We start from the raw sequence: 51,682 nt of genomic DNA on the forward strand, positions 1-51,682 counted from the left end.
CTTGGCCTGCTCGCCGGCGGCCTTGGCCTGCGCGGCGAGCTGGGCGACGGAGGCGCGCTCCTGGTCGCGGGCGCGCGCCACGTGCTGTCCGACCTCCAGGAACTCCCGGACGTCGTGGACGGAGCCCTCCATGGCGAGCGACGCGGCCGCCTTCGTGGCGGCGCCGCCGGAGGCCATGATCTGCATCAGCTTCACGCGGTCGTCGGCCTCGCGCGCGCTGTGCTGGGTGTAGTCGAGGAACTGGCGTACGTCCTCGATGGTGCCGGCGAGCGCGGTCTGGCCGGCCTCGCGGACACCGCGGCCGCCCTCGTTCATCAGCCGGGCGACCTCGACGCGCTGGTCGTCCTCCAGCGGCTTCTGCCAGCCGGTCCGGAGGAAGGCGTCGAGGTCCTGGGGCGACTTGTCGAGCGCGGCCTGCGCCGCCTCACGGACGCCCTTGCCACCCAGCGAGATCATCTGAAGGGCCGTCACACGGTCGTCGTGCAGCTCCGTGACGCTCTTCTCGCTGTCGAGGAAGCGCCGCACGTCGGCGTCGGTCCCCATCAGCGCGGCCTCGGCGGCGGCCTTCACGCCGGGCCCGCCGGTCTTCCACAGTTCCACGACCCGGCCGCGGTCGGTGTCCGGGAGCGGACTGCCCTCCACTGTCGCGGTACCCCCCGCGCCCGGCTCGTCCGCGAAGGCCGGGGCCGCGCCCACGGTCCCCGCGGCCAGTGCCATGGAGAGCGTGCCGACGCACAGCGCGCGTAGCGCGCGTCCCCGCTTCCCCCCTGATCCGTACACGTTCCATCCCCTCATCGAGCGGGACCGGCCTGGTCACGGCCGGTTCCCCGACGCTCGGAAAAAGCGCCCCGTGAGCATAACCGGCAAGATCCAGACACGCGGTCCGCATTCGAACGCCTGAACATCCCTGCCCAGAGGGGCCCGGACCGAGGGGCGGAGGAGAGGCGCGGAGGGGGCTGGAGGGGCGGGCCGGGCGCCGCGGGCGGAAGGCGGGCCGGGCGCCGCGGGCGGAGGGCAGGCCGGGCGCCGCGGGCGGAGGGCGGGGCGGGCGTAGGTACGACGGAGGGCGGGGGGGGGCGCGGGTACGACGGAGGGCGGCACCCCCCGGAGAGGGTGCCGCCCTTCGTCGGTCAGGACGGGTCCGATCCGCGCGGGATCAGAAGTCCATGTCACCGCCCGGCATGCCGCCGCCGGCCGGCGCGGCGGCCTTCTCCGGCTTGTCGGCGATGACGGCCTCGGTGGTGAGGAACAGCGCGGCGATCGACGCGGCGTTCTGCAGCGCGGAGCGCGTCACCTTGGCCGGGTCGATGATGCCCTCGGCGACCAGGTCGACGTACTCGCCGGTCGCGGCGTTCAGGCCGTGGCCCGGGGTCAGGTTGCGCACCTTCTCCACCACGACACCGCCCTCGAGGCCGGCGTTGACGGCGATCTGCTTGAGCGGGGCCTCCAGGGCGGCCTTGACGGCGGCGGCACCGGTGGCCTCGTCGCCCTCCAGCTCCAGCTTGTCGAAGACGCTGGACGCCTGGAGCAGGGCCACGCCACCACCGGCGACGATGCCCTCCTCGACGGCGGCCTTGGCGTTGCGCACCGCGTCCTCGATGCGGTGCTTGCGCTCCTTGAGCTCCACCTCGGTGGCGGCGCCGGCCTTGATGACGGCCACGCCGCCGGCCAGCTTCGCGAGGCGCTCCTGGAGCTTCTCGCGGTCGTAGTCCGAGTCGGAGTTCTCGATCTCGGCGCGGATCTGGTTCACGCGGCCCGCGACCTGCTCGCTGTCACCGGAGCCGTCGACGATCGTCGTCTCGTCCTTGGTGATGACGACCTTGCGGGCGCGGCCCAGGAGGTCGAGACCGGCGTTCTCCAGCTTGAGGCCGACCTCCTCGGAGATGACCTGGCCACCGGTGAGGATGGCGATGTCGCCGAGCATGGCCTTGCGGCGGTCGCCGAAGCCCGGGGCCTTGACGGCGACGGACTTGAAGGTGCCGCGGATCTTGTTGACGACCAGCGTCGACAGGGCCTCGCCCTCGACGTCCTCGGCGATGATCAGCAGCGGCTTGCCGGACTGCATGACCTTCTCCAGCAGCGGGAGGAGGTCCTTCACCGCGGAGACCTTGGAGTTGACGATGAGGATGTACGGGTCCTCGAGGACGGCCTCCATGCGCTCCATGTCGGTCGCGAAGTACGCCGAGATGTAGCCCTTGTCGAAGCGCATGCCCTCGGTGAGCTCGAGCTCGAGACCGAAGGTGTTGGACTCCTCGACGGTGATGACGCCTTCCTTGCCGACCTTGTCCATCGCCTCGGCGATGAGCTCGCCGATCTGGGTGTCGGCGGCGGAGATGGACGCGGTGGAGGCGATCTGCTCCTTCGTCTCCACGTCCTTCGCCTGCTCCAGCAGCGCGCCGGAGACGGCCTCGACGGCCTTCTCGATGCCGCGCTTGAGGGCCATCGGGTTGGCGCCGGCGGCGACGTTGCGCAGCCCCTCGCGGACGAGCGCCTGGGCGAGGACGGTCGCGGTGGTCGTACCGTCACCGGCGACGTCGTCCGTCTTCTTGGCGACTTCCTTGACCAGCTCGGCGCCGATCTTCTCGTACGGGTCCTCGAGCTCGATCTCCTTGGCGATGGACACGCCGTCGTTGGTGATCGTGGGGGCGCCCCACTTCTTCTCGAGGACGACGTTGCGACCCTTGGGACCAAGGGTGACCTTGACGGCGTCGGCGAGCTGGTTCATCCCGCGCTCGAGACCGCGCCGTGCCTCCTCGTCGAACGCGATGATCTTGGCCATGTGAAGTGGTCCTCCCGGACTGATGGGGTCTCCCCTGCTCGACGCAGTTGAGAGCGTGGGGAAGGATTGCTCCGGACCGCGCTGGCGCCCGCGACGGACGGCCCGTACGCCGCGCGGTTCCCTGCTCCACGCGCCCTGCGAGCCTCACCGACGAGGTCCTTGGTTGTCACTCTCACCTTCAGAGTGCTAACGCCAATGATTAGCACTCGCCCTAGGAGAGTGCAAGCGCCCCACCCCGGAACGGGGCCCGCGATCGCCCTCCGCGAACCACTTCGCGCACCCCCTGCGGTACGTGCGCGCGGGGGCGCGGGGTCGCGCGCCCGCGGGTGCGCGACCGCCCCCCGCCGCAGGTCCCGCCCCCCGCGAGCCCCGCGGCACGCCGGCGCCGACCACCGCCGGGCGCCGGTCCCGGGTGGGACGGCGGAACGGCGGGGCGACGGGCCGAGAGGGCCGACACGGGCGGAGCCAGCCGGAAACAGGCGGAGCGAACCCGACACAGGCGGCCAGGGCCGGACACGGGCGGAGGGCCCGCACCCCGGTAGCGGGGTGCGGGCCCTCCGTCGCAATGCCGTTGGCCGGACGCGTCGTACCTAGACGGCGATCTTGACCATGTCCGCCTGCGGACCCTTCTGGCCCTGCGAGATCTCGAACTCGACCCGCTGGCCCTCCTCAAGGGTGCGGTAGCCATCCATCTGGATCGCGCTGTAGTGGACGAAAACATCCGCACCACCGTCGACCGCGATGAAGCCGTACCCCTTCTCCGCGTTGAACCACTTGACGGTGCCCTGAGCCATGCCTAACTCCCCTATTACTGGCCCTTGCACAGGACCGCACTTCGCGGACCCGGGTCAGACCTCGCCCACTGACCGAACCCTGGCTCTCCGAGCCGGGAACGCCCCCTGAGCGTGCGCCGGAACGCGTCGACCGCGGCTGAATGTATCTGTCCAACTGCCCTCTGCAACAGGTCAATCGGACGAGAAATCCGAGCACCGGTGAAGGGAAAACATGCCCGCAATGGTCATAACCCCGGGCAAGTCGGGCCGGGCAAACGGCACAAAGTTCGCAAGAAGCGACGCTACTTTGGCTACATCTTGTCGCGGCCGGACGCGTTCTCATATGCGCGTGGCACAGGCGGCGGCGGGGGCTTCCCCAACTCTACCGCGCTCAACCATGCAGAATTGCCCCCTCCGCTTTTGACGGCGGAGGGGGCAACGGGGAAAAGCGGAGGGAACTCAGCAGCCGCCCGCGACCGCCGGAATGATCGAGACGCCCGCGCCGTCGGGGGTCGACGTGGCGAGCCCGCCCTCGAAGCGGACGTCGTCGTCGTTGACGTAGACGTTCACGAAGCGGCGCAGCTGCCCCTGGTCGTCGAGGACGCGCGCGGCGATGCCCGGGTGGTTCTTCTCCAGGGACTCGATGACCTCGGCGAGGGTGGCGCCCTCGGCCTCGACCTCGGCGCGGCCGCCCGTGTAGGTGCGGAGGATGGTGGGGATGCGGACGTTGACGCTCATGTTTCGTGTCTCCCGGGGGGTCAGTGGGCGAGGCCGGCGTCCCGGAACGCGTCCAGGCTCGGGCGGATGGTCGCGGTCGGACCGGTCGTCGGGGCGACCGCGTCCAGGGTCTTGAGGCCGTCGCCGGTGTTGAGGACGACGGTGGTGAGGGCCGGGTCGAGGAGGCCCTGCTCGACGAGCTTGCGCGCCACGCCCACCGTCACGCCGCCCGCCGTCTCGGCGAAGACGCCCTCGGTGCGGGCCAGCAGCTTGATCGCGTCGACGACCTGCGCGTCGTCGACGTCCTCCACCGCGCCGCCGGTGCGGCGGGCGATGTCCAGGACGTACGGGCCGTCCGCCGGGTTGCCGATGGCGAGCGACTTGGCGATCGTGTTCGGCTTCTGCGGGCGCACCACGTCGTGGCCGGCCTTGAAGGCCGCCGACACCGGGGAGCAGCCCTCCGCCTGAGCGCCGAAGATCTTGTACGGCCGGTCCTCGACCAGGCCCAGCCGGATCAGCTCCTGCAGCCCCTTGTCGATCTTCGTGAGCTGCGAGCCGGAGGCGATCGGGATCACCAGCTGGTCGGGGAGCCGCCACCCGAGCTGCTCGCAGATCTCGTACGCGAGGGTCTTGGAGCCCTCGGCGTAGTACGGCCGGAGGTTGACGTTGACGAAGCCCCAGCCCTCGCCGAGCGGGTCGCCGATGAGCTCCGAGCAGAACCGGTTGACGTCGTCGTACGTGCCCTCGATGCCGACCAGGTCGCCGCCGTAGACGGCGGCCATGACGACCTTGCCCTGCTCCAGGTCGTGCGGGATGAACACGCACGAGCGGAAGCCGGCGCGGGCGGCGGCGGCGCCCACCGCGCCCGCGAGGTTGCCGGTGGACGAGCAGGACAGGGTGGTGAAGCCGAAGGCGCGGGCGGCCTCCAGGGCCTGGGCGACCACCCGGTCCTTGAAGGAGTGGGTGGGGTTGCCCGAGTCGTCCTTGACGAACAGCTTGCCGGGCTCGACGCCCAGCTCGCGGGCGAGGTTGTCGGCCCGCACGAGCGGCGTCCAGCCGGGGTTCAGGTTCGGCTTGTCGGCGACGTCGGCCGGGACGGGCAGGAGGGGGGCGTAGCGCCAGATGTTGGCCGGGCCGGCCTCGATCCGCTTGCGCAGCTGCTCCGGGTCGCCGGCGGGGAGGTCGTAGGCCACTTCGAGGGGGCCGAAACAGAACTCGCAGGCGAAGATCGGGCCGAGCGCGAAGCGCTCACCGCATTCGCGACAGGAGAGTCCGGCGGCGGGGCCGAGGTCGACGGAGGTGGCGCTGGTGGGTGCGGTGGTCTGCACAGCCATGGGAGGCGAGGCCCTTTCTCCTCATCTTTCTCACTGGCGTCTTTCGCCGTGAGACGGATTTGGCACCTTCCCTAGCCGGGGACCTCGCGTGCACGTGCGCGTGCGAGACCGACTGGAGGGTTGCCGGGGCTTCATCGGGCCGTTTCCCTCTGCCCCTCTGGATGAGCGGTATGTGGTTGTCAGCGTGGGACCCCGGCATGCGGGCGTCTCACGCGTTGTTCAAGACTGTAACCGAAGGGGCCGGTGTCCGAGAGGGGCGTCCGACCTACGAGATGGATCACCTGCGGTCATGGAACGACCCGAGGAGAGGCGCGCGTGCTGGAAGAGGTGGAGCGCTGGCTGGACCGGCGGTCCTGGTCCGTGGCCGACCGGCCCGTGGACCGGCTGCTCGCCGCCAAGCAGGCCCGCGGCACGACCGTGAGCGTCGTCCTGCCCGCGCTGGACGAGGAGGCGACGGTCGGCGAGATCGTCACCGTGATCCGGCGGGAGCTGATGACGCCGGCCGTGCCGCTCGTCGACGAGCTCGTCGTCCTGGACTCCGGCTCCACCGACCGCACCGCGCAGGTCGCGGCGGCGGCCGGCGCGCGCGTGGTGGCGCGGGACGACGTGCTGCCGCGGATACCCGCCGTCCCGGGCAAGGGCGAGGTGCTGTGGCGCTCCCTGCTGGTGACCGGCGGGGACGTGGTGTGCTTCGTCGACGCCGACCTGCGCGAGTTCCGCGCGGACTTCGTGACCGGCATCGTGGGGCCGCTGCTCACCGACCCGGACGTCGACTTCGTGAAGGCGACGTACGACCGGCCGCTCGGCTCCGGCCCGGCCGCCGGTCAGGGCGGGCGGGTGACGGAGCTGGTCGCGCGGCCGCTGCTGAACCTGCACTGGCCGCAGCTGGCCGGGTTCGTCCAGCCGCTCGGCGGGGAGTACGCGGCCCGCCGCTCGCTGCTGGAGCGGCTGCCCTTCCCGGTCGGGTACGGAGTGGAGCTGGCCCTGCTGGTGGACGCGCTGCACCTGGTGGGCCTGGACGCGCTGGCGCAGGTCGACGTGGGCGTGCGCCTCCACCGCCACCAGGACGACCGGGCGCTGGGGCGGATGGCCGCGGCCATCTACCGCACCGCCCAGCTGCGGCTGTCGCGCGGGCACCTGGTGCGGCCGCGGCTGACGCAGTTCGAACGCACGGAGGCGGGGTTCGCCCCGCGTACCCACCCGGTGGACACGGAGGAGCGCCCGCCGATGGTCGAGGTGGCGGAGTACGTGAGGAAGCGCCGGGTGGCCTGACGCCGCCGGCGGGTTCGTTTCCGCACGTTTGAGCGTTTCCGGCGCGGGCTAGGTTGGCCTCATGGTCTCGGACATCCTGGTGGCATCGAATCGCGGTCCGGTCAGCTACGCGCTGCGGGAGGACGGCGGGCTGGAGGCACGGCGCGGCGGCGGGGGCCTGGTCTCCGGGCTCTCCGCGATCGGGCCCGACGCGGGCGCGGTGTGGGTCTGCGCCGCGCTGGGCGACGGCGACCGCGAGGCGGTGCGCCGGGGCGTCTCGGAGGCGGGCGTCCGCATGCTGGACATCGACGCGGAGACGCACGCCGCCGCCTACAACGGCATCGCCAACTCCGTGCTGTGGTTCGTGCACCACATGCTGTACCAGACGCCCCTGGAGCCGGTCTTCGACGCGGAGTTCCGTGCCCGGTGGGAGGCGTACCGGGCGTACAACCGCGCGTTCGCCGAGGCCCTCGCGGCGGAGGCGGCGCCGGGCGCGGCGGTCCTCATCCAGGACTACCACCTCGCGCTGGCCCCCGGCATGCTCCGCGAGCTCCGCTCCGACCTGCGCATCGGGCACTTCTCCCACACCCCGTGGGCGCCGCCCGAGTACTTCGGCATGCTCCCCGACGACGTCGCGGGCGAGCTGCTGCGCGGGATGCTCGGCGCGGACCGGCTCGGCTTCCTCACCCGCCGCTGGGCGGACTCCTTCGCCGCCTGCTGCGAGCGCCTGGTCGGCGGTACGGGCGGCACCCGGATCGGCGTGCACGGCCTCGGCGCCGACGCCGACTTCCTGCGCGCCCGCTCGCGCGAGGCGGACGTCGAGGACCGCATGGCGACGCTGCGGGAGCAGATCGGCGGGACGGACCGCAAGACGGTCATCCGCGTGGACCGCACCGAACTGTCGAAGAACATCGTCCGCGGCCTGCTCTCCTACCGGGCGCTGCTGGCCGAGCATCCCGAGTGGCGCGAGCGGGTGGTCCACATCGCCTTCGCCTACCCCTCCCGCCAGGACCTCGCCGTGTACCGCGAGTACACCGCGGAGGTCGCCCGTCTGGCGGAGGAGATCAACGCCGAGTACGGCACGGAGGGCTGGACCCCGGTCCTGCTGCACGTGAAGGACGACTTCGCCCGCTCCCTCGCCGCGTACCGCCTCGCCGACGTGGCGCTGGTCAACCCCATCCGGGACGGCATGAACCTCGTCGCCAAGGAGGTCCCGGTCGTCTCCGACGAGGGCTGCGCCCTGGTCCTGTCCCGCGAGGCGGGGGCCCACGAGGAGCTGGGCGACGACGCGGTGACGGTGAACCCGTACGACGTCACCGGCACGGCCCGCGCCCTGCACGAGGCGCTCTCCATGCCGGCCGCCGAACGCGCCGAACGCACCAAGCGCCTCACCGCCGCGGCCACCGCCCTCCCGCCCCAGCGCTGGTTCCTCGACCAGCTGGAGGCCCTCCGCGCCCTCTGACCCCACGCCGATCCCCCCACCGCACGGCCCCGGCTCCCGCCGGGGCCGTGCGGCGTGCGGCGCGCGGGCCGGTCAGCGCGGGAGGACGCGCGCCAGGGAGGCGAGGAAGCCGACCACCGCGGCCGGGCCCGGGAGGGTGAGGTCGGCGCGGGCGGCGAGCGTGCTCACCTCGTCGCTGCCGCTGCACACCAGCAGGCCGGGGACGCCCTCGGCTCGGAGCTTCTCCACCGCGGCGAAGGCCGGCAGGTCGCCCAGGTCGTCCCCCGCGTACAGGACCGCCCCGGCGCCCGTGGCGCGCACGTGGTCCAGGAGCGCCTCGCCCTTGTCCATGCCGGGCGGACGCAGCTCCAGGACCATGCGGCCCGGTTCGACGACGAGTCCGTGCCGGGTGGCGAGGTCGGCGAGGGGGTCCACCAGCGCGTCGAACGCCGCCTGCGGGTCGGTCGCGCGGCGGGTGTGGACGGCGACCGCGCGGCCCTTCTCCTCGATCCACGTGCCCGGCCACGCGCCGGCCCGCTCCAGGACGCCGGGCAGTTCGGCGCGGACCGCCGCGACGCCCGGGTGCTCGGGGGCGGCGCGGACCTCGCCGGTGCGGGCGTCCCAGCGCTCGGCGCCGTAGTGGCCGAGGACGAGGAGGCGGTCCAGGCCCGGCACCCCGGCGAAGCCGCCGTACCGGACCGCGACGCCGGCCGGCCGGCCGGTGACCACCGCGACGGAGCCGATCCGCGGGGCCAGCTCCGCGAGCGCGGGCACGGCGTCCGGGTGGGCGCGGGCCTGCTCGGGGTCGGCGACGATCGGCGCGAGGGTCCCGTCGAAGTCGACGGCCACGACTGCGGTGCGGGGCCGCGCCAGGATCGCGGCCAGGCCCTCGCGACCGGCGGCCGTGGCGGGCACGGGAAGGCTGTCTTCCGGGTAACTGGACATGTGTGCGTACCTATCCCGTACGCCCCCCGCACACACCTCGCGACCGGCGCCTCCGCCCCCGGCGGCCGGATCCGCCGCGCCGTGCGGGCCCCTGCCGGACGGGACGCCACACGGCCGCGGAAGAGCCCGTCGAGGTCGAACCCCCGGCCGCGGGAACGAGCCGCCGGCCCCGGCGCCTCCCGGCGGTCACACCCCCGGCCGTGCCGGACCTCGCCGAGCGGCACGGCCGCACGGCCGCGGCGGAGCCGACCGTAGCCGGGCCCCGGGGCCGCGCGGGGGGGCGGGTCAGCGGCGGGTGTCGCGGGTGGCTCGCAGGCGGCGGAGGCGGTTGACCGTGACGGGGTCGTGCGCGAGGGCGCGCTCGTCGTCGAGGAGGGCGTTCAGGAGCTGGTAGTAGCGGACCGGCGAGAGGTCCAACTGCTCGCGGATCGCCCGTTCCTTCGCGCCCGGCCCGGGCCAGGAGCGGCGTTCCATGGCCAGGACCGCGCGGGCGCGGTCGTCGAGTGCGGGGCGTTCGGTCATATCAGCAACTTAAGCTACCGCGCCGACGCCGCGGCCTCCGCCGACCGGGCGTCCCGGGCGATCTGCTCCAGGACGGCGCGGGGCTCGCCGCCGGGAGCGACGGCCCGGCCGATGTTCTTCTTCACGCTCTCGCTCACCCGCGCCCACGAGGTCTCGCCGACGGGGTACAGCTCCGAGCCCGCCAGCTGCTCCAGGAACGGCCGCATCGCCGCGTGCCGCTCGTCGGCCTCCATGGCGTCGCTCGCGGAGACGGTGACGGGGAGCAGGTCGTACCGGTCGGAGAAGGCGGTGACGTTCTTGTCCTGGTACACGAAGTCCAGGAAGTGGCCTATCTCCTTGCGGTGGCCGTTCTGCTTGAAGGCCATCATCCAGTCGGCCACGCCGAGCGTCGCCTTGGACTTCCCGGAGACGCCGGGCAGCGGCACGGTGCCGACCTCCACGCCGGCCTTCTCGGCGGTCTCCATCAGCGTCGGGTGGCCGTTGAGCATGCCGACCTCGCCGCGGACGAAGGCGTCGAACGCCTCCTGCCGGTCGAGTTCGCCGGGGGCGACGGGGCCGGTGAGGCCCTTGCCGACGAGTTCCTTCTTCAGCCAGCCGAAGGTCTCGACGTTCGCCGGGGAGTCGACCTGGTACGCGGTGCCGGTGGTGTCGCGGTAGCCGCCGCCCCCGCTGAGCAGCCACATCATCGTCTCGGCCTGGGACTCCTCGGGCCCGAGGGGCAGCGCGTAGGGGTACTTCACGTCCTTGGCCTTGAGCTTCTGGGCCGCCTTCTGCAGCTCGCCCCAGCTGCCGGGCGGCGTGGCGCCGGCCTTCTCGAAGAGCTGCTTGTTGAAGAAGAGCATCCGGGTGCTGGCGCCGAACGGCATGCCGTACTGGGCGCGGTCCACCTCGCCGGCCTGCCGCAGCATCGGCAGGAAGTTCGCCTGGGTGGGGACGGAGAGGAGGTTGTCGACGGGGTAGAGCCGGCCCGCGCGCGCGTGGTCGGCGTACGCGCCGATCTGCGCCATGTCGGGCGCCTCGCCGCGGTCCACCATCTCGGCGACCTCGCGGTCGACGTCCTTCCAGGACAGGACGGTCACGTCGATCTTCACCCCGGGCGTCTTCTTCTCGTACGCGCGGGCCAGTTCGTCCCAGTACTTCTGCGACGTGTTGGCGCTGGTGCTGCCGTAGTCGGCGGCGACGAGCCTGAGGGTGACGTCTCCGGCGGAGTCCGCCCCGCATCCCGACAGGCCCGCCGTGATCGTCAGTGCGGCCATCGCCGCGGTCAGTCCCTTGTAGCGGCGCACTGCCTTACCCACCTTTTGCTCCACGTCGAACGCGAATTCGCCTCACGGCAATATAGGAGGTCTACACCTAGGTCTAAACCACCGGGGTTCGTTGGTATCGCTTCCGCAACGCCCGACGCTCCCGCGCCTACCGATGGGTACGTTCCGGAGCGTTCGCAGACGACGACAGTGGGAGCCCGCGCATGTCCCGTACAGCCGCCGAGATCACCACCCAGCCGAGCTGCTGGCGCCGCGCCGCGCGGGCCGCCGGCGGGGCCCCGGATGTGCTTCCGCGACCGGGCGAGCGCGTCGCCGTGACGGGCTGCGGCACCTCCTGGTTCATGGCCATCGCCTACGCGGCGCTGCGCGAGGCGGCCGGGGAGGGCGAGACGGACGCGTTCGCGGCGTCCGAGTTCCCCGTCGGCCGGGCCGCGGCGTACGACCGGATCGTGGCGATCACCCGGTCCGGGACGACCACGGAGGTGCTGGAGCTGCTGGCGCGGGTGCGCGGGGCGACGCGCACGGCGGCGCTGACGGCCGACGCGGCGACGCCGGTCGTGGACGCCGCCGACGCGGTGGCCGTACTGGACTGGGCGGACGAGGACTCGGTCGTGCAGACCCGGTTCGCGACGACGGCGCTGGCGTTCCTTCGCGCGGGGCTCGGCCCGGTGCCGGGGGTGAAACCGGTGGAGCTGGCCGCGCTCGACGCGGAGCTGGCCGTGACGGAACCCCTGCCGGAGGCCGTGCTGGCGGCCGAGCAGTGGACGTTCCTGGGGCGCGGCTGGACGTACGGGCTGGCGCTGGAGGCCGGGCTGAAGATGCGGGAGGCGGCGGGCGCCTGGACGGAGGCGTACCCGGCGATGGAGTACCGCCACGGCCCGATCTCGATCACCGGTCCCGGCCGGGTGGCGTGGGTGTTCGGCGCCCTGCCGGAGGGGCTGGCGGCCGACGTCGCCCGGGTGGGGGGCACGCTGCACGCGCACGCCTCGGCCGACCCCATGGCGGACCTGGTGCGCGCGCAGCGGCTCGCCGTGGCCCTGGCGGAGGCGCGCGGCAGCGACCCGGACCGGCCGCGGAACCTCACGCGCAGCGTGATCCTCTCCTGACCCGCACAGCCCACCGCATCCCTGCGCGGCCGGCCCCGCGCCCCGGCGCGCCCGGCGCCGTCTCCCGGTAGGACCGACCCCGAGTCCGGTACGACCGGGCCCGCGCCCGGTAGGACCGGGCCCGCGCCCCCGCCCGCCGATCCCGGGGTGGCGCCCCGATCATCCGCCGATCCGATTTGTATGTTGCGGCAACAATCCGAGAAGTGGACTAGACCTTTCACGCCCCTCGGGTGAAACTGTCTCCCGTGAGACACGTCATCGCCCTCGATGTGGGCGGCACCGGCATGAAGGCCGCCCTGGTCGGGGCCGACGGGGCACTGCTGTACGAGGCACGGCGGGCCACCGGGCGCGAGCGCGGCCCGGACGCCGTCGTCCGGTCGATCCTCGACTTCGCCACCGACCTCCTCGCCCGCGGCGAGGAGCGGTACGGCGTACGGGCCGAGGCCGCCGGCGTCGCCGTGCCCGGGGTCGTCGACCCCGTCGACGGGGTCGCCGTGTACGCCGCCAACCTCGGCTGGCGCGACGTCCCGCTGCGCGCCCTGCTGGGCGAGCGGCTCGGCGGCCTCCCGGTCGCGCTCGGCCACGACGTGCGGACCGGCGGGCTCGCGGAGGGGCGGGTGGGAGCGGGCCGGGGCGCGGACCGGTTCCTGTTCGTGCCCCTGGGCACCGGTATCGCGGGTGCCATCGGCATCGACGGCACGATCGAGGCGGGCGCGCACGGCTGCGCGGGCGAGATCGGCCACATCGTGGTGCGCCCCGGCGGCCCGGCCTGCGGCTGCGGCGCACGCGGCTGCCTGGAGACCCTGGCGTCGGCCGCCGCCGTCACCCGCGCCTGGGCGGAGGCGAGCGGCGACCCGGACGCGGACGCCGCCGACTGCGCCGAGGCCGTCGCCGCCGGAGACGAGCGCGCCGTCCGCGTCTGGCAGGACGCCGTCGACGCGCTCGCCGACGGGCTGGTCACGGCGCTCACCCTGCTGGACCCCCGCACCCTGATCATCGGTGGCGGTCTCGCCGAGGCGGGGGAAACCTTGTTCACGCCCCTCAGGGCCGCCGTGGCGGAGCGCGTCACGTTCCAGCAGCGGCCCGCCATCGTGCCCGCGGCCCTCGGGGACACGGCCGGCTGCCTGGGCGCGGGGCTCCTCGCCTGGGACCTGCTCGCCGCCGAGCTCGCCACCGACCTGGAGGTATCCCCCTGATGGCCGTTCACGCCGACCGCAAGGTCCTCGCCGGGGCCCGCGTGGTGCTGCCGACCGGCGTCGTCGAGGGTGGACGGGTCACCGTCGAGGGCGCCCGGATCACCGCCGCCACGGGCGGCCCCGCGGGCCCGGCGAGCGGCCTGCCCGCCGGCCTCCCCGCCGATCCCGCCGCCGGCCCCGCCACCGGCGACCCCACCGTGCTCGACCTCTCCGGGCACTGGGTCGTCCCCGGCTTCGTCGACCTCCACAACCACGGCGGCGGCGGCGCGTCCTTCACCTCCGGCACCCTCGACGAGGTGCTGCGGGGCATCCACACCCACCGGCTGCACGGCACGACCACCCTGGTCGCGTCGACCGTCACCGGCGACATGGACTTCCTCGCGCACCGGGCCGGCGAGCTGTCGGAGCTGGCCGAGCAGGGCGACATCGCGGGCGTCCACTTCGAGGGCCCGTTCATCTCCCCGTGCCGCAAGGGCGCCCACAGCGAGGCGCTGCTGCGCCACCCCGACCCGGCCGAGGTGCGCAAACTGGTCGACGCCGCACGGGGCCACGCCCGTATGGTGACCCTCGCCACGGAGCTGCCCGGCGGCATCGACTCCGTACGCCTCCTCGCCGAGCACGGCGTCATCGCCGCCATCGGCCACACGGACGCCACGTACGAGCAGACCGTCGAGGCGATCGACGCCGGGGCGACCGTCGCCACGCACCTGTTCAACGCGATGCCCGGCCTGGGCCACCGCGCGCCGGGGCCCATCGCCGCCCTCCTGGAGGACGAGCGGGTCACCGTCGAGCTGATCAACGACGGTACGCACCTCCACCCCGCCGCCCTCGAACTGGCCTTCCACCGCGCGGGCCCCGCCCGGGTCGCCTTCATCACCGACGCCATGGACGCGGCCGGTTTCGGCGACGGCGTGTACAGCCTCGGACCGCTGGCGGTCGAGGTGCGCGACGGCGTGGCCCGGCTCGTCGAGGGCGGCTCGATCGCCGGCTCCACCCTCACGCTGGACACGGCGTTCCGGCGGGCGGCGACCGTCGACGGGCTGCCCGTCGAGGCGGTCGTCCAGGCCATCTCCGCCAACCCCGCGAAGCTGCTCGGCCTGTACGACCGGATCGGCTCCCTGGAGCCGGGCAAGGACGCCGACCTCGTCGTCCTGGAGGAGGACTTCACCCTCACGGGCGTGATGCGCAGGGGCGAATGGGTGGTCCACCCCCTCGCGGGGTGACGATCCGGCCGCCCGCCGCAAGATCACCGGCCCCGGGGGCTGGGCCGGCCGCCCTCCGTTTGGCATGATCGTGAACCGTGGTTCTTCCGGGCCGGCCACCCGAAAACGGCCGGTCCACGACCTCCGGGGGGCTGGAACCGTTGATCCTCACGGTCACGCTCAACACCGCGCTCGACCTCACCTACGCCGTGCCCGCGCTCGTCCCGCACGCCACGCACCGGGTGACCGACGTGGTGGAGCGTCCCGGCGGCAAGGGCGTCAACGTCGCCCGCGTCCTGGCCGCCCTCGGCCACGAGACGGTCGTGACGGGCTTCGCGGGCGGCTCCACCGGGGAGGTCCTGCGTGGCCTGCTCGCGCCGCTGCCCGTACGGGACGCCCTGGTGCCCAGCGCCGGCGCCACCCGCCGCACCGTCGCCGTCACCGACTCCGCGAGCGGCGACACCACGCAGCTCAACGAGCCCGGCCCGGTGATCACCCCCGCCGAGTGGTCCGACCTCCTCTCCGTCTACGGCGAGCTGCTCGGCGGGGCCCGCGCGGTCGCCCTCTGCGGCAGCCTCCCGCGCGGGGTCCCCGTCGGCGCGTACGCCGAGCTGGTCCGCCGCGCCCGCGCCGCGGGCGTGCCGGTCCTGCTCGACACGAGCGGCGAACCGCTGCGCCGGGGCATCGCGGCCCGGCCCGACCTGGTCAAGCCGAACGCCGACGAACTGGCCGCCCTCACCGGCGCCCGCGAGCCGCTGCGCGCCACCCGCGACGCCCGCCGCCGCGGCGCGCACGCGGTGGTCGCCTCGCTCGGCGCGGAGGGGCTCCTCGCGGTCACCCCGGACGGCACCTGGCAGGCGGCCCCGCCCGCCCGTGTCGCCGGCAACCCGACCGGGGCGGGGGACTCCGCCGTCGCCGGCCTGCTGGCGGCACTGGTCGAGGGGGCGCCGTGGCCCGAACGCCTCGCCCGCGCCACCGCGTTGGCGACGGCCACCGTGCACGCCAGGACGGCCGGCGAGTTCGACGCCGACCGGTACGGGGAACTGCTGGAACGGGTGACGGTCCGGGAGCTCGCCACCGCGGCCTGATCCGCCGTCACCCGCGGCCCCGGCGCACGCCCACGGCGGAAGGATCCGACATGCCCCTCGTCAGCACCGCTGACCTCGTCGCACCGGCGCGGGCGGCGGGCCGCGCCGTCGCCGCGTTCAACGTCATCACCCTGGAGCACGCCGAGGCCGTCGCCGCCGGGGCGGAACGCGCCGGCCGGCCGGCGGTCCTCCAGGTCTCCGAGAACGCCGTCCGCTTCCACGGCGGGGACCTCTCCGCCGTCGCGGCGGCCGCCGCGGCCGTGGCCCGCGCCTGCCGCGCGCCCCTCGCCCTCCACCTGGACCACGTGGTCACCCCGGAGCTGCTGCACGCCGCCCACGCGGCCGGCATCGACTCGGTGATGGTCGACGCGTCCCGGCTCGGCTACGGCGACAACGTGAAGGCCACCGCGGAGGCCGTCCGCTGGGGCCACGCGCGCGGCATGTGGGTGGAGGCGGAGCTGGGCCGCGTCGGCGGCAAGGCCGGCGAACCGCCGCTGCACGCCCACGCCCCGGGCGTGCGCACCGACCCGGCGGAGGCCGCGGCGTACGTGGCGGAGACGGGCGTGGACGCGCTGGCCGTCGCGGTCGGCTCGACCCACGCCATGACGGAGCGGACGGCCGCGCTCGACCACGCGCTGATCGCCGCCCTGCGCGCGGCGGTCCCGGTCCCCCTGGTCCTGCACGGCTCCTCGGGCGTCCCGGACGCGGAGCTGCGGGCCGCGGTCCGCGCCGGCATGACGAAGATCAACGTGGGCACGGCCCTGAACACCGCCTACACGGAGGCGATCCGCTCGCACCTGTCGCACGCCCCCGCGACGGTGGACCCCCGCCCCTACCTGACGGAGGCCCGCGAGGCGATGACGCAGACCGTCGCCCACTTCCTGACGGTGGTCACCACGGGGGCCGACGGGACCGACGGGTCCGGTCGGCCCGACAGGTCGGACGGGTCGGACGGGTCCGGTGGGCCCGCGCGGGCGGACCGGCCCTAGCTGTCGCGGCGGAGCTGGCCCGGCTTGAGCCAGACCTGGTCGAGGTAGGCCTCGCAGTCGTTGCCCTGCTCGCAGGACATCTTCAGGGTGTTCTCGCCCTTGTGCAGCTGGACCCAGGAGTACGTCTCGGTCCAGCCCTTCTCCCACGACCCCTCGGGGGCGCGCGCGAAGTTCGACATGTTGATCTTGCGGGGCTTGCCGTCGTTGACGGTGAGGGACGCCTTGGCGTCCTTGCCGGGGACGCTGTAGGTGAGGAACAGCGTGTACTGGCCGTCCTCCGGTACGTCGACCTTCCAGCTGGCCGCGCCGCCGACGCCGTTGAACATCACGTACGCCCCGCCGGCGCCCTTCGCGCCCTTGACCTCCGTGCCGAGCACGGCGGGCGGGGTCAGCTGGAGCGTCGCCGCGTCCCGCTTCTGGGTCTGCGGCTGGGCCGCGCCCGGGTCGGTCGACGGGGAGGGGCGGGTGTCGCCCGGGTCCGGGGAGGCGGAGACCGAGGCGCCGGGGGCGGGGTTCGCCTTGTCCTTCTCGCCGTCGCTGTTGGTGAGGAGCGCCACAGTGATGCCGGCCACGACGACGAGGACCACCGCGACGGCGCCGATCAGCAGGCCCTTGGTGTTCGGCCCGCCGCGGCCCCCGCGGCCGCCCTGGGCGGGTCCGGGCCGGGTGGGCGCGCCGCCGGGGTAGGTCTCGGGCGCGGCGTACTGGGCGTGCGGCCGGCCGTAGGCGCCGCCTGGCTGCTGGCCGTACGGGCCGCCGGGCTGCTGGCCGTGCTGGCCGTACGGGGCGCCGGGCTGGCCGTACTGCGGCTGCGGCGGCACCTGGGGCCGCGGGCGCTCGCCGACCGCCCTGACCTGGTTGTACGAGGTGCGGGGGCGTCCCGGCTGGCCGCTGGTGGGGCCCGGGTAGCCGTAGCCGCCCTGGCTGCCCGGCGGCTGGGCGCCCGACGCCTGACCGTCCGCGTACAGGTAGCCGAACGGGTCGTCGTCCTCGGGCGTGCCCGCGCCATTGCCGTGGTTACCGGCAGCCATCCCTGGTCACTCCTCATCCGTGCTCGCCAGCCGTCACCGACCCCGGCGAGCCTACCCCGAACGGGCTACCCCGCCCGGCGCTGCACCTTGGCCCGGGACCGCTTCTCGATGTACATCCGCTGGTCGGCGGAGTTCAGCACTTCTTCGACGGACATCCCGCACTCGGCCCAGCCGATGCCGAAACTGGCGCCCACGCGGACCGCCCGGCCGTCGACCCGGATGGGCGGGATGATGCCGTTGCGCAGGCGTACGGCCAGGTCGGCGGCGTCGGCCGCGCCGAGGCCGTCGGCGAGGACGACGAACTCGTCGCCACCGAGCCGGGCGACCGTGTCCCCGTCGCGCACGCCGGCGGTCAACCGGCGCGCCACCTCGATGAGCACGGCGTCACCGGTGTGGTGGCCGAACCGGTCGTTGATCGATTTGAAGCCGTCGAGGTCGCAGAAGAGCACGGCGAGGCCCTTCCGGCCGTCGTCGACCTCTCCGCCCTCCGGGGCGACGGCGTGGACGTGGCCGTCGTAGGGGCCGCCGGGCGCGGAGGGGTCGAAGTCGAAGCCGTCCCCGCGGTAGGCGTGGCCGTACTCGTACGCGGCGGGGGCCGTGCCGGCGTGGCCGTTGCCGTAGGCGGCGTCGTAGGCGGGTTCGTAGGCGGGTTCGTAGGCGGCGGCGTCGTGGCCCGGCTCGTAGCCGGCGGCGTCGGCGGCCGTGGCGCGGACGCGGTCGTCGGGGCGGCCGCACAGCCGGGCGCTGAGGCGGGCGCGCAGCTCGGCGCTGTTGGGCAGCCCGGTCAGCGCGTCGTGGGAGGCGCGGTGGGCGAGCTGCAGCTCGTGCCGCTTGCGCTCCTCGATGTCCTCGACGTGGGTGAGGAGGAAGCGGGGCCCGTCGGCGGTGTCGGCGACGACGGAGTTGCGCAGGGAGACCCACACGTACGTGCCGTCCCGGCGGGCGAGCCGCAGTTCGGCGCGGCCGCCCTCGGCGGAGGTGCGCAGCAGGGTCCCGACGTCCTCCGGGTGGACCAGGTCGGCGAAGGAGTACCGGCGCATGACGGCGGCGGGCCTGCCGAGCAGCCGGCACAGCGCGTCGTTGGCCCGCAGCAGCCGACCGTGCTGGTCACCGCCCATCTCGGCGATGGCCATCCCGGACGGGGCGTACTCGAAGGCCTGGCGGAACGACTCCTCGCTGGCGCGCAGGGCCTGCTGCTCGCGCTCCAGCCGCACCAGGGCCCGCTGCATGTTTGCGCGCAGCCGGGCATTGCTGATCGCAATGGCCGACTGGGAGGCGTACATCTGCAGCGCCTCGCGTCCCCAGGCGCCGGGGCGGCGGCCGTTGCGGGGCCGGTCCACGGAGATGACGCCGAGGAGCTCGCGCTGCCCGCCGGAGGTGTACATGGGGGCGTAGAGCCGGTCCCGGGGGTGCCACTCGTCCTCGAAGCGGGGCTCGGGACCCTCGGTGTGCCACTGCGGCACGTCGTCGTCTATGAGCACCCAGCCCTCGGTGTGCGGGATGAACCGGAGGTCCCCCCACGCCTCGCCCATGTGGAGGCGCCGCTCCCAGGAGACGCGGGAGCCGACCCGGCCGGTGATCAGGGCTTCCGCGGCGGCGTTCCCCGCGAAGGCGGCGACGACGAGGTCGCCGTCGGGGCGGACGAGGTTGACGCACGCCAGCTCGTAGCCGAGGCCGGTGATGACGCCGTCGGCGACCGTCTGCAGGGTGTCGGCCAGGCTCCGGGCCGTGTTGAGGTTGGCGACGACCTGGTGCAGCTGCCGCAGGGTCGCAAGACGGACGTACGGCTCCGACTCGGTCTCCATCGCTCGCTCTCCCCGAGACCTCGACAGCAACAATCCAGGTGTGTCAGCGGCTTCCTCGTGCGGGTGTTTACCGCCACTGAATCACAGCGAGCTGCGCACTCGGTACACAGGGTCAACAATTACTGCCCTGTGTGACTCAAGTCACAATAACCGTCCCATTTCCCCGAAATTGCAGAAAGCAAATCAACCCTTGGACCTAGGACCCGGCGGCATCCCGCTGGTCCTCGGGGCCGATGCGGCCGGGTGGCGGGCGAGGTTAGCGTTCCCTGTGTGCTGCCAACAACTCGGACCCCGGTGTCAGCCTCCGACCTGCCCCATCCTGAAGGGGTGAGCGACGAGGAGTTCCGTGCGGCGATGTCCCGCCTGGCCGGCGGCGTCGTCCTGGTGACGGCCGTGGAGCCGCCGATGGACGAGGACGTGGGCATGACGGCGACGGCCTTCATGTCGGTGTCGTTGGACCCGCCCCTGGTCCTGGTGAGCCTGCGCAACGGCTCGCGGATGGACGACCTGCTGGCGGAGCAGCCGCTGTGGGGCGTGTCCGTCCTCGCGGAGAGCCAGCGGCACATCGCGGGCCGCTTCGCGATGCGGGGCCGGATCAGCGACCGCCTGCTGTTCGCCGACATCCCGTACACCCGGGGCGACCTGACCGGCGCGCCCCTCGTGGGCGGCGCGCTGGCCACGCTGGAGTGCCGCACCGAGCAGCGGGTGGAGGCGGGCGACCACACCCTGGTCATCGCCCGGGTCCTGGCCACGGCCCTGCCGAGCCCGCAGGGCGCTCCCCTGACGTACTTCCGGGGCGCCTACCGCCATCTGGCCTGACCACCCGCGGACGGCCGCCGCCGGCGCACCGGAGCCGTCGGGGCGGTCAGTCCCAGTCGCGGGGCGAGCGGCCGCGCTTGGTCTGGGCGCGCTGCTTCTTCTCCCGCAGCCGGCGCTCGTTGATCCCCCGCGGGACCTTCGTGGGGCGCCGCGGCCTCGGCGGCGGCGCGGTCGCCTCCGCCAGCAGCGACGCGAGCCGCACGGCGGCCGTCTCGCGGTTGCGCCACTGGGACCGGTGCTCGGAGGCCCGTACGACGAGCACGCCGCCCACGAGGCGGCTCGCGAGCCGCTCCAGGGCCCGCTCCTTCCACACCGGCGGCAGCGCCTCCGTGCGGGCGAGGTCGAAGCGCAGCTCCACCTGGGAGTCGCTGGTGTTGACGTGCTGCCCGCCCGGTCCCGAGGATCGGGAGAAACGCCACTGGAGCTCGGCCTCCGGCAGGGAGACCGAACCGCGGATGACATGGGGACCGGACATGCCCCCCATGTTCCCCAATGGCGCAGTCCCGCGTCACCCGCTTTTCGCGGTCAGGAACCACCTCGGCACGCCCCGCGTTATGAGCTGTGACGCCATCGAGCACTCAGGCAAGGGAAAGGCACTTCCATGGCTGTAAGCCTGTCCAAGGGCGGCAACGTCTCGCTGACCAAGGAGGCCCCGGGCCTCACCGCCGTCACGGTGGGCCTCGGCTGGGACGTCCGCACGACCACCGGCACCGACTTCGACCTCGACGCCTCGGCGATCGGTGTGGACGCGGCGGGCAAGGTCGCCTCCGACGCGCACTTCGTCTTCTTCAACAACAAGACCACCCCCGACGGCACCATCGTCCACACGGGCGACAACCGCACGGGTGAGGGCGGCGGCGACGACGAGCAGATCAACGTCAACCTCGCGGGCCTCCCGCAGAACGTCGACAAGATCGTCTTCCCGGTCTCCATCTACGACGCGGTGAACCGCTCGCAGAACTTCGGCCAGGTCCGCAACGCGTACATCCGCATCGTGAACCAGGACGGCGGCACCGAGATCGCCCGCTACGACCTCAGCGAGGACGCGGCGACCGAGACCGCCATGGTCTTCGGCGAGCTGTACCGCAACGGCACCGAGTGGAAGTTCCGCGCGGTCGGCCAGGGGTACGCCTCCGGCCTGGAGGGCATCGCCCGCGACTTCGGCGTGAACGTCTGACGTTCCGTCCGTCGCCGCACCGGCGCGCCGCGTGCGCGCCGGTGGCCGGGCCCGGCCCCCGCATGACGGTGCGGGGCCGGCCGCCACGTGACGGTGCGGGGCCGGCCGCCACGTGACGGTGCGGGGCAGCCCGCGCGCGTCCGCGCGGACCTCGACGAGTGACGCCCCCGGGGCCCCGCACGGTGTGCGGGGCCCCGGGGCGTACGGCGCGCCGGGACGCGTCGCTTTGCCTACTGTGGGCCGCATGATCGTCGAACCGCTGGAGCTCGGCGAGGAGGGCGCCCTGCCGGGTCCGCTCCTCACCGAACTCACCGAGCTGTACGCGTCGAACCGGGAGTTCCAGCAGCTCACCGGGGCGTTCCCGGACCCGGACGACATCCGGCCCGAGCAGGTCGCCACCTCGCTCGCCGACGAACTGTCCCGGCCGGGCGCCGAGGTGCTGCTGGCGCGTTCGGACGGCCGGGTGATCGGCGTGGCCGTGACCCTCGCCCACCACCCGGGCCCGGCCGGCCCGGACGGCCCGGACGGCCCGGACGGTCCGGAGGCCTCGGATCCGTGGATCGGGCTGCTGATGGTCCACGCCCGGGACCACCGCATGGGCTTCGGCCGCGAGCTGGCGGAGATCGTCGAGAAGCGGTACCGGGAGCGCGGCCGCGCCGGGGTCAGGCTCTCCGTCCTCGCCGGCGACCGCCGGGCCCTGACGTTCTGGCGGGCCATCGGCTACCGGGAGGTCGACCGACGCCGGGGCCGGGAGCCCGGCCGTGACCGCGTGGTGCTGCGCAAGGCCCTGTGACCGTCCGCCGCACCCCGGCCCCGCCCGCCCCCGTCGGGATCGGCGAGCGCCGCCGGGGCTCCGGGCGCCGCCTCAGGGCGCGTCCGGCTTCTCCGTGCCGTACAGCCAGGTGTCCCAGACCTCCGTCAGGTCCTCGCCGGTCTCCTCCTCGACGTACGCGGTGAACTCGTCCGTCGAGGCGTTGCCGTGCCGGTGCTCGGCGGCCCAGCCCCGCAGCAGGCCGAAGAACGCGTCGTCGCCGACGGCCTGGCGCACCTTGTGCAGCACCATCGCGCCCCTGCCGTACACGGGCGGCTGCGAGATGTCGGCGGCGGTCGGGGGCTCGGCGGGCGGGAACGCCCAGTTGTCGGGGTCGGCGAAGGCCGCCTCGTGGCTCTCCTGGGCGGGCCGGTCCTCGAAGTCCTCCGCGTACAGCCACTCGGCGTAGGTCGCGAACGACTCGTTGAGCCACATGTCCCGCCACGAGCGGGGCGAGACGGAGTCGCCGTACCACTGGTGGGCGAGTTCGTGGACGAGGATCTCGACGGTGAACTGGTCGGCGGGGACGACCGGCCGCGTCTGCGTCTCCAGCGCGTACCCGGCGTCCCCCTCCCGCTCGACGATCACGCCGGCGGAGGTGAAGGGGTACGGGCCGAGGTTCTCCGTCAGCCAGGCGAGCAGTTCGGGCAGCCGGGCGACGAGCGGTGCGGCGTCGCGGGTGACGGTGCGGTCGGTGGCCGAGACGAGCGGCAGCCCGGCCGGGGTGCGGCCGGTGGTGACGTCGAACCGGCCGACGGCGAGGGTGGCGAGGTAGCCGGCCATGGGGTCGGTGGTGCGCCAGGTGGTGGTGGTGCGGCCGTCGGCGGTGCGGGCGCGGCCGGGCAGGCCGTTGCCGATCGCCTGGTACCCCTCGGGGACGGTGACCGTCACCTCGTACGTGGCCTTGTCGGAGGGGTGGTGGTTGCCGGGGAACCACGCCGTGGACCCGGCCGGCTGCCCCAGGGCGAGCGCGCCGTCCTCGGTGGGCAGCCAGCCCTCCCGGGACCCGTCGGGGTCGGTGAGGGTGCGCGGGGTGCCGGAGTAGCGGACCACCGTGCGGAAGGTCGCCCCGCGGGCGAGGTCGGAGCGGGGCCGCAGGGTGAGCTCCTGCCCGGCGCGGCGGACGGAGGCCGGCTCACCGTCGACGGTGGCGCCGTGGACGGTGAGCCCGGCCAGGTCCAGGTTGAACGCGCTGAGGTCCTGCGTGGCGCGGGCGGTGATCTCGGCGGTGCCGTCGAGGCGGCCGGTGCCGGGGTCGTAGGCGAGGGTGAGCGCGTAGTGGCGTACGTCGTACCCGCCGTTGCCCAGGCGGGGGAAGTAGGGGTCGCGCAGCCCGGCCGCGCCGGGGGTGCCGGTGACGCCCTGCGTGCAGCCGGCCGCGAGCAGCGCCGTGGCGAGTGATGCGGAGGCGAGCCCGCGCACTCTTCCTCCCCGGCTCCCGCTCCCTCTCCCGCTCCCTCGTGTCACACGGCGATCCTAGGCGGGCCGGGACGGACGGGGCGTCAGGGCGCCGGAGCGTCGGTGCCGCCGGACCTCTCCGGCTTCCGGCCTTGGGCCTCTCCGGCTTCCGGCCTTCGCGCCTCCGGCCCCTGGCTGCCGGCTCGGTGCGCTCCGGGCTCGTGGGCCTCGGGCCTTCGGTCTTCCGGCCTTCGGTCTTCCGGCGCCTGCGCGTCCGGCCCAGCGCGTCCGGCAGTCGGCGCCGGCGGGACGTCAGGCGGTCGGTCAGCGGCCGAGGGCGGCGGCACCGGCCCGCGCGTACTTCTCGTCCAGGGCACCGCTCGGCGCGCCCGCCACGCCGATCCCGGCGATCGGCGCGCCGTCGGCGGCCACGGGCACGCCGCCGCCCAGGAAGAGCGTGCCGGGGATGTCCTTCAGGTTGGGCGTGGTCTCCAGCCGCTTGACCAGTTCGGACGTGGGGGCGTTCCAGGAGACGGCGGTGAAGCCCTTGCGCTCCGCGGACGCGTACGACTGCGGCCCCGCGCCGTCGCCGCGCAGGACGACGATCGTGACGCCGCCGCGGTCGACGACGGCGACGCTCACCCGCTGCCCGTCCTCGCGGGCGGCCCGGACGGCGGCCTGGGCGGCGCGGGTGGCGGCGTCGACGGTGAGGTGGGTCGTCCGGTGGACGTTCCGGTCGCCGGCCTCGGCGGCGGCGGCGGTCCGCTGCGGGGCGCCGGAGGCGGCGGTGGACGTGGTGGCGTGGGCGGACACCGCGCCGAAGGCGCCGGCGGCGAGCGCGGCGACCGCGGCGGCACCGGTGAGCAGGCGGGTACGGCGGGACGCGGCACGGCGGGGCGCGGTGCCGGCGGACGCGGTGTTCGCGGACGTGGTGGCGGCGGACGTGGTGCGGTGGTCGTTCACGGGGGCTCCCGGGGTGGGTCGGCTGGTGTGACGCCTCCACCCTCCCGCCGTGGCCTGCGGCCGCGCGTCGCCGGAGCGGGCGACGGTGGGGTCGGCCGATCGGTTGATGCCGGACGGCGCGGACGGGCGCAGGATGGGGGCGTGACGCACATCGACCCGCCGGACGCGCCCCGGCACCCCCGCTCCCCGGACGGGGTCGTCGAGCGGGACGCGCGCGGGCTGGCCCGGGTCATGCACGTGGCGTTCTTCCTGCTGCTCGCCGCCTCGCTCGCCCGCTTCCTGCTGCGCCACCCTTGGGACGGGCGGGGCGCGTGGGTCGTGGCGCTGTCGGCCGCCCTGGCGGCGCTGTACGCCCTCGGGCCGGGCGCCGCCGCGCCCGCCGCCCGACGCGGCCGGATCTGGCTGGCGGCCGTGGTGGCCGTGTGGACGGTGCTGGTGGTGGCGGCGCCGAGCTTCGCGCTCTGCGCCGTACCGCTGCTCTTCACCGGGCTGCGCCTGCTGCCCCGGCGGGCCGCGCTCGCCCTGGTCACACTGCTGACCCTCTTCGTCGTCGGCGCCCTGCAACGGCTCGCCGACCCGGGCGTCGACCCGGTCACGCTCGTGGCGCCACCCGCCGCGGCGGCCATCGCGACCGGCGTGTTCCTGCACGCCCGCCGGCAGGCGGAACGCCAGCGGGCGCTCATCGCGGACCTGCTGCGCACCCGCCGCGACCTGGCGGCGACCGAGCGGCGCGAGGGCACCCTGGCGGAGCGTCAGCGACTGTCGATGGAGATCCACGACACGCTCGCGCAGGGCCTGTCGAGCCAGCGGATGCTGCTCCAGGCCGCCGACCGCACGTGGGACGGCGCCCCCGCGACGGCGCGCCGCCACGTCCGTACCGCCGCCGCCATCGCCGAGCACAACCTCGCCGAGGCGCGCCGCTTCGTGCACGACCTGGCCCCCGCCGACCTGGCCGGGGGCGGCGGCCTCGCCCCCGCGCTGCGCGCCCTCGCCGCCCGCGAGACGACCGGCGGCCTCCCGGTGCGCTTCCACGCCGAGGGCGCGGACACGGCGCTGCCGGACCGGGTCGCGTCGGCCCTGCTGCGGATCGCGCAGGGCGCCCTCGCGAACGTACGGGAGCACGCCGGGGCCACCCGGGCCGCGGTCACGCTGACCCGGCTCGACGACCAGGTGGTGCTGGACGTGGCCGACGACGGCCGCGGCTTCGACCCGGCCGCCGCGCCGCCGCCCGGCGCCGACGCGCGCGGCCACGGCCTGCCCGCGATGCGCGCCCGGCTGGCGGCCCTGGGTGGGACCCTGACCGTCGAGTCGGCGCCCGGCGAGGGCACCGTGCTCTCCGCCTCGGTCCCCCTGGAGGCCCGACGATGACACCCCCGGCCCTCACCCCCGGCACACCCGGCCGGTCCGGCACCCCCGGCACACCCGGCACGCCCCACGCCCCCGGCACACCCGGATCCGCCGGCACCACACGCCCCGTCCGCGTCCTGCTCTGCGACGACCACGCCGTCGTCCGCGCCGGCCTGCTCGCCCTCCTCGGCAGCGAGCCGGGCGTCGAGGTCGTCGGCGAGGCGGGCAGCGGCGAGGAGGCCGTCGCCGCCGCCGCCAAGCTGCGGCCCGACGTCGTCCTCATGGACCTCCAGCTCGGCCCCGGCATGGACGGCGTCGAGGCGACCCGGCGGATCGCCGCGCCCGACGTACGGGTCCTCGTCCTCACCACGTACGACACGGACGCCGACGTCACGCGGGCCGTGGACGCGGGCGCGACCGGCTACCTGCTCAAGGCCGAACGCCCCGAGGAGCTGTTCGCCGCGATCCGCGCCGCCGCCGAGGGCCGCACCGCGCTCTCCCCGCCGGTCGCCGGCCGCGTCCTGGACCGGGCGCGCGGAGCGGCGGCGCCCGCGCTCACGGCCCGCGAGCGCGACATCCTCGGCCAGCTCGCCCGCGGCCTCGGCAACCGCGACATCGCGCGGGCGCTCTTCATCAGCGAGGCCACCGTCAAGACCCACCTGGGCCGCATCTACGCCAAGCTCGGCGTCGACACGCGCGCCGGGGCGGTGGCGGTCGCCAAGGAGCGGCGCCTGGTCCCCTGAGCCCCGCGCCGCCCGACCGCGGGTACGCCGGGGCCACCGGCCGGTACGCCGGGGCGGCCACCGGCCGGTACGCGGCACCACCACCCGGCAGGCCAGGGCCACCGCCGGTACACCGGAGCCGCCGCCGGTACGCCGAGCCACCGCCCGGTACGCGGGTCCACCACCGGCACGCCGGGGCCGTCCGGTGCCCCGGGCCGCGCCCGCAGGGGGACGTGACACCATCGCGTACGTGCTCGACATCGGCTACTCGCTCTCCCGCCGCTTCCCCGACCCCCCGCAGACCGACTACCGGCGCGCGGACGTCCACGCGCTGCGGCACGACCTGTTCTGCGGGGACGTGTACCTCGCCGACCCGGAGACCGACCGCGAGGTGTCCACGGCCTGGGGGTGGGTGCCGGTGCTCGACTTCGCCTGGGCGCTGTGCGACATCGTCGAGCGGCTCGACCGCGATCCGCGCGGCAGCCGGGCGGCGAAGCCGCAGTACGCCGAGCTGGACTTCACCGAGTCCAGCGACCGGATGCTGTTCGAGCGGCGGTTCGGCTGGGTCGACGTGGAGGCCGACTGGATGCCCGGCGACGAGCCGCCGCTCACCTTCGGCCACGGCGAACTGCGGCGCGAGGCCCGGGACTTCCTGCACGACCTGATCGCCGACCTCGTCGACATGCACGAGGACCTCGCCGACAACCCCGTCGTCTGGGACCTCCAGGCCCGCTTCCCCCGCCTGCCCTGACCGCCCGGGCCACGCACGCCCCCGCCCCCGCACGCCGGCCCCACCGGCCGCACGCCCCCACCCCCGCACACCGGCCCCACCGGCCGCACGCCCCACCGACCCCATCCGCCCCTCCTCCGCGCCGTCCGACGCCGCGCGGCGGCTCTTCGGCGCCCCCCTCGCCGGCGACACGGCGGCGGCTTCGGGGCGCCCGCCACCCCGCCGCCCGCCCCTTGACCTCAAGCATGGTCGAGGTACCAGGCTGTCACTCGCCCGCCCGGACACCCGTCACAGGAGCCCCACCATGCGCGCGATCCGCCTGCACGCCTTCGGACCCGCCGAGAACCTCGTCCTCGACGAACTGCCCGATCCCGTCCCCGGCCCCGGCCAGGTGCGCGTCGCCGTCGCCGCCGCCGGCGTCCACCTCCTGGACACCGCCCTGCGCGAGGGGATGACCGGCCCGTTCCCGGCCCCGGCCGAGCTGCCCACCGTCCCGGGCCGCGAGGTCGCCGGCCTCGTGGACGCGGTCGGCGAGGGCACCGACCCGGCCTGGCTCGGCGAGCGCGTCGTCGCCCACCTGGGCATGGCCCCCGGCGGCTACGCCGAGCGCGCCGTCGTGGACGCCGCGCGGCTGCACGTGGTCCCGGCCGGGCTCGACGAGGCGGAGGCCGTCGCCATGATCGGCACGGGCCGCACGGCGATGGGCATCGTCCAGTTCACCGACCTGACCCCCGACGACGTCGCCGTCGTCCCCGCGGCGGCCGGCGGCATCGGCACGCTCCTCGTCCAGTACGCGAAGAACGCCGGCGCCACCGTCGTCGGCCTGGCGGGCGGACCGGGGAAGGTCGCCCGGGTCCGCGCCAACGGCGCCGACGCCGCCGTCGACTACACCCGCCCCGGCTGGCCGGACGAGGTCCGCGTCTTCCTCGGCGACCGCCGGGCCACGGTCGTCTACGACTCCGTCGGCGGCGACACCGGCCGGGCCGCCGTCGACCTGCTCGGCGAGGGCGGCCGGCACGTCGTCTTCGGCTGGTCGGGCCAGGGGATACGCGACGGGGGACCGCTCACCTTCACCGACGGGGAGCTGGCCGCCCGCTCCATCACCTCCGAGCAGGTCCTCGGCCGCGTCATGCTCGACCGGGCGGGCGGCGACGTCCGCACCCTGGAGACCCGAGCCCTCGCCGAGGCCGCCGCCGGCCGTCTGCGCCCGGCGGTCCAGCGCTTCCCCCTCGCCGAGGCGGCGCGGGCCCACCGCGCCCTGGAGACCCGCGGCACGACGGGCAAGGTCGTCCTGGTGCCCTGAACCGAGCGCCCCGCCCGAAGCCGGACCACCCGCCACCCCGAGCGCCCCCGTCCGAAGCCGGGCTACTCGGCCGCCCCCAGCGCGGCCAGCGCGCCGTCGGTCAGCCGGTACACCGTCCACTCGTCCTGCGGGCGGGCGCCCAGGGACTCGTAGAAGGCGATCGACGGGGCGTTCCAGTTCAGGACGGACCACTCCAGGCGCTCGTACCCGCGCTCCACGCAGATCCGCGCCAGCTCCCGCAGCAGCGCCTTCCCGTGCCCGCCGCCGCGCGCCTCGGGACGTACGTACAGGTCCTCCAGGTAGATGCCGTGCACTCCGCGCCAGGTCGAGAAGTTGAGGAACCACAGCGCGAAGCCGACGGCCTCGCCGCGCTCGTCCTCGGCGATGTGCGCGAAGGCGGCCGGGTGCTCCCCGAACAGGGCCTCGTGGAGGTCCCGCTCGGTGGCCCGCACCTCCTCCAGCGCCTTCTCGTACTCGGCGAGGTCGCGGATCATGGCGTGGACGAGGGGCACGTCGTCGGGCGTGGCGGTACGGATCATCCACGCAGCCTGCCCGGCCCCCGCCCCGGACGTCCACCCCGTTCCGACCGGCAGACACCGGCCGCCGCACCGCCCCGCACGGCGGACTCCCGGCCCCTACGCAGAGGACTCCCGGCCCTGCACGGGCCGGGAGTCCTCCGGTGGAGCCGCCTGTCGGAATCGAACCGACGACCTCAAGATTACAAGTCAAGCGCTCTGGCCAACTGAGCTAAGGCGGCAGCCGGGCCAGTGTAACCGGACGCCGTGCCGCGGAGTCGAAAATCTCACCGCCCTCGGACTGCTGACAGGGCCGGGCCCGGCAGGTAGCGTCACCGGGGGTCCACCCGGTGGACCCGCCCCGTCCTCCTTTACTCGGATCGTCCGGCACGTTCCTGCCGGTGAAGGGACCCATCACCATGGCTTCTGTCACGTTCGACAAGGCGACCCGCCTCTACCCGGGCGGCACCAAGCCCGCCGTGGACCAGCTGGAGATCGAGATCGCCGACGGCGAGTTCCTCGTCCTCGTCGGCCCCTCCGGCTGCGGCAAGTCCACCTCCCTGCGCATGCTCGCCGGGTTGGAGGACGTCAACGGCGGCGCCATCCGCATCGGCGACCGCGACGTCACGCACCTGCCGCCGAAGGACCGGGACATCGCCATGGTGTTCCAGAACTACGCGCTGTACCCGCACATGACCGTCGCCGACAACATGGGCTTCGCGCTCAAGATCGCCGGCGTCAACAAGGCGGAGATCCGCAAGAAGGTCGAGGAGGCGGCGAAGATCCTCGACCTCACCGAGTACCTCGACCGCAAGCCGAAGGCGCTCTCCGGCGGCCAGCGCCAGCGCGTCGCCATGGGCCGCGCCATCGTCCGCGAGCCGCAGGTCTTCCTCATGGACGAGCCGCTGTCGAACCTCGACGCCAAGCTCCGCGTCTCGACGCGCACCCAGATCGCGTCCCTCCAGCGCCGCCTGGGCATCACCACCGTGTACGTCACGCACGACCAGGTCGAGGCCCTGACCATGGGCGACCGCGTCGCGGTCCTCAAGGACGGCCTCCTCCAGCAGGTCGACACCCCGCGCAACATGTACGACCGCCCGGCGAACCTCTTCGTCGCCGGCTTCATCGGCTCGCCCGCCATGAACCTCGTCGAGGTCCCGATCGCCGACGGCGGCGTGATGTTCGGCAACAGCGTCGTCCCGGTGTCGCGCGAAGCGCTGTCCGCCGCCGCCGACCGCGGCGACACGACCGTCACCGTCGGCATCCGCCCCGAGCACTTCGAGGTGGTCGAGCACGGCGGCGCCGACGCCGCGCGGTCCCTGTCCAAGGACGCCTCCGCCCCGGCCGGCCTGGCCGTCTCCGTCAACGTCGTCGAGGAGCTCGGCGCCGACGGGTACGTCTACGGCTCCGCCCGCGTCGGCGACGAGCTGAAGGACCTCGTCGTCCGCGTCGGCGGCCGCTCCATCCCGGAGAAGGGCTCGGAGCTGCACGTCGTCCCGCGCCCGGGCGAGATGCACGTCTTCGCCACCTCCACGGGCGAGCGCCTCAGCGACTGACGCCCGGGCGCCCGCCACGGACGCCCACCCCCGCACGACCAGGCACGACACACGGACGGCTCCGCGTACCCGCGCGGAGCCGTCCGCGCGTGCCGGGCGCGCACGTCACCCGGGCGGCGCCGGACACCCCGGCGATACCCCGGCACAGCGGTCGTTTCGGATACCGCCCGTCAACACGGGATTCGAAAAGTTGCAGAAAACGCTCCCTCGTGAGAGTGACTAACGGTCTCCGAAACTTCACCGAGCGCTACGCTCGCCTCCGTGAACCAGACAGCACGCCGCATCGGCCGCTCCCTCGCCCTCGTCCTGCCCGTCGTTCTGGTGCTCTCCGGAACCCTCGCGGTCACCAGCGTCCCCTGGGCGGGCCCGCACTCCGACACCCAGCTCCTCACCGCCTCCGCCGCGGACGTCTCCGTGCCGGCCAAGCCGCGCTCCCCCGAGGACCTCCTGCGCGAGAAGCTCCTCACGGAGCTGGAGCAGAAGGACCCGGGCGTCGCGCTGACGCACCTCCAGCGCGCCGTGGAGCAGAGCCCGTCCCTCTCCCCGCACTGCATGTCGATCGCCCGTGAGCTCGGCGCCGCCGCCGTCCGCGTCTACGGCCCGACCGAGGCCCAGTCCTACTCCCGGCCCGTCTGCGACACGTCGTTCGCGGGTGGAGTGGCGGGCGCGAGCTGAACCGCGGAGCGCCCCCCGTGGCCACCGCGGTACGCCTATCGTGCCCGGTATGCACACCACCCCCACGCAGGCCGTGGTCCTGGCGGGCGGCCAGGGCTCGCGACTGCGCCCCTACACCGACGACCGCCCCAAGCCGATGGTCGAGATCCCGGGCACCGGGACCCCGATCATCGGCCATCAGCTGTCCTGGCTCGCCGCCGAGGGCGTGACCCACGCCGTCGTCTCCTGCGGCCACCTCGCGGACGTCCTCCAGCAGTGGCTGGCCGACGCGGACCTGCCGCTGCACGTCACCACCGTCGTCGAGGACGAGCCCCTGGGGCGCGGCGGCGGCCTCCGCCACGCCGCGGCGAGCCTGCCGCACGCCGACGAGCCCTGGTACGCCACCAACGGCGACGTCTGGACCCGCTTCTCGCTGCGCGAGATGGCCGGCTTCCACACCGAGCGGGACGCCACGGCCACCCTGGCCCTCGCCCGCCCCCGCATCCCGTGGGGCGCCGTCGAGACGGACGCGTTCGGCCACATCACCGACTTCATCGAGGCGCCCCCCTCGCCGTACCTGATCAACGCCGGGGTGTACGTCTTCTCCGCGTCCTTCCGCCAGCTGCTGCCCGAGCGCGGCGACCACGAGCGGACCACCTTCCCCGGGCTCGCCCGGGAACGGCGCCTCGCCGGCTTCCCGCTGCCCCAGGGGGCGTACTGGCGGGCCATCGACACCGCCAAGGACCTCACCGAGGCCGCCCGCGAACTGGCCGCGCAGAGCGCCCTCCCGTAGACCACCGGAGCACCCCGCCCCGGTGCACCCGGCCGCCGGAGCACCGGCCCGCCCGCCGGCCGGGCGCGCGGCGCTACCGGCGGGTGCGGGCGCGTACGTGGACCCGCTCGCCCTGGCGGCCGAAGAGGCTCAGGAGCTCCACCGGCCCGTCGCCCGTGCTGCCGAACCAGTGCGGCACCCGTGTGTCGAACTCGGCCGCCTCCCCCGCCCCCAGCACCAGGTCCTGATCGCCCAGCACCAGCCGCAGCCGCCCCGCGAGGACGTACAGCCACTCGTGCCCCTCGTGCGTGCGGGGGTCGGGGGTGGCGCGGGACGGCGGGAGGACCATCTTGTACGTCTGGAGCGGCCCCGGCAGCCGGGTCAGCGGCACCACGGTCGAGCCGTGCACGGTGCGCGGTCTGAGCCGCACCCGCGGGTCGCCGACCTCCGGCGCGCCGACCAGCTCGTCCAGCGGCACCTGGTGGGCCTGCGAGAGCGGCAGCAGCAGCTCCAGGGTGGGGCGCCTGAGGCCCGTCTCCAGGCGCGAGAGGGTGCTGCGGGAGATGCCGGTCGTCTCGGAGAGCGCCGCGAGCGTGACGCCGCGCCGCCGCCGCAGGTCCCTGAGCCGCGGGCCGACGGCGGCCAGCGCCTTTTCCATGTCCGGTGTCTGCTGCCCCATGCCGGCCATTGCACCCCGGCCCTCCCGAGGGCGGCAACAGACGTTGCCGTTTCCGGGAAACGGCGGCGCCCGGCACCGCCGAGGGCGGCCACCCCGTGGGGGTGGCCGCCCTCGGTGCGGCGCTGCGGGCCGGTCAGCCCAGCAGGCCGCCGAGCGGGTTGCGGTTGCCGCCGGAGCCGCCCGAGCCGCCGGACGAGCCACCGGAGGAACCCTCCTCGGAGCCGCCCGAACCGGAGTCCTCGTCCGAGCCGCCGCCGGAACCGCCGCTGGAGGTCGGCCCGGCGCTGGAGGTGGGGGGCGGTTCGGGCTGGGACTGCTCCGGACCCTCGCCCGCGCCCTGGGAGGCCGTGGGGCGCTCCTCCTCGACGCGGCCCTCCTCGCGGACGGGCTCCCTCGTGGCCTCCTGCCCGGCCGTGGGCGCCTCGGACGGCACCTCGGACGCGGACGGGGACGCCGAGGCCGTCGGCTCCGGCTCCCGGGACGCCTCGGGGCTGGCCTCGGCGCGCGGCTCCTCGGGGAGGGGCTGGCCGGGCAGGTGGTTCGTCGGGTCGTCGTTCGGGCCGGGCACGGTGATCAGGTCCGAGGAGCGCACCGCCCCGCCCAGCACCGAGCCGATCAGCAGGGTCAGGCCGATGACGACCGCCGCGACGACCGTGCCGCGGCGCAGGACGCGCCGGCGCAGCTCCCACAGCGCGGAGCGCGGGCCGAGCGTCCGCCACGCCTCGCCGGCGAGCCGGGCGTCGAGCGAGTACACCGGGGCACCGGCGATGATCAGCGGCGACCAGGCGGCCAGGTAGATGATGTCCGGCGCGTCGTACACCGGCACGGCACGCCAGCTCACGGTGAGCAGCAGCGCCGCCGACAGCAGCCCGCCGAACACCGCGGCCACCCGCTGCCACAGTCCGAGGATCGTCAGGACGCCCACGATGACCTGGGCGAACGCGATGGTCAGACCGGCGCCCACCGGGTGGGCCAGGGCGAAGTCGCGCAGCGGCTCGGCCATCGGCCACGGGTGCAGCGACGTCAGCCACTTCACCATGGAGCCGCGCTCCCCACCGTCGAAGTAGACGGGGTCGCAGAGCTTGCCCATGCCGGCGTAGACCGAGATGAGGCCGAGGAAGACGCGCAGCGGCAGCAGCACGACTCCGAGGTTCATCCGGCGGTCGGGGTAGTACGCGTGGCGCTGGTGGGCGGCGGAGCCGTCTTCGTCGTCGTAGGCGTCCTCGTCGTACGCGTCGCCGTAGCCGTCGTGCGGGCGCGCGTCGTCCCGGTGCGCGTCGGGGTAGGCGTCGTACGCCCCCTCGGCGCGCCGCATCGGCGGCAGCAGCGGGGCCTCGGGGCCGCGCGGGCCGCCGACGACGGGGGTCGGCATCGTGTCGTCGGAGAGGTCGACGCGCGGGATGAGCCGGGTCGCGCCGCCGTCGAGGAGGGCGTCGTCCGGGCCGCGTTCGAGCGTGTCGACGGAGGCGGAGTCGCGCATCGCCTGGAGGAGCCCGGTCGCGCCGGGGTCACCGGGCGAGGACTTGCCGCTCCACACGACGGGGGCGCGTCGCCGCCCTCCCGGCACCACCCCGCTCATCGCGGGCAGGCGGGCGGTGTCGGCGAACCGGTGCGACTGCACCGGGGCGAGCTGTACCCGGAAACTGGCGTGGTTCACGATGACCTGCGCGGGGTCGCTGTTCACCTTGACCATGCTCAGCGCAGGCTGATCATCGAACCCGGGCCGGGGCGTTCTGGTGTCCACACTCATCTAACCGAGTGATGCGCCGTTAGGACACTGCCTTGACGGCCCCTGAATGTCCGAGACCCGTCAAGATCATGACGGGTCCCGGGACGGTGGTGACGAGAGATGCGGACGGGTCGGGCGCGACGGCGCGCCTGACCCGGACGGCTCAGGCGCGGCGGCGCGCCGCCTCGTACAGCACGACACCCGCGGCGACGCCGGCGTTCAGCGACTCGGCGCCACCCGGCATGGCGATGCGCACCAGGACGTCGCAGGTCTCGCCGACGAGCCGGGACAGGCCCTTGCCCTCGCTGCCGACGACGATGACGACCGGGCCCTCCAGCGCCGCCAGGTCGCCGACCTCGGTCTCGCCCTCGGCGGCGAGGCCGACGACGGTGAGCCCGGCCTTCTGGTACGCCTCCAGGGCACGCGTCAGGTTGGTGGCGCGGGCGACCGGGGTGCGGGCGGCGGTGCCGGCGGAGGTCTTCCACGCGCCGGCCGTCATGCCCGCGGCGCGCCGCTCCGGCACGACGACGCCGTGGCCGCCGAACGCCGACACGGAGCGGACGATCGCGCCGAGGTTGCGCGGGTCGGTGACGCCGTCGAGGGCGACGATCAGCGGGTCCTCGCCCTCGTCGAAGGCGGCCGCGGCCAGGTCCTCGGGGTGGGCGTACTCGTACGGCGGGACCTGGAGGACGAGGCCCTGGTGGTTCAGGCCGTTGGTCATCCGGTCCAGCTCGGCGCGCGGGGCCTCCATGAGGTTGATCCCGCCGCGGTCGGCCGCGAGCTTCAGCGCGTCGCGCACCCGCTCGTCGTTGTCGATGAACTGCTGGACGTACAGCGTCGTCGCCGGCACGCCGTCGCGCAGCGCCTCGAAGACGGGGTTGCGGCCGACGACCATCTCCGACTGGCCCTTGCCGCCGCGCCGGGCGACCGGGCGGCGCTGGGACTGGCGGGCCTTGGCGTTGGCGACGCGGTTCTTCACGTGCCCCTTGCGGGCGGACGCGGGCGGCGTGGGGCCCTTGCCCTCCAGGCCCCGGCGCCGCTGGCCACCGCTGCCGACCGTCGCGCCCTTCTTGTTGCTGGTGCGGCGGTTCCTGCGCTGGCTGTTCCCGGCCATGACCTACCTGTCTCCGTCAAACTTCACAAGTCGTACTACGTCAGTGTGCCGCCCGGCCGGGCCGGGCGGCACGTCCAGAGTGCGTCAGCGGGCGCCGAGCGTCCAGCGCGGGCCGTCCGGACCGTCCTCGACGACCAGTCCCGACTGGGCGAGCAGGTCGCGCAGCGCGTCGGCCGTCGCCCAGTCCTTGCGGGCGCGGGCGGCCTCCCGCTGGTCCAGGACGACGCGCACGAGGCCGTCGACGACGCCGTGCAGGTCCTGGCCCCCGTCGGACTCGCCGGCCCACTGCGGGTCGAGCGGGTCCAGACCGAGGACGCCCAGCATGGCGCGGACCTCGGCGAGCCGGGCGACGGCGGCGTCCTTGTCGTCGGCGGCGAGCGCGCTGTTGCCCTGCCGCACGGTGGTGTGGACGATCGCCAGCGCCTGCGGCACGCCCAGGTCGTCGTCCATCGCCTCGGCGAAGGCCGGCGGGACCTCGGCGGCCGGCTCGACGACCCGGCCGGCCTTCTCCACGACGCGCTGCACGAAGCCCTCGATGCGGGCGTACGCGGAGTCCGCCTCGCGCAGGGCCTCCTCGCTGTACTCGATCATCGAGCGGTAGTGCGGGGTGCCGAGGTAGTAGCGCAGGACGACGGGGCGCCACTGCTTGACCATCTCGCTGACGAGCACCGAGTTGCCCAGCGACTTGGACATCTTCTCGCCGCTCATGGTGACCCAGGCGTTGTGCACCCAGTAGCGCGCGAACTCGTCGCCGTACGCCTTGGCCTGCGCGATCTCGTTCTCGTGGTGCGGGAAGACCAGGTCGAGCCCGCCGCCGTGGATGTCGAACGCCGTGCCCAGGTACTTGTGGGCCATCGCCGAGCACTCCAGGTGCCAGCCGGGGCGACCGCGCCCCCAGGGGGTCTCCCAGCTGGGCTCGCCGGGCTTGGCGGCCTTCCACATGGCGAAGTCCCGCGGGTCGCGCTTGCCGGTCTCGCCCTCGCCGGAGGGCTGGCGCAGCTCGTCCAGGTCCTGCCGGGACAGCTCCAGGTACCCGGGGAACGACCGCACGTCGAAGTAGACGTTGCCGTGCGCCTCGTAGGCGTGGCCCCGCTCGACGAGGCCGCGCATCATCTCGACCATCTCGGTGACATGGCCGGTGGCGCGGGGCTCGTAGGTCGGCGGGAGGCAGCCGAGGGCCCGGTACCCGTCGTTGAACGCGCGCTCGTTCTCGTATCCGATCGCCCACCACGGGCGGCCCTGGTCGGCCGCCTTGGCGATGATCTTGTCGTCGATGTCGGTGACGTTGCGGACGAACGTCACGTCGTAGCCCCGGTAGGCGAACCAGCGGCGCATGATGTCGAAGTTCAGCCCGGACCTGATGTGCCCGATGTGGGGAGCAGCCTGCACGGTGGCGCCACAGAGGTAGATCGAGACGCAGCCCGGCGCGAGCGGGGTGAAGTCGCGGATCTGCCGGGCGCTGGTGTCGTACAGCCGAATAGTCACGGGTCCAGAGTAGTGGCCGCCCGCCACTGCCCCGCGCCGGTCCGCCCGGCCCCGCCGCGGCCACCGCGCCCCCGCGGCGGCCGGGGGCCGCGCGGCGGCCCGGGGGCGCCTCCGCCGGGGAGGCACCTGGCGGCCGGGCGTCAGGGGGCGCGGTAGACGAGGGCCGTGGCGATCGCGGCCAGTCCCTCCGCGCGGCCGGTCAGGCCGAGGCCGTCCGTCGTCGTGCCGGAGACCGAGACCGGCGCGCCCACGGCCGCGCTCAGCGCCGCGCGGGCCTCCTCCCGCCGCTTGCCGATCTTGGGCCGGACGCCGATCACCTGCACGGCGACGTTGCCGATGCCGTACCCCTCCGCGCGGACGATGCGGGCGGCCTCCGCGAGGAGGGTCACGCCGGACGCGCCGGACCACTCGGGGCGGTCGGTGCCGAAGTGGGCGCCGAGGTCGCCGAGCCCGGCGGCGGAGAACAGGGCGTCGCACGCGGCGTGCGCGGCGACGTCGCCGTCGGAGTGGCCGGCCAGGCCGAACTCCTCACCCTCCCACAGCAGGCCCGCGCACCACAGCTCGCGACCGCGCTCGAAGGCGTGCACGTCGGTGCCGACACCGACGAGCGGCAGCACGGGCGGGACCGCGTGCCGGGCAGGGGGCCCGGCGGGGTGCTCAGAAGCCATCGTTGACCCTCCTGCGGGCGAGGACCGCCTCGGCCAGGACCAGGTCGAGGGGCCGGGTGACCTTGAACGCCTCCTCGTGGCCGGGCACGGCCACGACCGGGACGCCGAGCCGCTCCACCATGCCGGCGTCGTCGGTGACCTCACCGGTCACCTCGGCGTGCGCGCGCAGCAGCGTCCCGCGGTGGAAGCCCTGCGGCGTCTGCACCGCACGGAGCCGGGACCGCGCGGGCGTGCCGAGCACCGGCTCGGGCGCGCCGCCCCCACGCGGCTCGACCTCCTTGACGGTGTCGGCGAGCGGTACGGCGGGGACGACGGCGGGCGCTCCCCCGTCGCGGACGGCCTCGATGACCGCGTCGACGGTGTCGACCGGGACGAGCGGCCGGGCGGCGTCGTGGACCAGGACGGTGGTGACCGTCCCGGGCAGCGCCTCCAGACCCAGCCGCACGGACTCCTGGCGGGTGGCACCGCCGGCGACGACGACCACCTCGGTCCGCTCGGGCGCCGGGTACTCGTCGAGGAGGGTCCGCACGCCCGCGACGTCGTCCGGGGGCGCCACGACGACGACCAGGGAGACGGCGCGCGAGGCGGACATGGCGCGCACCGCGTGGACCAGCATGGGGATGCCGCCCAGCGTGCGGAGCGCCTTGGGGGCCCCGGGGCCCAGCCGTACGCCTCGGCCGGCGGCGGGGATGACCGCCGCGGTGCCGCCCGCGCCGGCGGCCTGGGGGGAGGGAGGTGCTGCGTCTGACATCGGTTGCACTCCGGCAGGTTTGTTCACTCGGCCGACATGGGTATGGCCACAGCGCGGGCGAGACGCCCCGACCGGACCCTTCCGTGACGCCGGTCGAGAGCGGGTCGCCCCGGCCCGTCGTCAGCCCGGGCCCGGTCCGCGTGCGGACATGCCGCAGCGCCCGGCGACGCTACTGTGGACTCACAGCATGTCATCGGGCACCGCGGCAGTGATCACTGCGTTCGGCGTTCACATGTGAGGCGTACCGCACAGGTGGCGAACCGCGTGCGCGGCGATCCGCTCGTGGCACTCGGCGCTCAGGGCCCGTGGCGGTCTCCCGCTCCGGGACTCCGTCCGGTCCGAGGGCTCGACGTCAGGACGCGAGGACCTCGTCGAGCAGCGCCTCGGCCTTGTCCTCGTTGGTGTTCTCCGCGAGCGCGAGCTCGCTGACCAGGATCTGGCGCGCCTTCGCGAGCATCCGCTTCTCTCCGGCCGAGAGACCCCGCTCGCGCTCACGGCGCCACAGGTCGCGCACCACTTCGGCGACCTTGATGACGTCGCCCGACGCGAGCTTCTCGAGATTTGCCTTGTAGCGACGGGACCAGTTGGTCGGCTCTTCGGCGTACGGTGCGCGCAGCACCTCGAAGACCCGGTCCAGCCCGTCCTGGCCGACCACGTCGCGCACGCCGACGAACTCCGCGTTGTCCGCCGGTACGCGTACCGTCAAGTCACCCTGGGCGACCTTGAGCACCAAGTAGGTCTTGTCCACGCCTTTGATCTGACGAGTTTCGATGGCCTCGATCAGCGCGGCCCCGTGATGGGGATAGACCACGGTGTCGCCAACCTTGAACGTCATGTGACAGGTACCCCTTCCGTGGCTATCCAGGGTAACACGAGAACGGCTTCTTCTGAATGGCGTTTTCGCAGGTCAGGGCATATCTCGGGGCTTGACAACAGCGACGCGAACGTGCTGCGGAGGGCTTCGCGGGGGTGGTATTCGCAGGTCGGAGCGGCTGTGGACACGGTCGGAAACGACTTCGCCACACCCTCCGGGAGGGGGGTCGGATGGGTGAAACGTCCCGGTTTGTCGGGTTCGGCGGTGTCCACTTCCCGTACTCCGTTCGGTTGTCGGTCACTCGCACGGGGGCGTGCCCGGGAGATTCCCGAATTGATCACGGTGGCTTTTCCGGGGGGAATGCGTGAGGGCCGGGGAATTGATCACGACGGTTATGTGAACGCCGCGCGAGAAGACCGGCGGGCCGGGCGCGGCGCGGCCCGGCGCGGCGGCCCGGCCGCCGCGGGCCGGGGCGGGCCGCAGGTGGATGGGCCCGCAGGGGCGGGTCGGGTGTGGGACGTCGACGCGGGGTCGGTAACCTGAGCCCGCCGACTGCCCCTCAGGTCCGGTCCCGCCGGACCGGCGCAGGGACGGTCGCACCGTTCCACCGACCGTGCCCGTCCTCCGTCCGTACGTCTAGGAGTTGCCGCCGCCGTGAGCCGCAGCCTTCGACGCGGCGCCATCGCCGCCACCGCCCTCGTGATCTCGATCGCCTCGCTCACCGCTTGCGGTGCGGGCAACGACGCGCAGACCCTCGGCATCAAGCCGGACACCGCCGGCGCCACCGTCGGCAAGCTCAAGGTCCAGAACACCCTGGTGATCACCCAGCCGAAGGCCAACGCCGAGGGCCCCGCGGTCGTCTCCGCGACGGTCTTCAACGACGGCCCGAAGGCGGAGACGCTGGAGTCCGTCAAGGTGGGCTCGGTGCAGGCCGAGCTGAAGCCCTCCAAGGGCTCCGGCCCGCTCACCATCCCCGCGGGCGCCTCCCTCGTCCTCGGCGGCGCCGGCAACGCCACCGCGGAGCTCCCGAAGGGCGCGGGCGAGGCGAAGGACGGCGACGTCCAGGACGTCGTCTTCCAGTTCAGCGAGAGCGGCGAGGTGAAGCTGAAAGCCATCGTCGTCCCGGCCACCGGCTACTACGCCGGGTTCGGCCCCTCCGGCGCCCCGGCCCCGTCCGGCTCGCCCTCCGGCTCCCCCTCGGGCAGCCCGTCCGGTTCGCCGTCGGGTGCCGCGTCCGTCTCGCCGTCGGCGACGCCGTCCGGCAACGTGACCCCGTCCGCCCCGGCGGCCGGCGCGTCGCACGCCGAGGGCGGCGACGGCCACTGACGCCGCCCGCCCGGCGCCGCCGCCTCCCGGCGCGGCGCCGGCGCGTACGGCCGTAGGGGGCCCGGTACCGCCCGGCGGCCCGTTACGACCCCGCGCACGGCTCCGCACCGGCCGCGCGCACGGCCCCGTACGGCTCGCAGGAGTGACGCGAAGGGCGCCCCGCCGGTCTCACCGGTGGGGCGCCCTTCGCGCGTGTCCGCCCGGGCGCGCGGCCCGTCACGCGGCGGCCTACGGCTCGAACTTGTAGCCCAGGCCGCGGACCGTCACCAGGTAGCGCGGTGCGCCCGGGTCCGGCTCGATCTTGGCGCGCAGCCGCTTCACGTGGACGTCGAGGGTCTTGGTGTCCCCCACGTAGTCCGCGCCCCACACCCGGTCGATGAGCTGCATGCGGGTGAGGACGCGGCCCGCGTTGCGCAGCAGCATCTCCAGCAGGTCGAACTCCTTCAGCGGCAGGTCGACCTTGGCGCCGTCCACCGTGACGACGTGGCGGTCGACGTCCATCCGCACCGGGCCGGCCTCCAGGGCCGCCGGCGTGGTCTCCTCCGGCTCGCCGCGGCGACGCAGCACCGCCCGGATGCGGGCGACGAGCTCGCGGGAGGAGAACGGCTTGGTGACGTAGTCGTCGGCCCCTATCTCCAGGCCGACGACCTTGTCGATCTCGCTGTCCTTCGCGGTGACCATGATGACCGGCACGTTGGAGCGGCCGCGCAGCTGGCGGCAGACCTCGGTGCCCGGCAGCCCGGGCAGCATCAGGTCGAGCAGGACGAGGTCCGCGCCGTTGCGCTCGAACTCCTCCAGCCCCTCCGGCCCGGTGGTCGCGACCGCGACCTCGAATCCTTCCTTGCGGAGCATGTAGGACAGGACGTCGCTGAAGGACTCCTCGTCCTCGACGACAAGAACTCGGGTCACGGATGGACCTCCGGGGCGGTGAGCGGATCGCTGGTGGTGGGGGTACGGCGGTCGCCGTCGCTGACGCGGTCACGGCGCGCGGCCGCCTCGGGGAGGCGGAGCGTGAAGGTGGAGCCCTGTCCCTCGGTCGACCATACGGTGACCTCGCCGCCGTGCGACGCGGCCACGTGCTTGACGATGGCCAGGCCGAGACCGGTACCGCCGGTGGCGCGGGAGCGGGCGGGGTCGACGCGGTAGAAGCGCTCGAAGATGCGCTCCTTGTCCTTGTCGGGGATGCCGATGCCCTGGTCGGTGACGGCTATCTCGATGAGGTCGCCGCCGGGTGCGGTGACCCGGCGGGCGGCTATGCCGACGCGGGTGTGGGCGGGGGAGTAGTTGACGGCGTTCTCGACGAGGTTGCCCAGGGCGGCGGCGAGCTGGCCGCGGTGGCCCCAGACGCGCAGGTCGGTGGTGCCGCCGGCGGCCATGGTGATGTTCTTGGTGGTGGCGGTGTGCCGGGAGCGGTCCACGGCCTCGGCGACCAGCTCGTCGACCCGTACCGATTCGGCGTCGTCCAGCGGGTGGTCGTTCTGCACCCGGGACAGGTCGATGAGCTCCTGCACGAGGTTGGTGAGGCGGGTCGCCTCGATCTGCATGCGGCCGGCGAAGCGGGTCACCGCCTCCGGGTCGTCGGCGGCGTCCATGACGGCCTCCGAGAGGAGCGACAGGGCACCGACGGGCGTCTTCAGCTCGTGGCTGACGTTGGCGACGAAGTCGCGCCGCACCGCCTCTATGCGGCGGGCCTCCGTCAGGTCCTCGACGAGCAGGAGCACCAGCCGCGAGCCGAGCGGCGCGACGCGCGCCGAGACCGCGAGGGCCTCGCCGCGGCCGGTGCCGCGCCGGGGGAGGTCCAGTTCCACCTGGCGTATCTCGCCGTCCCGGCGGGTGTCGCGCGCCATCTGCAACATGGCCTCGACCGCCAGCTTGCCGCCCCGGACGAGTCCGAGCGCGTACGCCGCCGAGCTGGCCTTCACCACGGAGTCGCTCTCGTCGAGGACCACGGCGGAGGACCGCAGCACGGACAGGACCGTGTCGACCCCGGGCGGCAGCACGGCGTCGGTGTGCAGGGAGGACCGGCTGGGCCTCGCCTGGTCGCGCTCGCTCCACCGGAACGCGAGCATGGCGATGACACCGGTGAGCAACCCGGCGATCGCTGCCGCTGCGGCGACCGCCGCGTTCACGTCCATGCATCCAGGTTAGGCATGGTCACGGGCCCTCTCCCAGCCGTCCGGGTGGCTGCTCGAACAGTCGTCGCTCAGAGTTCACCGAGGGGACGGTGCCGGTTCACTTGTGGTGGAGGCCCTCGACTTCTGGCCACCCGAGCGTGGGAGCGTGGGGTCCGAGCCCCACCCGGACCCCGAGCGTAGTGAGAGAGGGACATCCATGCGGGACGCGTACCACGAGGAACTGGACTCGATCGGCGAGGGGCTGGTCGAGATGGCCCGGCTGGTCGGGTCGGCGATCGGGCGTGCCACGACGGCCATGCTCGACGCCGACCTGAAGCTGGCCGAGGCGGTCATCGCCGGCGACCAGAAGGTCGACGACCTGCAGCACGACCTGGAGGCCCGCGCGATAGCACTGCTCGCCCGGCAGCAGCCCGTGGCGACGGACCTGCGGATCGTCGTGACGTCGCTGCGGATGAGCGCCGACCTGGAGCGCTCCGGCGACCTGGCGCAGCACGTGGCGAAGCTCGCGCGGCTGCGCTTCCCGGCCCGCGCGGTCCCGGGCGACCTGCACGCGACGATCCTGGAGATGGGCCAGCTCGCGCAGCGCCTCATGGCCAAGGCGGCGGAGGTGATCATCACGAAGGACGTCGACCTGGCGCTCCAGCTGGAGCAGGACGACGACGAGATGGACCTGCTGCACCGCACGCTCTTCCAGCACCTGATGGACGACCGGTGGAAGCACGGCATCGAGACGGCCGTCGACGTGACGCTGCTGGGCCGGTACTACGAGCGGTTCGCCGACCACGCGGTGTCCGTGGCGAAGCGCGTGGTGTACCTGGTGACGGGCGAGCACGCCGACGAGCTCCAGCACCCGGCCGAGCCGCCGGTCGAGGGCGCCTGAGCGACGGGGCGCCGGGGCGCCACGGCGTGCCGTCGGGGGCGAGGGCCTGGTGCTCCCGCCCCCGACCGCGTGGGCGGCCCCGCCCCCGTCGGCGTGGGCGGCCCCGCTCCCGTCCGCCTGGATGGTCCGGCCCCGTGGGCGTGGGTGGCCCGCCCCGTCGGCGTGGGTGGCGTACGGGGGCGCCAGGTGGTGCGGTGGGGGCGCGGGCTCGGCCCGGCGCCTCCGTGCGCCGTTGATGCGCCCTCGCCGCGGGGCTTCCAATGGGTGACGAGGCGAACACACGCCCGCCGTTGAGGAGGAACCCCATGGCCGATTCCCCCACGACCCAGCCCCAGCAGGACGCGCCGGACGAGGTGGTGAGCCTGCCCATGCTCGGCGCCTGCGGTTGCGGCTCCGGCTGCAGCTGCGGCTGCCAGTCGGGCGGACCCTGCTCGTGCAGTGGCAGCTGCGGCTAGCCCGGCACCGCACCCGCACCACGGGCCCCGCACCGGGAAGACCCCGGCGCGGGGCCCTTGCGCGTGCGCCCGCCTCACTGACCACCGCGTCACCCGCCCCCGCGCCCGCCCCCGTCCTCGCCCCCGTCCCCGCTCTCCGCTCCTCCCGGCCCGCCCTTCCCGCGCCCGACGAGGTCCAGGATCTGCCCGGCCGTCCAGTGCCCCTCCGCGCCGGGCCGGGCCGCGAGGTACCCGGCGACCGTCCGGGGGTCCCAGGCGTCCCCGTCGAGCAGGCCGCGCGCCACGCACCGCAGGTACGCGGCGGACGGCGGGTTCGGCGGGACGGCGCCCGTCGCCCAGGGGGCCGTGAACGTCAGCAGCGGACGCCCCTCCAGCAGGCCGGCGCACACGAGCGTCTCGTACCGCCCGTCGCCCAGCACGGCCCGCCCGTCGCGGAGCACGCCCGCCAGGTCGAGATCCGGGCACTCCCCCGGCACGCGGTACATCTCCTGGGCCGCCAGGTCCGAGAACTGCCCGCGGGTGATCAGGTACGCCCGCGCCAGCACCGGCCCGCCCGGCGCGACCGGGTCGAGGAACGCCCGACCGCCACTCCACACGGGCGACTCGGTGGCGAAGTACACCGTCCCGGGCACCTCCACGGCCGCGGCGGCCCGCGGCTCCGCCCGGTCCCGGCACCCGGGGTACACCCGCCGCCCGCCCTCGGGCCGCCCGCCCCGCAGGTAGCAGCGCAGCCGCCCCGGGTCGGCGTTGGACCCGTAGGCGAGGTACCAGACGCCGTCGCCACCCGCGCCGACCCCGCCCGCCGGCAGTTGCGGAGCCCTCGCCACCACACCCACACCGCCATGCTGCCACCCGGCACCGGACCGGGCCCCCGGCTCGTACGGCCCGGGCGCGGGTACGCCCCCGCCGGCGCGGTCGTACGGAGGGCGGGGCTCACGTCAGCGGGCCCGGCGCGCGGTCGTCAGCGGTGGCGTTCGGGGCGGCGCTCAGGGGCGGCGTCCAGGGACGGCGGCGCTCACGGGCGGCTTCCCGGGGCGGCGGCGCTCACGGGCGGCTTCCCGGGGCGGCGGCGCTCACGGGCGGCTTCCCGGGGCGGCGCCGTCGATCCGGCGGGGGCCGAGCGCGCGGGCCGTGTCGACGAACGCTTCGACGTGGGGTGCCGCGGCGGAGTCCGGCAGTACCAGCGCCCACTCGGTGAGGGGCGCGTCGTCGATGGGCACGAGCGCCACCCCGGGGTAGCTGTAGTAGCGCGGGACGTGGCCGTTGAGGGGGCAGACGATGCGCCCCGCCGCGACCAGGGCGAGCACCTCGTGGAAGGTCCGCGCCCGCGGCCCGCGGTGGACCGGCCGTCCCCCGGGGGTGCGGTCGGGGCACATGGCCCGGAACCAGTCCGCGGGTACGTCCTCACCCGGGTCGAGGACCGTCCGGTCGGCCAGGTCCTCCAGCGACACGGAACTCCGCGCCGCCAGGGGCGAGTCCTCGGCGACGGCCAGGACCCGGCCCTCCGTCAGCACCACCGGGCCGCGGTGCAAGCGGCTCTCCGGCACGGGCAGCCACATCAGCTGCACGTCCACCTCACCGGTGCGGAGCTTCACGAACGGCTTGCTGAAGTGGAACTCCACGAACTCGACGCCGCACTCGGGGTACCGGGTGCCGTACGCCTCCACGAGCCCGGCCAGTTCGGACGGCAGGGCGCCCATCGCCCCCAGCCGTACCGTCCCGCAGCAGCCGCGCGCCGCCGCGGAGGCGCGGTCCACGGCCGCCCGTATCAGTCCGAAGCCCGGTTCCAGGTCGTCGCGCAGGCACTGCCCCAACCGCGTCAGCGCGACGGTCCGCGTGCTGCGGTCGAACAGGGCACCGCCCAGCCGGCGTTCCTGCTGCCGGATGGACTGGCTGACGCGCGCCTGGGACAGGTGGAGCCGTTCCGCCGTGCGACCGAAGTGCAGTTCCTCGGCGAGGGTCAGGAAGATCTCGATGTCCCGCAGTTCCATGACACCCCCTGATTGATCATCACCGCTTATGAGTGCCGTGCGGAGATCGGCGTTGTTCGGTCGGCCAGCGTAGAGGAGGGTGAATGACGGCCCGGCGCCGCAGGGTGACGACTGCCCCGTCAACCGGCGTGGGCCGTTCACGGCACGTCCGGTCACGGACGGTTCCGCGCCCTCGGGGCCCCCGGGGGCGCGGTGGGACGACAGAGGGGACACCACAACATGCGGTTCACGAAGGTCACGCTCATGGGCGCGGTCGCCGGCCTGCTCGCCTTCACCGCCTCGCCGGCCGTCGCCGACGAGGTGAAGTGGAAGCCCGTGGACACCGACTCCACCTGGCACTGCTCGGACTACTACCACCACAAGGGCTCGAGGAACGTCTTCTTCAAGAGCTGCAACGTCGTCAACGCCTCGAACTACGCGCAGGCCGTCCTGGTCGTGCAGAACAAGGCGAGCGTCACCATCAACATCGAGGGAGAGGTCACCACGAACTTCGGCGGCCACGTGGACTGCGCCCCCTCGCCGCTCGGGGCCGGCGCCACCCGAGGCTGCTACGGCCCCACCAAGTACGTGGGCCCGGCGGCCATCGTCGGCAGCAACGCCCGGCTGAACTTCAACGGCATCGACGAGTGGCTGGACGAAGCGATGGAGCGGTAGGCCGGGACCGGCCGCCCCCTGCCCGCGCCCGCCGTACGCCCGCCCCGTGCGCGGTCCGCCGCGGCGAAAAGGCCCCCACCGGCGGCCGAAGCGCGGGCGGGGGCCTCGTTCGCGGGCGGTTACTTCTTCTTGCCCTGGTTCTTCACGGCCTCGATCGCGGCTGCGGCGGCGGCCGGGTCGAGGTACGTGCCGCCCGGGGTGACCGGGTTGAAGTCGGCGTCCAGTTCGTACGCCAGCGGGATGCCCGTCGGGATGTTGAGGCCAGCGATGTCGGCGTCCGAGATGCCGTCCAGGTGCTTGACCAGGGCGCGCAGGCTGTTGCCGTGGGCGGCGACCAGGACCGTGCGGCCGGCCAGGAGGTCCGGGACGATGCCGTCGTACCAGTACGGCAGCATGCGCTCGACGACGTCCTTCAGGCACTCCGTGCGCGGGCGCAGCTCGCTCGGGATGGTGGCGTAGCGCGCGTCGCGGGCCTGCGAGAACTCGCTGTCGTCGGCGAGGACCGGCGGCGGGGTGTCGTACGAGCGGCGCCACAGCATGAACTGCTCCTCGCCGAACTCGGCGAGCGTCTGCGCCTTGTCCTTGCCCTGGAGGGCGCCGTAGTGGCGCTCGTTCAGCCGCCAGGAGCGGTGGACCGGGATCCAGTGGCGGTCGGCCGCCTCCAAGGCGAGCTGCGCGGTGCGGATCGCGCGCTTCTGCAGGGAGGTGTGCAGCACGTCGGGGAGCAGTCCGGCGTCCTTCAGCAGCTCACCGCCGCGGACCGCCTCCTTCTCGCCCTTCTCGGTGAGGTTGACGTCCACCCAGCCGGTGAACAGGTTCTTCGCGTTCCACTCGCTCTCGCCGTGGCGGAGGAGGATCAGCTTGTACGGTGCGTCGGCCATGCGTACGAGATTAGTGGACGCTCCGACGCTTGACGGTCCGCGTCAATTGAGTGGCCGCGGGGGCGCGTGGACTCGTAAGTTCCGAGAAAGCAGACAGCCACTTACGGGGGAGCTCGCGTGTCCATCGTCCCGCTCATACGTTCAGCACGCGCCACCGTCTCGGGGCTCCCACCCGGGTTCTGGTGGCTGTGGCTGTCGACGCTGGTGAACCGGACGGGCGCGTTCGTCCTGACGTTCCTCTCGCTCTTCCTCACCCAGGAACTGGGCTTCTCCGGCTGGTACGCGGGGCTCGTCGTCGCGCTGCACGGCCTCGGCGGCATCGTCGGCGCCCCGCTCGGCGGCATGCTGAGCGACCGGTGGGGGCGGCGGCCGACGATGGTGACGGGCCACCTGGCGGCCGCCGCGTGCGCCGCGGCCCTCGCCGTGGTGACCAGTGCGTGGGCGGTGGCCGCGGTGGTGCTGGCCATGGGCGTCGCGATGCAGTCGGTACGGCCCGCGATCGGCGCGACCATCGCCGACCAGGTGCCCGAGCACGACAGGCGCCGTGCCTACGCGCTGAACTACTGGGCGCTGAACCTCGGCTTCGCCATCGCCGCGACCGGCGGCGGCGCGGCGCTGGTCTTCGGCTACCGGGCGCTGTTCGTCGCGGAGGCGGTCGCGGTGGTGCTGTGCGCGCTGATCGTCTTCATGCGGCTGCCTGAGACCCGCCCCGAGGCCCCGGTGGGCGAGGACGGCAAGCGCACGGCCGAGCCGCGCCTGACCACACTCGACGTGCTGCGGGACGGTCCGTTCCGGACTCTGGTGCTGCTGAGCCTGCTGGTGTGCACCGTCTTCAGCACCCCCTGGGTCGGCCTGCCGCTGACGATGACCGCGCAGGGGCTGGAGCCGAGCGCGTACGGCGTGGTCATCGCGGTGAACGGCGTGGTGATCGTCGGGTTCCAGCTGCTCGTCAACCGCGTCACCGACAAACGCTCGCCGGTCGCGCTGCTCGTCGTCTCCTCGCTGCTGTTCGCCGCCGGTACCGGCGCGACGGCGTTGGCGGGGTCGGCGGTGGCCTTCGCGGCGACGGTGGTCGTGTGGACGATCGGCGAGATGGTGTACATCCCGGTCAACGCCGCCGCGACGGCCCGCCTCGCCCCGGTGCACGCCCGGGGCCGGTACCAGGGCGTGATGGGCATGGCGTGGGGCGTGGGCGGGTTCGTGGCGCCGGTCCTGGCCGGCTGGATCGCGACCGGCCCGGGTCCGGCCGCGCTGTGGATCGGCTGCGCGGTCGTCGCACTGATCGCCGCCGTCGGCTACGGGACGCTGCTGCGGCGGGCGCTGGGCTCGGACGATCCGGAGCACGGCGTGGTGGCGGGGGGTACCGGGGTGGCTGGGCCTGGGGACGCGGTCGGGTCCGCGGGGGCGGCTGGGACCGCGGACGCGGTTGGGACCGTGGGGGCGACTGGGACCGTGGGAGCGGCTGGGACCGTGGGGGCTGTCGAGGCCGCCGGGGCTTCCGGGGCTGCCGCGCCTGGCGGGGCCGGTAGGCCGGGGGACGGGGCGCCGGGGGACGGCGGGCGGGCGGCTGACGCGGCCGCGGTGGTGCGCGTTCCGGCGCAGAAGACGGTGGTGGAGCGTACCGGCGCCGTGTGAGCGCGCGCGGTCGGCCGGTGAGGGTTCCGGGGGCGTACGGACACGGGGGTGCCGTACGCCCCCGGGCGTATGCCCGGGGGCGTACGCCCGGAGGTGTTCGCCCGGGGGTGTTCGCCCAGGGGCGTGTTCGCGTGGGCGGGCCCGACGGCGCGGACGCGGGCGCGGGGGTGGTGGCTCGGGCGCGCCGGGCGGGGGCCTGCGGGTGGTGGCGCGGGCGAGGGGCGGGGCCTGGGGTCAGTCGGACGGCTGGGTGAGGTGGCTGAAGGCGTCGAGGTTGCGGGTGGACTCGCCGCGCGAGACCCGCCACTCGTACTCCTTGCGGATCGCCGACGCGTAGCCCATCTCCAGCAGCGTGTTGAACGAGCCGTCCGCCGCCTCCAGGACCGAGCCCATGAGCCGGTCCAGCTCGTCGGGCGTGACCGCGGAGAGCGGCAGCTTGCCGGTGAGGTAGATGTCGCCGTGGCCGTCGACGGCGTAGCCGACGCCGTACAGCTTGAGGTTGCGCTCCAGCAGCCAGCGGTGGACGCCCGCCTCGTTCTCCTCCGGGTGGCGGATCACGAACGCGTTCAGCGACAGCGAGTGGTTGCCGAGGCGCAGGGACAGCGTGGTGGACAGCTTGTTGGTGCCGGGCAGCGTGACGACGTACGAACCGGGCTCCGGTGACTCCCAGGCCAGGTCGGCGTCGCGCAGTGCGGACTCGATGATCTGCCGTGCGTCAGCCATGGGGCGAGCGTACGCGACGGCGGTGCTCGTGCATCGCAGCCGCGTACACGTCGGCGGTGGCCGACGCGGCCCGGTCCCAGCCGAAGGACCGCGCGTGGTGGGCGGCCGCCTCACCGAGGCGGCCGGTGAGCTCCGGGTCGGCCGCGAACCGGCCCAGTACGCGCGCGTAGTCGCCCGGGTCGTGGCCCTCCACCAGGAAACCCGTCTCGCCGTTCCGGACGGCCACCGGCAGGCCCCCCACAGCGGCGGCCACGACCGGGGTGCCGGTCGCCTGCGCCTCGATGGCGACGAGCCCGAACGACTCGCTGTGCGAGGGCATGACCAGGACGCTCGCCGCGCGGAACCAGTCCGCGAGCCCGGCCTGGGCGACCGGCGGGTGGAAGCGGACGACGTCGGCGATGCCGAGGCGGGCGGCCAGCTTCTGCAGACCCTCGGGCTTGCTGAGGCCGCTGCCGCTGGGCCCGCCGACGACCGGGACGACCATCCGCGCGCGGAGCGACGGCTCCGCCGCCAGGAGCCGGGCGACCGCGTGGAGCAGCACGTCGGGGGCCTTCAGGGGCTGTATGCGGCCCGCGAAGAGCGGTACGAACGCGTCGGCGGGCAGGCCCAGGCGGGCCCGGGCCGCGGCCCGGCCGTCGGCGGGGCGGAACCGGTCGAGGTTGACGCCCGGGTGGACGACGGCGACCCGTTCCGGATCGGCGTCGTAGTGGTGGACCAGTTCGTCGGCCTCGCCGGCCGTGTTGGCGATCAGCCGGTCGGAGGCCCGGACGATCTGCGTCTCGCCGATCACGCGGGCCGCGGGCTCGGGGGTGTCACCCTCGGCGAGCGAGGCGTTCTTGACCTTGGCCATCGTGTGCATCGCGTGCACGAGGGGCGTGCGCCACCGTTCGGCGGCCAGCCAGCCGACGTGGCCGCTGAGCCAGTAGTGGGAGTGGACCAGGTCGTAGTGGCCGGGCCGGTTGCCCGCCCAGGCACGCATGACGCCGTGGGCGAAGGCGCACAGCTGGGCCGGGAGGTCCTCCTTGTTGAGGCCCTCGTAGGGGCCGGCGTCGACGTGCCGTACGAGGACGCCGGGCGCGAGCTCCACGGAAGGCGGCAGTCCGCCGGCCGTGGCGCGGGTGAAGACCTCCACCTCGACGTCGATCGCGGCGAGACGTTTCGCCAGTTCGACGATGTACACGTTCATGCCGCCGGCGTCGCCCGTGCCCGGCTGATGGAGCGGGGAGGTGTGCACGCTCAGCATGGCGACCCGCCGTGGGACGCGGTGCCCGCGCGTGCCGCGGTGGCGGCCCGGCAGGCGGAGCCGGGACGGCGGTACCAGGGTGCCGGCGAGCCGGGACACGTACTGGCTCACGTCGTCGGTCCTTCCGCTCGGGTGTCGCGGCCGGGGCCGGAGCCGGGGCCGGCGGCCCGTGTCTCCGGCCTGGGGGCCGTCCAGCGGGCCGGGAGGGTGGGCGTGGGGGCATGGCGGAGGGGAGGTTGCCTGCTCCTCTCCGTTGGCGCACAACAGTGGAGGGGGCTCTTTCATTTCCCTCTTTGCCAATTCATTAC

The 51,682-nt window shown here is 74.4% G+C and carries 50 protein-coding genes, 1 tRNA gene and 1 riboswitch (1 of these 52 running past the window's edge); of the genes, 22 read left to right on the forward strand and 29 right to left on the reverse strand.

Annotated features, from left to right (window positions below):
* From LPA54_RS05415 to thrC, 5 genes are all read right to left on the reverse strand, one after another.
* On the reverse strand, positions 1 to 717 hold the start of the coding sequence (locus LPA54_RS05415) for a polymorphic toxin-type HINT domain-containing protein (RefSeq protein WP_228974293.1). Its footprint begins 3,276 nt before the window's first position; only the first 717 of its 3,993 coding nucleotides appear in the window; it begins with the start codon at positions 715 to 717; the stop codon falls past the left edge of the window.
* A 439-nt stretch (positions 718 to 1,156) separates the two neighbouring features.
* Entirely contained in the window at positions 1,157 to 2,779 is a 1,623-nt protein-coding gene (groL, locus tag LPA54_RS05420) for a chaperonin GroEL (RefSeq protein ID WP_228974295.1), read from the reverse strand.
* A gap of 590 nt (positions 2,780 to 3,369) precedes the next feature.
* Entirely contained in the window at positions 3,370 to 3,573 is a 204-nt protein-coding gene (locus LPA54_RS05425) for a cold-shock protein (RefSeq protein ID WP_010474007.1), read from the reverse strand.
* Between the two features lie 438 nt (positions 3,574 to 4,011).
* A complete protein-coding gene (locus LPA54_RS05430; RefSeq protein WP_228974297.1) occupies positions 4,012 to 4,290 on the reverse strand; it encodes a MoaD/ThiS family protein in 279 nt (92 codons plus the stop codon).
* Positions 4,291 to 4,310: 20 nt separating this feature from the next.
* Entirely contained in the window at positions 4,311 to 5,603 is a 1,293-nt protein-coding gene (gene thrC, locus LPA54_RS05435) for a threonine synthase (protein ID WP_228974302.1), read from the reverse strand.
* Between the two features lie 18 nt (positions 5,604 to 5,621).
* A riboswitch (SAM riboswitch) is annotated at positions 5,622 to 5,771 on the reverse strand.
* Between the two features lie 147 nt (positions 5,772 to 5,918).
* Here thrC and LPA54_RS05440 point away from each other — a divergent pair.
* On the forward strand, positions 5,919 to 6,875 hold the full coding sequence (locus LPA54_RS05440; RefSeq protein ID WP_228974305.1) for a glucosyl-3-phosphoglycerate synthase: 957 nt from the start codon (positions 5,919 to 5,921) through the stop codon (positions 6,873 to 6,875).
* 61 nt (positions 6,876 to 6,936) lie between these two features.
* Entirely contained in the window at positions 6,937 to 8,316 is a 1,380-nt protein-coding gene (locus tag LPA54_RS05445; protein ID WP_228974307.1) for a trehalose-6-phosphate synthase, read from the forward strand.
* Positions 8,317 to 8,388: 72 nt separating this feature from the next.
* Here the strand turns inward: LPA54_RS05445 and otsB are convergent, their stop codons facing one another.
* From otsB to LPA54_RS05460, 3 genes are all read right to left on the reverse strand, one after another.
* Entirely contained in the window at positions 8,389 to 9,240 is an 852-nt protein-coding gene (otsB, locus tag LPA54_RS05450) for a trehalose-phosphatase (protein ID WP_228974310.1), read from the reverse strand.
* A 285-nt stretch (positions 9,241 to 9,525) separates the two neighbouring features.
* Positions 9,526 to 9,762 carry a DUF3263 domain-containing protein gene (locus LPA54_RS05455; RefSeq protein WP_228974312.1) on the reverse strand — a complete coding sequence of 79 codons (237 nt, stop codon included), beginning with the start codon at positions 9,760 to 9,762 and terminating at the stop codon, positions 9,526 to 9,528.
* A gap of 14 nt (positions 9,763 to 9,776) precedes the next feature.
* Positions 9,777 to 11,060: an extracellular solute-binding protein gene (locus tag LPA54_RS05460; RefSeq protein WP_228974313.1), complete on the reverse strand. Its 1,284-nt coding sequence runs from the start codon at positions 11,058 to 11,060 to the stop codon at positions 9,777 to 9,779.
* Positions 11,061 to 11,230: 170 nt separating this feature from the next.
* Here LPA54_RS05460 and LPA54_RS05465 point away from each other — a divergent pair, with 170 nt between their 5' ends.
* The 5 genes from LPA54_RS05465 to LPA54_RS05485 all read left to right on the forward strand — a co-directional run bounded on the left by LPA54_RS05465 (position 11,231) and on the right by LPA54_RS05485 (position 16,608).
* Positions 11,231 to 12,133, forward strand: coding sequence for an SIS domain-containing protein (locus LPA54_RS05465; protein ID WP_228974315.1), 903 nt, complete (start codon positions 11,231 to 11,233; stop codon positions 12,131 to 12,133).
* 245 nt (positions 12,134 to 12,378) lie between these two features.
* Complete coding sequence (locus LPA54_RS05470; RefSeq protein WP_228974318.1) at positions 12,379 to 13,329, forward strand: ROK family protein; 951 nt, start codon at positions 12,379 to 12,381, stop codon at positions 13,327 to 13,329.
* Entirely contained in the window at positions 13,329 to 14,552 is a 1,224-nt protein-coding gene (gene nagA / locus LPA54_RS05475; RefSeq protein WP_228974319.1) for an N-acetylglucosamine-6-phosphate deacetylase, read from the forward strand. The genes LPA54_RS05470 and nagA overlap by 1 nt, the downstream gene beginning before the upstream one ends.
* Positions 14,553 to 14,692: 140 nt before the next feature.
* Complete coding sequence (locus LPA54_RS05480) at positions 14,693 to 15,619, forward strand: 1-phosphofructokinase family hexose kinase (RefSeq protein WP_228974321.1); 927 nt, start codon at positions 14,693 to 14,695, stop codon at positions 15,617 to 15,619.
* A gap of 50 nt (positions 15,620 to 15,669) precedes the next feature.
* A complete protein-coding gene (locus LPA54_RS05485; RefSeq protein ID WP_228974322.1) occupies positions 15,670 to 16,608 on the forward strand; it encodes a class II fructose-bisphosphate aldolase in 939 nt (312 codons plus the stop codon).
* Here the strand turns inward: LPA54_RS05485 and LPA54_RS05490 are convergent.
* Positions 16,605 to 17,639, reverse strand: a complete 1,035-nt coding sequence (locus LPA54_RS05490; RefSeq protein WP_228974324.1) for a carbohydrate-binding protein — start codon at positions 17,637 to 17,639, stop codon at positions 16,605 to 16,607. The two genes, LPA54_RS05485 and LPA54_RS05490, sit on opposite strands and share 4 nt — an antisense overlap.
* A 65-nt stretch (positions 17,640 to 17,704) precedes the next feature.
* Positions 17,705 to 19,444 carry a diguanylate cyclase CdgB gene (gene cdgB / locus LPA54_RS05495; RefSeq protein ID WP_228974325.1) on the reverse strand — a complete coding sequence of 580 codons (1,740 nt, stop codon included), beginning with the start codon at positions 19,442 to 19,444 and terminating at the stop codon, positions 17,705 to 17,707.
* Between the two features lie 354 nt (positions 19,445 to 19,798).
* On the opposite strand from cdgB, the gene LPA54_RS05500 reads away from it, so the two are divergent.
* The gene (locus tag LPA54_RS05500; protein WP_228974396.1) at positions 19,799 to 20,263 is read left to right on the forward strand and encodes a flavin reductase family protein; all 465 of its coding nucleotides are present in this window, start codon (positions 19,799 to 19,801) and stop codon (positions 20,261 to 20,263) included.
* 46 nt (positions 20,264 to 20,309) lie between these two features.
* Here LPA54_RS05500 and arfB read toward each other — a convergent pair whose 3' ends face one another.
* A complete protein-coding gene (arfB, locus tag LPA54_RS05505) occupies positions 20,310 to 20,747 on the reverse strand; it encodes an alternative ribosome rescue aminoacyl-tRNA hydrolase ArfB (protein WP_228974327.1) in 438 nt (145 codons plus the stop codon).
* Positions 20,748 to 20,864: 117 nt separating this feature from the next.
* Between arfB and LPA54_RS05510 the strand changes: the two genes are divergently transcribed.
* Both LPA54_RS05510 and LPA54_RS05515 read left to right on the forward strand, forming a co-directional pair.
* Positions 20,865 to 21,440 (forward strand): TerD family protein, encoded by a 576-nt coding sequence (locus LPA54_RS05510; RefSeq protein WP_058944162.1) that lies wholly within the window; start codon positions 20,865 to 20,867, stop codon positions 21,438 to 21,440.
* 244 nt (positions 21,441 to 21,684) lie between these two features.
* Positions 21,685 to 22,233 carry a GNAT family N-acetyltransferase gene (locus LPA54_RS05515; RefSeq protein ID WP_228974328.1) on the forward strand — a complete coding sequence of 183 codons (549 nt, stop codon included), beginning with the start codon at positions 21,685 to 21,687 and terminating at the stop codon, positions 22,231 to 22,233.
* A 72-nt stretch (positions 22,234 to 22,305) separates the two neighbouring features.
* Here LPA54_RS05515 and LPA54_RS05520 read toward each other — a convergent pair whose 3' ends face one another.
* Both LPA54_RS05520 and LPA54_RS05525 read right to left on the reverse strand, forming a co-directional pair.
* Positions 22,306 to 23,673, reverse strand: a complete 1,368-nt coding sequence (locus LPA54_RS05520) for a M1 family metallopeptidase (protein WP_228974330.1) — start codon at positions 23,671 to 23,673, stop codon at positions 22,306 to 22,308.
* Between the two features lie 300 nt (positions 23,674 to 23,973).
* Entirely contained in the window at positions 23,974 to 24,516 is a 543-nt protein-coding gene (locus LPA54_RS05525) for a heme-binding protein (RefSeq protein WP_228974398.1), read from the reverse strand.
* Between the two features lie 327 nt (positions 24,517 to 24,843).
* Here LPA54_RS05525 and LPA54_RS05530 point away from each other — a divergent pair, with 327 nt between their 5' ends.
* From LPA54_RS05530 to LPA54_RS05545, 4 genes are all read left to right on the forward strand, one after another.
* Positions 24,844 to 25,980 carry a sensor histidine kinase gene (locus tag LPA54_RS05530; protein ID WP_228974400.1) on the forward strand — a complete coding sequence of 379 codons (1,137 nt, stop codon included), beginning with the start codon at positions 24,844 to 24,846 and terminating at the stop codon, positions 25,978 to 25,980.
* The gene (locus tag LPA54_RS05535) at positions 25,977 to 26,702 is read left to right on the forward strand and encodes a response regulator transcription factor (protein WP_228974332.1); all 726 of its coding nucleotides are present in this window, start codon (positions 25,977 to 25,979) and stop codon (positions 26,700 to 26,702) included. Before LPA54_RS05530 ends, LPA54_RS05535 begins: the two co-directional genes overlap by 4 nt.
* Before the next feature lie 229 nt (positions 26,703 to 26,931).
* Positions 26,932 to 27,432 carry a hypothetical protein gene (locus LPA54_RS05540; protein WP_228974334.1) on the forward strand — a complete coding sequence of 167 codons (501 nt, stop codon included), beginning with the start codon at positions 26,932 to 26,934 and terminating at the stop codon, positions 27,430 to 27,432.
* A gap of 283 nt (positions 27,433 to 27,715) precedes the next feature.
* Positions 27,716 to 28,714 carry a zinc-binding dehydrogenase gene (locus LPA54_RS05545; RefSeq protein ID WP_228974335.1) on the forward strand — a complete coding sequence of 333 codons (999 nt, stop codon included), beginning with the start codon at positions 27,716 to 27,718 and terminating at the stop codon, positions 28,712 to 28,714.
* Positions 28,715 to 28,776: 62 nt separating this feature from the next.
* On the opposite strand, the gene LPA54_RS05550 is transcribed toward LPA54_RS05545, so the two are convergent.
* Both LPA54_RS05550 and LPA54_RS05555 read right to left on the reverse strand, forming a co-directional pair.
* Positions 28,777 to 29,253, reverse strand: a complete 477-nt coding sequence (locus LPA54_RS05550) for a GNAT family N-acetyltransferase (protein ID WP_058944156.1) — start codon at positions 29,251 to 29,253, stop codon at positions 28,777 to 28,779.
* A gap of 141 nt (positions 29,254 to 29,394) precedes the next feature.
* A tRNA-Thr gene (locus tag LPA54_RS05555) sits at positions 29,395 to 29,471 on the reverse strand.
* A gap of 177 nt (positions 29,472 to 29,648) precedes the next feature.
* On the opposite strand from LPA54_RS05555, the gene LPA54_RS05560 reads away from it, so the two are divergent.
* The 3 genes from LPA54_RS05560 (at position 29,649) to LPA54_RS05570 (ending at position 32,232) form a co-directional block, all read left to right on the forward strand.
* Positions 29,649 to 30,785 (forward strand): ABC transporter ATP-binding protein, encoded by a 1,137-nt coding sequence (locus LPA54_RS05560; RefSeq protein WP_228974338.1) that lies wholly within the window; start codon positions 29,649 to 29,651, stop codon positions 30,783 to 30,785.
* 261 nt (positions 30,786 to 31,046) lie between these two features.
* Complete coding sequence (locus tag LPA54_RS05565; RefSeq protein WP_228974339.1) at positions 31,047 to 31,460, forward strand: hypothetical protein; 414 nt, start codon at positions 31,047 to 31,049, stop codon at positions 31,458 to 31,460.
* Between the two features lie 49 nt (positions 31,461 to 31,509).
* The gene (locus LPA54_RS05570) at positions 31,510 to 32,232 is read left to right on the forward strand and encodes a nucleotidyltransferase family protein (protein WP_228974341.1); all 723 of its coding nucleotides are present in this window, start codon (positions 31,510 to 31,512) and stop codon (positions 32,230 to 32,232) included.
* Between the two features lie 73 nt (positions 32,233 to 32,305).
* Here LPA54_RS05570 and LPA54_RS05575 read toward each other — a convergent pair whose 3' ends face one another.
* The 7 genes from LPA54_RS05575 to LPA54_RS05605 form a co-directional block, all read right to left on the reverse strand.
* Positions 32,306 to 32,899 (reverse strand): helix-turn-helix domain-containing protein, encoded by a 594-nt coding sequence (locus tag LPA54_RS05575; protein WP_228974343.1) that lies wholly within the window; start codon positions 32,897 to 32,899, stop codon positions 32,306 to 32,308.
* A gap of 124 nt (positions 32,900 to 33,023) precedes the next feature.
* Complete coding sequence (locus LPA54_RS05580; RefSeq protein ID WP_228974344.1) at positions 33,024 to 34,640, reverse strand: DoxX family protein; 1,617 nt, start codon at positions 34,638 to 34,640, stop codon at positions 33,024 to 33,026.
* A 142-nt stretch (positions 34,641 to 34,782) separates the two neighbouring features.
* A complete protein-coding gene (gene rlmB / locus LPA54_RS05585) occupies positions 34,783 to 35,733 on the reverse strand; it encodes a 23S rRNA (guanosine(2251)-2'-O)-methyltransferase RlmB (RefSeq protein WP_228974347.1) in 951 nt (316 codons plus the stop codon).
* 84 nt (positions 35,734 to 35,817) lie between these two features.
* A complete protein-coding gene (gene cysS, locus LPA54_RS05590) occupies positions 35,818 to 37,218 on the reverse strand; it encodes a cysteine--tRNA ligase (RefSeq protein ID WP_228974349.1) in 1,401 nt (466 codons plus the stop codon).
* A 140-nt stretch (positions 37,219 to 37,358) separates the two neighbouring features.
* Positions 37,359 to 37,886 (reverse strand): 2-C-methyl-D-erythritol 2,4-cyclodiphosphate synthase, encoded by a 528-nt coding sequence (gene ispF / locus LPA54_RS05595; protein ID WP_228974351.1) that lies wholly within the window; start codon positions 37,884 to 37,886, stop codon positions 37,359 to 37,361.
* Complete coding sequence (gene ispD / locus LPA54_RS05600) at positions 37,876 to 38,637, reverse strand: 2-C-methyl-D-erythritol 4-phosphate cytidylyltransferase (protein ID WP_228974354.1); 762 nt, start codon at positions 38,635 to 38,637, stop codon at positions 37,876 to 37,878. Before ispD ends, ispF begins: the two co-directional genes overlap by 11 nt.
* Positions 38,638 to 38,989: 352 nt before the next feature.
* Positions 38,990 to 39,472, reverse strand: coding sequence for a CarD family transcriptional regulator (locus LPA54_RS05605; protein WP_003953493.1), 483 nt, complete (start codon positions 39,470 to 39,472; stop codon positions 38,990 to 38,992).
* 633 nt (positions 39,473 to 40,105) lie between these two features.
* On the opposite strand from LPA54_RS05605, the gene LPA54_RS05610 reads away from it, so the two are divergent.
* A complete protein-coding gene (locus tag LPA54_RS05610) occupies positions 40,106 to 40,777 on the forward strand; it encodes a DUF461 domain-containing protein (RefSeq protein ID WP_228974355.1) in 672 nt (223 codons plus the stop codon).
* A gap of 228 nt (positions 40,778 to 41,005) precedes the next feature.
* Here the strand turns inward: LPA54_RS05610 and LPA54_RS05615 are convergent, their stop codons facing one another.
* A complete protein-coding gene (locus LPA54_RS05615; RefSeq protein ID WP_228974358.1) occupies positions 41,006 to 41,686 on the reverse strand; it encodes a response regulator transcription factor in 681 nt (226 codons plus the stop codon).
* Positions 41,683 to 42,912 carry a cell wall metabolism sensor histidine kinase WalK gene (locus tag LPA54_RS05620; RefSeq protein ID WP_228974359.1) on the reverse strand — a complete coding sequence of 410 codons (1,230 nt, stop codon included), beginning with the start codon at positions 42,910 to 42,912 and terminating at the stop codon, positions 41,683 to 41,685. Before LPA54_RS05620 ends, LPA54_RS05615 begins: the two co-directional genes overlap by 4 nt.
* A gap of 196 nt (positions 42,913 to 43,108) precedes the next feature.
* Between LPA54_RS05620 and phoU the strand changes: the two genes are divergently transcribed.
* Together phoU and LPA54_RS05630 are read left to right on the forward strand one after the other, a co-directional pair.
* Positions 43,109 to 43,792 carry a phosphate signaling complex protein PhoU gene (gene phoU / locus LPA54_RS05625; protein WP_228974361.1) on the forward strand — a complete coding sequence of 228 codons (684 nt, stop codon included), beginning with the start codon at positions 43,109 to 43,111 and terminating at the stop codon, positions 43,790 to 43,792.
* A 305-nt stretch (positions 43,793 to 44,097) separates the two neighbouring features.
* Entirely contained in the window at positions 44,098 to 44,247 is a 150-nt protein-coding gene (locus LPA54_RS05630) for a hypothetical protein (protein WP_198549488.1), read from the forward strand.
* Between the two features lie 89 nt (positions 44,248 to 44,336).
* On the opposite strand, the gene LPA54_RS05635 is transcribed toward LPA54_RS05630, so the two are convergent.
* Together LPA54_RS05635 and LPA54_RS05640 are read right to left on the reverse strand one after the other, a co-directional pair.
* Positions 44,337 to 45,077 (reverse strand): histone deacetylase, encoded by a 741-nt coding sequence (locus LPA54_RS05635; protein WP_228974402.1) that lies wholly within the window; start codon positions 45,075 to 45,077, stop codon positions 44,337 to 44,339.
* A 243-nt stretch (positions 45,078 to 45,320) separates the two neighbouring features.
* Positions 45,321 to 46,238, reverse strand: coding sequence for a LysR family transcriptional regulator (locus LPA54_RS05640; RefSeq protein ID WP_228974362.1), 918 nt, complete (start codon positions 46,236 to 46,238; stop codon positions 45,321 to 45,323).
* A gap of 219 nt (positions 46,239 to 46,457) precedes the next feature.
* Between LPA54_RS05640 and LPA54_RS05645 the strand changes: the two genes are divergently transcribed.
* Positions 46,458 to 46,892, forward strand: a complete 435-nt coding sequence (locus LPA54_RS05645) for a hypothetical protein (RefSeq protein WP_228974364.1) — start codon at positions 46,458 to 46,460, stop codon at positions 46,890 to 46,892.
* 119 nt (positions 46,893 to 47,011) lie between these two features.
* Here LPA54_RS05645 and LPA54_RS05650 read toward each other — a convergent pair whose 3' ends face one another.
* Positions 47,012 to 47,773 carry a phosphoglyceromutase gene (locus LPA54_RS05650; protein ID WP_228974368.1) on the reverse strand — a complete coding sequence of 254 codons (762 nt, stop codon included), beginning with the start codon at positions 47,771 to 47,773 and terminating at the stop codon, positions 47,012 to 47,014.
* A 117-nt stretch (positions 47,774 to 47,890) separates the two neighbouring features.
* Here LPA54_RS05650 and LPA54_RS05655 point away from each other — a divergent pair, with 117 nt between their 5' ends.
* Positions 47,891 to 49,408 (forward strand): MFS transporter, encoded by a 1,518-nt coding sequence (locus tag LPA54_RS05655; protein WP_228974370.1) that lies wholly within the window; start codon positions 47,891 to 47,893, stop codon positions 49,406 to 49,408.
* Positions 49,409 to 49,642: 234 nt separating this feature from the next.
* On the opposite strand, the gene LPA54_RS05660 is transcribed toward LPA54_RS05655, so the two are convergent.
* Entirely contained in the window at positions 49,643 to 50,131 is a 489-nt protein-coding gene (locus tag LPA54_RS05660) for a YbjN domain-containing protein (protein WP_228974372.1), read from the reverse strand.
* Entirely contained in the window at positions 50,124 to 51,485 is a 1,362-nt protein-coding gene (gene mshA / locus LPA54_RS05665) for a D-inositol-3-phosphate glycosyltransferase (protein ID WP_228974374.1), read from the reverse strand. The genes LPA54_RS05660 and mshA overlap by 8 nt, the downstream gene beginning before the upstream one ends.
* Positions 51,486 to 51,682 lie beyond the last annotated feature (197 nt).

It is taken from the genome of Streptomyces sp. DH12 (assembly GCF_020873895.1).
Classification (GTDB): domain Bacteria; phylum Actinomycetota; class Actinomycetes; order Streptomycetales; family Streptomycetaceae; genus Streptomyces.

Excerpts from the sequence above, each read along its gene's own strand:
- LPA54_RS05455 (WP_228974312.1), bottom strand. The coding sequence starts at position 9,762 with ATGACCGAACGCCCCGCACTCGACGACCGCGCCCGCGCGGTCCTGGCC.
- LPA54_RS05465 (WP_228974315.1), top strand. The coding sequence starts at position 11,231 with ATGTCCCGTACAGCCGCCGAGATCACCACCCAGCCGAGCTGCTGGCGC.
- LPA54_RS05510 (WP_058944162.1), top strand. The coding sequence starts at position 20,865 with ATGGCTGTAAGCCTGTCCAAGGGCGGCAACGTCTCGCTGACCAAGGAG.
- LPA54_RS05490 (WP_228974324.1), bottom strand. The coding sequence starts at position 17,639 with ATGGCTGCCGGTAACCACGGCAATGGCGCGGGCACGCCCGAGGACGAC.
- LPA54_RS05605 (WP_003953493.1), bottom strand. The coding sequence starts at position 39,472 with ATGACGTTCAAGGTTGGCGACACCGTGGTCTATCCCCATCACGGGGCC.
- groL (WP_228974295.1), bottom strand. The coding sequence starts at position 2,779 with ATGGCCAAGATCATCGCGTTCGACGAGGAGGCACGGCGCGGTCTCGAG.
- nagA (WP_228974319.1), top strand. The coding sequence starts at position 13,329 with ATGGCCGTTCACGCCGACCGCAAGGTCCTCGCCGGGGCCCGCGTGGTG.
- LPA54_RS05430 (WP_228974297.1), bottom strand. The coding sequence starts at position 4,290 with ATGAGCGTCAACGTCCGCATCCCCACCATCCTCCGCACCTACACGGGC.
- LPA54_RS05620 (WP_228974359.1), bottom strand. The coding sequence starts at position 42,912 with ATGGACGTGAACGCGGCGGTCGCCGCAGCGGCAGCGATCGCCGGGTTG.
- LPA54_RS05445 (WP_228974307.1), top strand. The coding sequence starts at position 6,937 with ATGGTCTCGGACATCCTGGTGGCATCGAATCGCGGTCCGGTCAGCTAC.
- ispD (WP_228974354.1), bottom strand. The coding sequence starts at position 38,637 with ATGTCAGACGCAGCACCTCCCTCCCCCCAGGCCGCCGGCGCGGGCGGC.
- LPA54_RS05645 (WP_228974364.1), top strand. The coding sequence starts at position 46,458 with ATGCGGTTCACGAAGGTCACGCTCATGGGCGCGGTCGCCGGCCTGCTC.
- rlmB (WP_228974347.1), bottom strand. The coding sequence starts at position 35,733 with ATGGCCGGGAACAGCCAGCGCAGGAACCGCCGCACCAGCAACAAGAAG.
- otsB (WP_228974310.1), bottom strand. The coding sequence starts at position 9,240 with ATGTCCAGTTACCCGGAAGACAGCCTTCCCGTGCCCGCCACGGCCGCC.
- LPA54_RS05640 (WP_228974362.1), bottom strand. The coding sequence starts at position 46,238 with ATGGAACTGCGGGACATCGAGATCTTCCTGACCCTCGCCGAGGAACTG.
- LPA54_RS05550 (WP_058944156.1), bottom strand. The coding sequence starts at position 29,253 with ATGATCCGTACCGCCACGCCCGACGACGTGCCCCTCGTCCACGCCATG.
- LPA54_RS05545 (WP_228974335.1), top strand. The coding sequence starts at position 27,716 with ATGCGCGCGATCCGCCTGCACGCCTTCGGACCCGCCGAGAACCTCGTC.
- LPA54_RS05425 (WP_010474007.1), bottom strand. The coding sequence starts at position 3,573 with ATGGCTCAGGGCACCGTCAAGTGGTTCAACGCGGAGAAGGGGTACGGC.
- LPA54_RS05485 (WP_228974322.1), top strand. The coding sequence starts at position 15,670 with ATGCCCCTCGTCAGCACCGCTGACCTCGTCGCACCGGCGCGGGCGGCG.
- LPA54_RS05575 (WP_228974343.1), bottom strand. The coding sequence starts at position 32,899 with ATGGCCGGCATGGGGCAGCAGACACCGGACATGGAAAAGGCGCTGGCC.
- LPA54_RS05535 (WP_228974332.1), top strand. The coding sequence starts at position 25,977 with ATGACACCCCCGGCCCTCACCCCCGGCACACCCGGCCGGTCCGGCACC.
- LPA54_RS05570 (WP_228974341.1), top strand. The coding sequence starts at position 31,510 with ATGCACACCACCCCCACGCAGGCCGTGGTCCTGGCGGGCGGCCAGGGC.
- arfB (WP_228974327.1), bottom strand. The coding sequence starts at position 20,747 with ATGGGGGGCATGTCCGGTCCCCATGTCATCCGCGGTTCGGTCTCCCTG.
- LPA54_RS05660 (WP_228974372.1), bottom strand. The coding sequence starts at position 50,131 with ATGGCTGACGCACGGCAGATCATCGAGTCCGCACTGCGCGACGCCGAC.
- LPA54_RS05515 (WP_228974328.1), top strand. The coding sequence starts at position 21,685 with ATGATCGTCGAACCGCTGGAGCTCGGCGAGGAGGGCGCCCTGCCGGGT.
- LPA54_RS05580 (WP_228974344.1), bottom strand. The coding sequence starts at position 34,640 with ATGAGTGTGGACACCAGAACGCCCCGGCCCGGGTTCGATGATCAGCCT.
- LPA54_RS05530 (WP_228974400.1), top strand. The coding sequence starts at position 24,844 with ATGCACGTGGCGTTCTTCCTGCTGCTCGCCGCCTCGCTCGCCCGCTTC.
- phoU (WP_228974361.1), top strand. The coding sequence starts at position 43,109 with ATGCGGGACGCGTACCACGAGGAACTGGACTCGATCGGCGAGGGGCTG.
- LPA54_RS05650 (WP_228974368.1), bottom strand. The coding sequence starts at position 47,773 with ATGGCCGACGCACCGTACAAGCTGATCCTCCTCCGCCACGGCGAGAGC.
- LPA54_RS05630 (WP_198549488.1), top strand. The coding sequence starts at position 44,098 with ATGGCCGATTCCCCCACGACCCAGCCCCAGCAGGACGCGCCGGACGAG.
- cdgB (WP_228974325.1), bottom strand. The coding sequence starts at position 19,444 with ATGGAGACCGAGTCGGAGCCGTACGTCCGTCTTGCGACCCTGCGGCAG.
- thrC (WP_228974302.1), bottom strand. The coding sequence starts at position 5,603 with ATGGCTGTGCAGACCACCGCACCCACCAGCGCCACCTCCGTCGACCTC.
- LPA54_RS05560 (WP_228974338.1), top strand. The coding sequence starts at position 29,649 with ATGGCTTCTGTCACGTTCGACAAGGCGACCCGCCTCTACCCGGGCGGC.
- LPA54_RS05500 (WP_228974396.1), top strand. The coding sequence starts at position 19,799 with ATGTCCCGCCTGGCCGGCGGCGTCGTCCTGGTGACGGCCGTGGAGCCG.
- ispF (WP_228974351.1), bottom strand. The coding sequence starts at position 37,886 with ATGGCTTCTGAGCACCCCGCCGGGCCCCCTGCCCGGCACGCGGTCCCG.